General features: G+C 62.1%; 46 protein-coding genes (2 of these 46 running past the window's edge). 16 read left to right on the top strand and 30 right to left on the bottom strand.

All coding sequences use genetic code 11. The features are described from left to right. From ABTV22_RS12675 to ABTV22_RS12630, 10 genes are all read right to left on the bottom strand, one after another. On the bottom strand, nucleotides 1-266 hold the beginning of the coding sequence (locus tag ABTV22_RS12675; RefSeq protein ID WP_433740567.1) for a DUF1329 domain-containing protein. 1,117 nt of this gene lie to the left of the window's left edge; 266 of the gene's 1,383 nt are visible here — the first part of the coding sequence; its start codon is at nucleotides 264-266; its stop codon lies beyond the left edge, outside the window. A 92-nt stretch (nucleotides 267-358) separates the two neighbouring features. Then, entirely contained in the window at nucleotides 359-2,038 is a 1,680-nt protein-coding gene (locus ABTV22_RS12670) for a class I adenylate-forming enzyme family protein (RefSeq protein ID WP_433740566.1), read from the bottom strand. Between the two features lie 909 nt (nucleotides 2,039-2,947). Continuing rightward, on the bottom strand, nucleotides 2,948-4,090 hold the full coding sequence (locus tag ABTV22_RS12665) for an acyl-CoA dehydrogenase family protein (RefSeq protein ID WP_433740565.1): 1,143 nt from the start codon (nucleotides 4,088-4,090) through the stop codon (nucleotides 2,948-2,950). Continuing rightward, nucleotides 4,087-5,307 (bottom strand): acyl-CoA dehydrogenase family protein, encoded by a 1,221-nt coding sequence (locus tag ABTV22_RS12660; RefSeq protein ID WP_433740564.1) that lies wholly within the window; start codon nucleotides 5,305-5,307, stop codon nucleotides 4,087-4,089. The genes ABTV22_RS12665 and ABTV22_RS12660 overlap by 4 nt, the downstream gene beginning before the upstream one ends. 66 nt (nucleotides 5,308-5,373) lie before the next feature. After that, the gene (locus ABTV22_RS12655; RefSeq protein WP_433740563.1) at nucleotides 5,374-6,543 is read right to left on the bottom strand and encodes an acyl-CoA dehydrogenase family protein; all 1,170 of its coding nucleotides are present in this window, start codon (nucleotides 6,541-6,543) and stop codon (nucleotides 5,374-5,376) included. Nucleotides 6,544-6,553: 10 nt separating this feature from the next. After that, entirely contained in the window at nucleotides 6,554-7,732 is a 1,179-nt protein-coding gene (locus ABTV22_RS12650) for a lipid-transfer protein (RefSeq protein WP_433740562.1), read from the bottom strand. Nucleotides 7,733-7,749: 17 nt separating this feature from the next. Continuing rightward, nucleotides 7,750-8,169: a MaoC family dehydratase gene (locus ABTV22_RS12645; RefSeq protein ID WP_433740561.1), complete on the bottom strand. Its 420-nt coding sequence runs from the start codon at nucleotides 8,167-8,169 to the stop codon at nucleotides 7,750-7,752. Then, entirely contained in the window at nucleotides 8,141-9,274 is a 1,134-nt protein-coding gene (locus ABTV22_RS12640) for an acyl-CoA dehydrogenase family protein (RefSeq protein ID WP_433740560.1), read from the bottom strand. The genes ABTV22_RS12645 and ABTV22_RS12640 overlap by 29 nt, the downstream gene beginning before the upstream one ends. A 12-nt stretch (nucleotides 9,275-9,286) precedes the next feature. Then, nucleotides 9,287-10,255 (bottom strand): bifunctional MaoC family dehydratase N-terminal/OB-fold nucleic acid binding domain-containing protein, encoded by a 969-nt coding sequence (locus tag ABTV22_RS12635; protein ID WP_433740559.1) that lies wholly within the window; start codon nucleotides 10,253-10,255, stop codon nucleotides 9,287-9,289. Nucleotides 10,256-10,311: 56 nt separating this feature from the next. Next, nucleotides 10,312-11,100, bottom strand: coding sequence for an SDR family oxidoreductase (locus ABTV22_RS12630; RefSeq protein ID WP_433741380.1), 789 nt, complete (start codon nucleotides 11,098-11,100; stop codon nucleotides 10,312-10,314). Between the two features lie 141 nt (nucleotides 11,101-11,241). Between ABTV22_RS12630 and ABTV22_RS12625 the strand changes: the two genes are divergently transcribed. Continuing rightward, nucleotides 11,242-12,027: an enoyl-CoA hydratase gene (locus tag ABTV22_RS12625; protein WP_433740558.1), complete on the top strand. Its 786-nt coding sequence runs from the start codon at nucleotides 11,242-11,244 to the stop codon at nucleotides 12,025-12,027. A 404-nt stretch (nucleotides 12,028-12,431) separates the two neighbouring features. On the opposite strand, the gene ABTV22_RS12620 is transcribed toward ABTV22_RS12625, so the two are convergent. The 6 genes from ABTV22_RS12620 to ABTV22_RS12595 all read right to left on the bottom strand — a co-directional run bounded on the left by ABTV22_RS12620 (nucleotide 12,432) and on the right by ABTV22_RS12595 (nucleotide 22,499). Continuing rightward, nucleotides 12,432-13,211 carry an SDR family oxidoreductase gene (locus tag ABTV22_RS12620; protein WP_433740557.1) on the bottom strand — a complete coding sequence of 260 codons (780 nt, stop codon included), beginning with the start codon at nucleotides 13,209-13,211 and terminating at the stop codon, nucleotides 12,432-12,434. Then, on the bottom strand, nucleotides 13,211-14,908 hold the full coding sequence (locus ABTV22_RS12615) for an FAD-binding protein (protein WP_433740556.1): 1,698 nt from the start codon (nucleotides 14,906-14,908) through the stop codon (nucleotides 13,211-13,213). The genes ABTV22_RS12620 and ABTV22_RS12615 overlap by 1 nt, the downstream gene beginning before the upstream one ends. An 8-nt stretch (nucleotides 14,909-14,916) precedes the next feature. Further along, nucleotides 14,917-16,626 carry an FAD-dependent oxidoreductase gene (locus tag ABTV22_RS12610; protein ID WP_433740555.1) on the bottom strand — a complete coding sequence of 570 codons (1,710 nt, stop codon included), beginning with the start codon at nucleotides 16,624-16,626 and terminating at the stop codon, nucleotides 14,917-14,919. Nucleotides 16,627-16,940: 314 nt separating this feature from the next. Then, nucleotides 16,941-18,512: an amidase gene (locus ABTV22_RS12605; protein ID WP_433740554.1), complete on the bottom strand. Its 1,572-nt coding sequence runs from the start codon at nucleotides 18,510-18,512 to the stop codon at nucleotides 16,941-16,943. An 843-nt stretch (nucleotides 18,513-19,355) separates the two neighbouring features. Continuing rightward, nucleotides 19,356-21,014 carry a methyl-accepting chemotaxis protein gene (locus ABTV22_RS12600; protein WP_433740553.1) on the bottom strand — a complete coding sequence of 553 codons (1,659 nt, stop codon included), beginning with the start codon at nucleotides 21,012-21,014 and terminating at the stop codon, nucleotides 19,356-19,358. A gap of 48 nt (nucleotides 21,015-21,062) precedes the next feature. Beyond that, nucleotides 21,063-22,499 (bottom strand): coniferyl aldehyde dehydrogenase, encoded by a 1,437-nt coding sequence (locus tag ABTV22_RS12595; RefSeq protein WP_433740552.1) that lies wholly within the window; start codon nucleotides 22,497-22,499, stop codon nucleotides 21,063-21,065. 200 nt (nucleotides 22,500-22,699) lie between these two features. Between ABTV22_RS12595 and ABTV22_RS12590 the strand changes: the two genes are divergently transcribed. Both ABTV22_RS12590 and ABTV22_RS12585 read left to right on the top strand, forming a co-directional pair. Beyond that, nucleotides 22,700-23,683 (top strand): flavin reductase, encoded by a 984-nt coding sequence (locus ABTV22_RS12590; RefSeq protein WP_433740551.1) that lies wholly within the window; start codon nucleotides 22,700-22,702, stop codon nucleotides 23,681-23,683. Continuing rightward, nucleotides 23,680-25,020: a spinster family MFS transporter gene (locus ABTV22_RS12585; protein ID WP_433740550.1), complete on the top strand. Its 1,341-nt coding sequence runs from the start codon at nucleotides 23,680-23,682 to the stop codon at nucleotides 25,018-25,020. The genes ABTV22_RS12590 and ABTV22_RS12585 overlap by 4 nt, the downstream gene beginning before the upstream one ends. A 978-nt stretch (nucleotides 25,021-25,998) precedes the next feature. On the opposite strand, the gene ABTV22_RS12580 is transcribed toward ABTV22_RS12585, so the two are convergent. Continuing rightward, a complete protein-coding gene (locus ABTV22_RS12580; RefSeq protein WP_433740549.1) occupies nucleotides 25,999-26,697 on the bottom strand; it encodes a CerR family C-terminal domain-containing protein in 699 nt (232 codons plus the stop codon). A gap of 107 nt (nucleotides 26,698-26,804) precedes the next feature. Between ABTV22_RS12580 and ABTV22_RS12575 the strand changes: the two genes are divergently transcribed. From ABTV22_RS12575 to ABTV22_RS12555, 5 genes are all read left to right on the top strand, one after another. After that, nucleotides 26,805-27,884: an HlyD family secretion protein gene (locus tag ABTV22_RS12575; protein WP_433740548.1), complete on the top strand. Its 1,080-nt coding sequence runs from the start codon at nucleotides 26,805-26,807 to the stop codon at nucleotides 27,882-27,884. Continuing rightward, nucleotides 27,877-29,445 carry a DHA2 family efflux MFS transporter permease subunit gene (locus ABTV22_RS12570; RefSeq protein WP_433740547.1) on the top strand — a complete coding sequence of 523 codons (1,569 nt, stop codon included), beginning with the start codon at nucleotides 27,877-27,879 and terminating at the stop codon, nucleotides 29,443-29,445. Before ABTV22_RS12575 ends, ABTV22_RS12570 begins: the two co-directional genes overlap by 8 nt. Nucleotides 29,446-29,449: 4 nt before the next feature. Next, nucleotides 29,450-30,874, top strand: coding sequence for an efflux transporter outer membrane subunit (locus ABTV22_RS12565; protein ID WP_433740546.1), 1,425 nt, complete (start codon nucleotides 29,450-29,452; stop codon nucleotides 30,872-30,874). 138 nt (nucleotides 30,875-31,012) lie between these two features. Beyond that, on the top strand, nucleotides 31,013-31,255 hold the full coding sequence (locus ABTV22_RS12560) for a hypothetical protein (protein ID WP_433740545.1): 243 nt from the start codon (nucleotides 31,013-31,015) through the stop codon (nucleotides 31,253-31,255). A 222-nt stretch (nucleotides 31,256-31,477) separates the two neighbouring features. After that, nucleotides 31,478-31,807: a hypothetical protein gene (locus ABTV22_RS12555; RefSeq protein WP_433740544.1), complete on the top strand. Its 330-nt coding sequence runs from the start codon at nucleotides 31,478-31,480 to the stop codon at nucleotides 31,805-31,807. A gap of 1,095 nt (nucleotides 31,808-32,902) precedes the next feature. On the opposite strand, the gene ABTV22_RS12550 is transcribed toward ABTV22_RS12555, so the two are convergent. Then, nucleotides 32,903-33,244, bottom strand: a complete 342-nt coding sequence (locus ABTV22_RS12550; protein ID WP_433740543.1) for a BON domain-containing protein — start codon at nucleotides 33,242-33,244, stop codon at nucleotides 32,903-32,905. A gap of 172 nt (nucleotides 33,245-33,416) precedes the next feature. Beyond that, nucleotides 33,417-34,919, bottom strand: coding sequence for an aldehyde dehydrogenase family protein (locus ABTV22_RS12545; protein WP_433740542.1), 1,503 nt, complete (start codon nucleotides 34,917-34,919; stop codon nucleotides 33,417-33,419). 367 nt (nucleotides 34,920-35,286) lie between these two features. On the opposite strand from ABTV22_RS12545, the gene ABTV22_RS12540 reads away from it, so the two are divergent. Beyond that, the gene (locus tag ABTV22_RS12540) at nucleotides 35,287-35,802 is read left to right on the top strand and encodes an HvfX family Cu-binding RiPP maturation protein (protein ID WP_433740541.1); all 516 of its coding nucleotides are present in this window, start codon (nucleotides 35,287-35,289) and stop codon (nucleotides 35,800-35,802) included. 226 nt (nucleotides 35,803-36,028) lie between these two features. Then, the gene (locus ABTV22_RS12535; protein WP_433740540.1) at nucleotides 36,029-39,514 is read left to right on the top strand and encodes a hypothetical protein; all 3,486 of its coding nucleotides are present in this window, start codon (nucleotides 36,029-36,031) and stop codon (nucleotides 39,512-39,514) included. Nucleotides 39,515-39,785: 271 nt separating this feature from the next. Here ABTV22_RS12535 and ABTV22_RS12530 read toward each other — a convergent pair whose 3' ends face one another. From ABTV22_RS12530 to ABTV22_RS12510, 5 genes are all read right to left on the bottom strand, one after another. After that, nucleotides 39,786-41,309 (bottom strand): ArnT family glycosyltransferase, encoded by a 1,524-nt coding sequence (locus ABTV22_RS12530; protein ID WP_433740539.1) that lies wholly within the window; start codon nucleotides 41,307-41,309, stop codon nucleotides 39,786-39,788. Nucleotides 41,310-41,312: 3 nt separating this feature from the next. Continuing rightward, nucleotides 41,313-41,591, bottom strand: coding sequence for a lipid-A-disaccharide synthase N-terminal domain-containing protein (locus tag ABTV22_RS12525; RefSeq protein ID WP_433740538.1), 279 nt, complete (start codon nucleotides 41,589-41,591; stop codon nucleotides 41,313-41,315). Beyond that, nucleotides 41,588-42,322, bottom strand: a complete 735-nt coding sequence (locus tag ABTV22_RS12520; RefSeq protein WP_433740537.1) for a glycosyltransferase family 2 protein — start codon at nucleotides 42,320-42,322, stop codon at nucleotides 41,588-41,590. Before ABTV22_RS12520 ends, ABTV22_RS12525 begins: the two co-directional genes overlap by 4 nt. Before the next feature lie 47 nt (nucleotides 42,323-42,369). Continuing rightward, complete coding sequence (locus tag ABTV22_RS12515) at nucleotides 42,370-43,347, bottom strand: NAD-dependent epimerase/dehydratase family protein (RefSeq protein ID WP_433740536.1); 978 nt, start codon at nucleotides 43,345-43,347, stop codon at nucleotides 42,370-42,372. A gap of 176 nt (nucleotides 43,348-43,523) precedes the next feature. Next, on the bottom strand, nucleotides 43,524-44,144 hold the full coding sequence (locus ABTV22_RS12510; RefSeq protein WP_433740535.1) for a cell wall hydrolase: 621 nt from the start codon (nucleotides 44,142-44,144) through the stop codon (nucleotides 43,524-43,526). Between the two features lie 141 nt (nucleotides 44,145-44,285). Here ABTV22_RS12510 and ABTV22_RS12505 point away from each other — a divergent pair, with 141 nt between their 5' ends. From ABTV22_RS12505 to ABTV22_RS12480, 6 genes are all read left to right on the top strand, one after another. Next, nucleotides 44,286-45,137: a CAP domain-containing protein gene (locus tag ABTV22_RS12505; protein WP_433740534.1), complete on the top strand. Its 852-nt coding sequence runs from the start codon at nucleotides 44,286-44,288 to the stop codon at nucleotides 45,135-45,137. Between the two features lie 354 nt (nucleotides 45,138-45,491). Continuing rightward, a complete protein-coding gene (locus ABTV22_RS12500; RefSeq protein ID WP_433740533.1) occupies nucleotides 45,492-46,391 on the top strand; it encodes a bestrophin family protein in 900 nt (299 codons plus the stop codon). Nucleotides 46,392-46,410: 19 nt separating this feature from the next. Beyond that, entirely contained in the window at nucleotides 46,411-47,757 is a 1,347-nt protein-coding gene (chrA, locus tag ABTV22_RS12495; protein ID WP_433740532.1) for a chromate efflux transporter, read from the top strand. Between the two features lie 479 nt (nucleotides 47,758-48,236). Next, complete coding sequence (locus tag ABTV22_RS12490) at nucleotides 48,237-49,601, top strand: glutamine synthetase family protein (RefSeq protein ID WP_433740530.1); 1,365 nt, start codon at nucleotides 48,237-48,239, stop codon at nucleotides 49,599-49,601. Between the two features lie 161 nt (nucleotides 49,602-49,762). Continuing rightward, the gene (locus ABTV22_RS12485; protein ID WP_433740529.1) at nucleotides 49,763-51,058 is read left to right on the top strand and encodes an NAD(P)/FAD-dependent oxidoreductase; all 1,296 of its coding nucleotides are present in this window, start codon (nucleotides 49,763-49,765) and stop codon (nucleotides 51,056-51,058) included. Nucleotides 51,059-51,083: 25 nt separating this feature from the next. Continuing rightward, entirely contained in the window at nucleotides 51,084-52,577 is a 1,494-nt protein-coding gene (locus ABTV22_RS12480) for an aldehyde dehydrogenase (protein WP_433740527.1), read from the top strand. A 302-nt stretch (nucleotides 52,578-52,879) separates the two neighbouring features. On the opposite strand, the gene ABTV22_RS12475 is transcribed toward ABTV22_RS12480, so the two are convergent. From ABTV22_RS12475 to ABTV22_RS12450, 6 genes are all read right to left on the bottom strand, one after another. After that, a complete protein-coding gene (locus tag ABTV22_RS12475) occupies nucleotides 52,880-53,581 on the bottom strand; it encodes an amidotransferase (protein WP_433740525.1) in 702 nt (233 codons plus the stop codon). Between the two features lie 144 nt (nucleotides 53,582-53,725). Then, a complete protein-coding gene (locus ABTV22_RS12470; protein WP_433740524.1) occupies nucleotides 53,726-54,685 on the bottom strand; it encodes a PDR/VanB family oxidoreductase in 960 nt (319 codons plus the stop codon). Then, nucleotides 54,682-55,710 carry a Rieske 2Fe-2S domain-containing protein gene (locus ABTV22_RS12465; RefSeq protein ID WP_433740522.1) on the bottom strand — a complete coding sequence of 343 codons (1,029 nt, stop codon included), beginning with the start codon at nucleotides 55,708-55,710 and terminating at the stop codon, nucleotides 54,682-54,684. The genes ABTV22_RS12470 and ABTV22_RS12465 overlap by 4 nt, the downstream gene beginning before the upstream one ends. A gap of 25 nt (nucleotides 55,711-55,735) precedes the next feature. Further along, nucleotides 55,736-56,551 carry an SDR family NAD(P)-dependent oxidoreductase gene (locus ABTV22_RS12460; protein ID WP_433740520.1) on the bottom strand — a complete coding sequence of 272 codons (816 nt, stop codon included), beginning with the start codon at nucleotides 56,549-56,551 and terminating at the stop codon, nucleotides 55,736-55,738. Between the two features lie 27 nt (nucleotides 56,552-56,578). Next, complete coding sequence (locus tag ABTV22_RS12455) at nucleotides 56,579-56,992, bottom strand: VOC family protein (protein WP_433740518.1); 414 nt, start codon at nucleotides 56,990-56,992, stop codon at nucleotides 56,579-56,581. A 25-nt stretch (nucleotides 56,993-57,017) separates the two neighbouring features. Further along, nucleotides 57,018-57,671 carry the 3' portion of a C45 family autoproteolytic acyltransferase/hydolase gene (locus ABTV22_RS12450; RefSeq protein ID WP_433740516.1) on the bottom strand. The gene runs 405 nt beyond the window's last position, so the window shows 654 of its 1,059 coding nt (coding positions 406-1,059); its start codon lies beyond the right edge, outside the window; it ends in the stop codon at nucleotides 57,018-57,020.

The following is a 57,671-nucleotide window of genomic DNA, read 5'->3' as shown; positions in this document are numbered from 1 at the left end:
ATCGGCTTCTCGTTGGCATAAGGATCAATCGGTTGATCACCGGAATACTTCACGTGATTCCAGCCTGGCACTTCGCCAAGGTATTTGCCGGTGTACGGCGGAATGGTGCCCTCGGCATTGCCGGCTTGTATGGCACCGACGCACGTCAGGTCCTTGCCCAGTCTGGCGGCTTCCTGAGGTGAAACCTCGGCGAACGCATGACCCATCAGCCCGGTATTGGCTGTGAATGCGACCGCGAGCACGAGACCTGTTCTTGTTATTTTCATGTGTTGCCTCCTACGCTGATAAGGCTATGTGGGATGACCCCATTGTTCGTGTTCTGCCGGCCCCAACATCGTCCGGAAAGACTAAGCGGGCCTCATGCACCCAAACTTTCCTGCAGTTGTGCCTTGAGCACCTTGCCGGTGGCGTTGCGGGGCAAGGGATCGAGCACCCGAAAAACTTGCGTCGGCACTTTGTAGGCGGCCAGGCGCTTGGCGATGAAGGCGCAGATTTGTGCTTGCTGCGGCAGCGTCGATGCCTGGCCATGCACGGCTAGCCCGACCGTTTCACCCAACAACGGATCGGCAATGGCAAACGCCGCCGCCTCCAGCACGCCGGGCATATCGAGGACGCAGGTTTCGATTTCAGCGGCGGAAATTTTCTCGCCTCCGCGATTGATCAGTTCCTTGACCCGGCCGGTGATGTGCAGGAATCCCTCGTCGTCGAGGTAGCCGATATCGCCGGTGTCGAGCCAGCCGTCGCGCAGGGTTTGCGCCGTGATTTCGGGCAAGTTCCAGTAGGCGCTCATCAGGGTCGGAGAGCGCAGCCAGATCACCCCGGGGGCGCCCGCCGACTGCGGATGGCTGGGGCTGTCGCCGATGCGAATATCGACGATCGGCAGTGCCCAACCCGCCGTCGCCGGCTTGTAGACAAACTGATCGCCACCAATCGCCGCGCCGATGCCGTTGCTTTCGGTCAGACCGTAGCCGGCACCGCCGATGACATCGGGCTTGATCCTGAGCATATCGTCGAGCACGTTGGCCGACGATGCGCCGCCACCCAGGCCTAAACCGAACAGGCTAGCGGTGTGCTCGGTGCCGAAGCGCGGTGAGGCGAGCAATTGCTGCATCATCACCGGCGCGCCGTTGAACTGGGTGCAGCGCTCGTCGCGTATCAGGTCGATGGCGCGCTCGACGTCCCATTTGTACATCAGCATCAAGCGTCGACCACCGCGCAAGGCCGACAGGAACTGTGCATGCAGGCCACTGACATGGAACAGCGGAACCGCTGCCAGCGTGGTGGGTGCAAAACCACTGTTAATCACTGCGCCAATACGCTCGGGCGAACTCATCGCACAGAACGCGCCCTGGAAATCCAGCGCAATCAGCGCCTGGCAGATCGCCCGGTGACTGGACACCGCGCCTTTGGCGCGACTGGTGGTGCCTGAGGTGTAAAGGATCAGCGCCGGTGCATCGGGGTCGATGTCCAGCGTGGGTAGCGGCATGGCCGGTGCGCTGATCAGGTCTTCGTAACCCAGGCAGTGCTCGGGCAAAGCGCCCTGCGCACCGACGACAATGGTTGCCCGCTGTTCGCGGGTGAGGTCGTCGCGCAAGGTATCCAGGCGCGCCTGATCGCATAGCAGCAGGCGCGAGCCGCTGTCTTGCAACGCGTATTGCAGCTCATCGCGCAGGCCCCAGCTGTTGAGCGGCACACACACCGCACCACAGCGCAGGATCGCGGCGAAGGCCACCAGCCACGCCGGCTGGTTACGCATCGCAATCGCCACCCGGTCGCCCGGTTGCAGGCCGAATCGAGCGACCATTTGCCCGGCGAGGCGATCGACCTGGTCGTAATACTGTTTGAAGGTCAGGCGTTGCGACTGCCAGACCAGGAACTCACGGTCGCCGTGGACACGCCCGGCGTCGATCACTTGCAGCAGGTCGCGGGCGGCGTGGCGGAAGTAGCGTGGCGCGCCATCCTCCGGCGTCACCACTTCAAAAGGCGAACCGGGGGCGATCAATTGGCGCCACGCGGTTTGCCAGCGTTCAATGCTCATTTTTATTTTCTCCAGAACGGGCGAAAGACTTTTTGGAGCGACACCTTCAACATCCTCGTTGCCTGACACCCCGCTTTCGCGAGCAAGCCCGCTCCTACAGGGGGGCTGTGTCGTACTCATATACCGGCTCCACCCCGAATCCTTGTGGGAGCGGGCTTGCCCGCGAAGAGGCCGGCACCTTCAACATCTTCATTGCCTGACACCCCGCTTTCGCGAGCAGGCTCGCTCCTACAGGGGGGGCTGTGTCGTACTCATATACCGGCTCCACCCCGAATCCTTGTGGGAGCGGGCTTGCCCGCGAAGAGGCCGGCACCTTCAACATCTTCGTTGCCTGACACTCCGCCATCGCGAGCAGGCTCGCTCCTACAGGGGCCGTGCAATTCCTTGTGGGAGCGGGCTTGCCCGCGAAGAGGCCGGCACCTTCAACATCTTCATTGCCTGACACTCCGCCTTCGCGAGCAGGCTCGCTCCTACAGGGGCCGTGCAATTCCTTGTGGGAGCGGGCTTGCCCGCGAAGAGGTCGGCACCTTCAACATCTTCGTTGCCTGACACTCCGCCTTCGCGAGCAAGCCCGCTCCTACAGGGGCCGTGCAATTCCTTGTGGGAGCGGGCTTGCTCGCGAAGAGGCCGGCACCTTCAACATCTTCATTGCCTGACACTCCGCCTTCGCGAGCAAGCCCGCTCCTACAGGGGCCGTGCAATTCCTTGTGGGAGCGGGCTTGCCCGCGAAGAGGCCGGCACCTTCAACATCTTCGTTGCCTGACACTCCGCCTTCGCGAGCAGGCTCGCTCCTACAGGGGCCGTGCAATTCCTTGTGGGAGCGGGCTTGCTCGCGAAGAGGCCGGCACCTACAACATCTTCGTTGCCTGACACTCCGCCTTCGCGAGCAAGCCCGCTCCCACAGGAGGGTTACGCGTGGGCGCCATAGCGTTCGCAGTGGAAATCCCGGTCGCCCAGGCAGCTTTGGGCGACGCGTACGTGCTTGAGGTACAGGCCCACATCCAGTTCGTCGGTGACGCCAATGCCGCCGTGCATCTGCACCGCTTCGTTGGCGACTTTGATTGCCGTGTCGCCGGCCTTCCATTTCGCCAGGCTGACCAGTCGGGCGCGGGTGCCGGCATCGAAGCTGGCGTCATCCAGGGTCGCCAGCGCGGACATCAGTGCGCTGCGGCTCAATGCCAGGTCGATGTACATTTGCGCGGCGCGATGCTGCAGGACCTGAAAGGTGCCGATCGCCGTGTCGAACTGCACGCGGGTCTTGAGATATTCCAGGGTGGTTTCGAACAACTGCTCAGCCATCCCCAGCAGCTCCGCAGCCAGGCAGGTGCGCCCCCGATCCAGCGCGGTTTCCAGCGCCGCCCAACCCTCTCCCAACGTACCCAACAGCGCATCGCTAGCCAGTTGCACGCCATCCAGTTGCAGCCGCGCGATGTTCCGCGAATCGATCAGCGACAAGGCACTCACGGTCAGCCCCGGTGCATCGGCGGGCACCAGAAACAGGCTGATGCCCTGAGTGTCACCCGGTTGCCCCGACGTGCGCGCCGCGACCACATAGGCATCGGCGCCCAGCCCGTCGACCACCCAATACTTGTCGCCGTGCAAGCGATAGCCCTGCCCTTCGGCCTTCGCCTCAAGCGCAATACGGCTCGGCTCATGACGCGAGTGCTCATCCACCGCCAGCGCCAGGCGCTGTTCGCCGCTGATCACCGCCTGCAACCATTGCGTCTGCTGCGTTGAATTGCCCGCCAGGTGCAGCAACGATCCGGCCAGTACCACGCTGGAAAGCAACGGCGTGGCGGACAGGTTGCGCCCCATGGATTCGAAGATCGGCCCCAGGCCCTTGCAGCCGAAATCGAGGCCACCGAAGTCTTCCGGAAACGGAATCGCACTCCATCCCAGCGCCACGGCGTCCTGCCAGAGCTGCGCATCGAAGCCCTGTTCCACCGGCTCATCGCGCAGTCGACGCTGGGCGCTGACCGGGCTGCGGGCGGCGAGAAAGTCCCGCGCGCTGTCGGCCAGCAAACGTTGTTCATCGCTATAACGCAGGCTCATGACGGTGCTCCTGTTTGAACGGCAGGCTTTTTGGCTTCAGGCAAACCAAGCACGCGCTTGGCGATGACATTGAGCTGGATTTCCGAGGCACCACCGGAAATGGTCAGTGCATAGCTGTTGAGCCAGGCGCGGGTGATCGCCAGTTGCTGCTCGCTGAACGCCGAGCTCTCCCAACCAAAGGCGTGCCCGGCCATGGCATCGAGCAGGACCTCGAACTTGTCGCGCTCCTGTTCGGTGTGCACCAGCTTCATGATCGACATCAGGCCGCCGATGTCATCGCCGGCCCGCGCCTCTTCGCCCATGCGCTGCACGGTCAGGTTGTAGGCGTGCTCGTTCATCGCACAGGCCGTGGCCCGGGCCTGCAGCGCGTGTTCGCTTTGGCTTTGGGGGGCCGGCACGTATTCGCGCATCAGGGCCAGCAGGTCGAAGTGCGAGGGCAAACTGAACTCGCCGAATTTCGACATGGCCTTGCGTTCGTGTTGCAACAGGTATTTGGCCAAGTTCCAACCGCCGTTCAACGGCCCGATCAATTGGCTCTTGGGCACCTTCACGCCATCGAAGAACACTTGGCAGAACGCCGATTTGCCGCTGATCAAATCAATTGGCTGCGGCTTGACGCCGGGGCTGCGCATGTCCAGCACGATCAGGCTGATGCCCTCGTGTTTCGGCGCGCTGAAGTCGGTGCGCACCAGCGCGTACATCCAGTCGGATTTGTCGCCGTAGGACGTCCAGATCTTGCTGCCGTCCACGACGAAATGGTCGCCGGCATCCCGGGCGGCCATTTTCAGGCTGGCCAGGTCAGAACCGGCATTCGGCTCGGAGAAGCCCTGGCACCAGCGCACTTCACCTCGGGCAATCGGCGGCAGCAGGTCACGCTTCTGCTCTTCGCTGCCGAACGCCAACAACACCGGCCCGAGCATCCAGATGCCCAGGTTGATCTGCGGCGGCCGGCACTTGATGCGGCGCATCTCGCTTTCCAGCACCGCCAGTTCTTCGTCACTCAGGCCCGCGCCGCCGTATTCGACCGGCCACTCCGGGCAGAACCAGCGCTTGTCGCGCATGCGTTCAAACCACAGGCGCGCGTCTTCGCAGGGAAACTGTGGGTTCTGGCTGCCCCACACCACATCGCCTTCGGCCATGCCCGTGCGCATCGACAGCGGGCAGTTGGCCTCCAGCCAGGCACGGGTGTCGTGCCGGAATTGCTCGATAGTGCTCATGAAAGTCCCCTTCGACCCGCCCCGGTTGCGGGGCGAGTACGGTTTTTTGTTGTTGATGGACGAGCGTCAGCGTTGGGTGCGCGGCATCCCGAGGCCAAATTGGGCGATCAGTTCGCGCTGGATTTCGTTGGTGCCACCGCCGAAGGTCAACGTCGTCACGCAGCGCAATTCGAACTCCAGTTCGCCCTGCAACAGGGTTGCCGCAGAGCCGCTGCGCATCGAACCATTGGCCCCGACGATGGCCGCCAGCTTGCGCAGGATTTCGATGGCCGATTCCGAGCCAAACACCTTGGTGGTCGAACTCAGCGCCACGCTCATGCGATCGTGTTCAAGGTCCGCGGCGATGCGCATGTTGATCAGGCGCATCGCCTCCAGGCGCGCGTAGCACTCGGCCAGCGAGCTGCGCACCCAGGCTTTGTCCATCGCCCGACGGCCCTGCTCGTCGCGGGCCCGGGCCCACAGGTAGACACGGCGGAACAGCGCCACCACCTTGTCCGACCAGGTGCCCAGGCCAAGGCGCTCGTGATTGAGTTGCGAGGTGATCAGCTTCCAGCCGCCGTTCAACTCACCCACCAGCATCTCTTTGGGCACCCGCACGTTGTCGTAGTAGGTGGCCGTGGTCGGGATGCTGGTGGTCGGAATCAGCGTGTGGGAGAAGCCCGGCGTCGTGGTGTCGACGATCAACAGCGAAATGCCTTTGTGCCGCGCCTGGGTCGGATCGGTACGGGCCGCCAGCCAGATGAAGTCGGCGGACTCGGCACCCGAGGTCCATAGCTTGTTGCCGTTGACTACGAAGCCTTCATCGTCCTGACGCGCGCTGGTTTTCAGCACGGCCAGATCGCTACCGGCACCCGGTTCGGAGTAACCGATGGCGAACATGATTTCACCCGCGGCAATGCCCGGCAGGAAGCGCTCTTTCTGCAGCTCGCTGCCGTGGGCCATCAAGGCCGGGCCAACGGTGCTGATGGTCACGAACGGCAACGGCGCCCCGGCGATGTTGGCTTCTTCGAAGAAGATCAACTGCTCAGTGGCCGCGTAACCCTGGCCACCATGGGCCTTGGGCCAGCCGACCGCCAGCCAGCCGTCGCGACCCATTTGGCGGATGGTCTGGCGAAACAGCTCGCCGCCTTCCTTGCCGCGCAATTCATCGCGCATGGCCGGGGTCATCAGGGCCTGGAAATAGTCCCGCACCTTGTGGCGCAGGGCATGTTGTTCGGGAGTGAGGTCGACGAACATAGGCTGCTCCTTAGGCTGCGCCGAGAATCAGGCCGCTGGTGGGTACACCGGTGCCGGCTGTGACCAGCACGTTTTGTACATCCGCTACCTGGTTGACCGCCGTGCCACGCACCTGACGCACCGCTTCGGCGATGCCGTTCATGCCGTGGATGTAGGCTTCGCCCAGTTGCCCGCCGTGAGTGTTGATCGGCAGTTTGCCGCCACGGGCGTGGTGCCCGGCACGGATGAACTCCTTGGCTTCGCCGCGTTTGACGAAGCCGAACTCTTCCAGCTGCGGCATCACGAACGGGGTGAAGTGGTCGTAAATCACTGCGGTCTGGAACGCGTCCGGGCCCAGACCCGACTGGCGATACAGCTCGCGAGCCACCACGCCCATTTCCGGCAGGCCGGTGATGTCTTCGCGGTAGAACGAGGTCATGCTCTGCTGCCCGTGGCTGATGCCCTGGGAGCCGGCCTTGATCGTCACAGGCTTCTGCCGCAGGTCGCGGGCACGCTCGGCCGAGGTGATGACCATTGCCACCGCGCCATCGGATTCCTGGCAGCAGTCGAGCAAGTGCAAGGGTTCGCAGATCCAGCGTGAGGCCTGGTGTTCTTCCAGGGTGATGGGTTTGCCATGGAAAAACGCCTGGGGGTTGGTCGCGGCAAAATCCCGCGCCGCCACCGCGATCCGCCCGAAGTCTTCGGAGGTGGCGCCATAGGTGTGCATGTAGCGCTGGGCGAACATGCCAACCCAGGCTGCCGGCGTGTGGAAGCCGTGGGGCATGTACCAGCCGTAGTTGACGTTGTCGAAAGTCGGCGTCGAAGCGAACCCGTAGCTACCGGTGCCGAAGCGATACCAGGAACGCTCGTTCATGGCGCGATACACCACCACCGTTTTCGCCACGCCAGTGGCCACGGCCATGGCCGCGTGCATCACCGGTGCGCAAGCGGCGCCGCCACCGTGGGGCACTTGCGAGAAAAACTTCACGTCCTTGCAACCGAGCAAGCGGGCGATTTCGTACTCCGGAACCTTGTCCACGGAATAGGAACTGAAGCCATCCACCTCGCTCGGATCGATGCCAGCGTCCTTGAGTGCGCTCAAGGTGGCTTCCATGGCCAGGCGCAATTCGGTGCGACCGGAGTTCTTGGAAAATTCGGTTGCGCCCAGGCCAACGATGGCGGCGCGCCCGGAAATCGATGAATCAGTCATCTGTGTCTCTCCGGCTGTCAGGGCAGGACCACCGCGACCGTGCCGGTCACGTGGTTACCCATGGAATTTTTGCCGCCGAGGGTGATTTCCACCGTGCGGGTGTCGGCGTCGAGGCTAGTGACGCTGCCGCTGAAGGTCATGCAGTCACCGGGATAGTTCGGTGCGCCGAGCTTGATTTTCAGCGAGGTGAATTCGGCCTGTGGCCCGGTCCACCGTTCGACGAACCGCTGCACCAACCCGTTGGTGGTGAGGATGTTCATGAACACGTTGGGCGAACCCAGGGCACGGGCTGCGTCGGCATCGTGGTGACCGGGAAAATAATCACGGGTGGCAATCGCGCCGCCGTTGATCAGGGTCACCGTGATCGGCACCGCCAGTTCCGGCAGTGCTTCGCCGGGGCGCACGTCTTCAAAGCGCTTGGTGTTCTTGGAGGTCATATTTCCATCCCAGCTTGTCGTTATCGTTGAGCCAGTCGCCCAGGCGTTCCAGGTTTGCCGCCGAACCACCGAGGGCAAGGATCAGGCCACGGCTCCAATAGAGAAAACGGTGGATCGGGTACGTCAGGTCGACGCCGATCCCGCCATGCACGTGCTGTGCGGTGTGGCCAATACGGTGGCCCGCTTCACAGGCCAGCCACGCGGTGGCCAAGGCTTCGCAAGGTGCCGGCAGGTCGGCATCGATGCGGTAGGCCAGCTGCCACAACGCCGTGCGCAAGGCTTCGACCGCGATGTGGTTGTCGGCCATGGTCATCTGCACCGACTGGAAGCTGCCGATGACGCGTTCGAACTGCTGGCGCTCGCTGACGTAGGTCACGGTGCGGTGGACCTGCTCTTCGCTGACGCCCAATTGCAAGGCCGCCAGCGCCGCTATGCTGCGCAGTTCCAGCCAGTCGACGGACTCGGCCGGTAACAGCGCTGCGGTGTTTACGGTCAAGCCTTCAATGTGCAGGTCGGCCACTGCTTCGCCGTGGGTCAGCACCGCCGAGACCTTTTGGATCTCGGGCGCCGACAGGTCCAGCAGCAACAAGCGCGGTTGACCCTCGACTTGCACCACCACCAACGCGGCGTGGGCCTGTTCGCCTTGGGACAGCGCCGCCACCCGGCCATTGATCAACCAGCCGTCTGCACAGGCAGTGGCTTGCAACTCGATCCCCAAGGCGCTGCTCAAGCCGTCGAGCGACAGGCTCAACAACGCCTCGCCGGACACAGCCTTGGCGATCCATTGCTCGGTGCCGATGGCGTCAAAACGGGCCAGGGTCGCGGCCGCCAGTTGATGGCGCCACAGCGGCACTTGGGCAAGTGCCTTGCCTTGGGCCTGCAACACCAGCATCAGCTCGGTCATGCCCAGGCCGCTGCCGCCGTGCTCCTCGGGAATGGCCAGTGCTTGCAGCCCGGTGTCGATGCACAGTTGCCACAGCGGCGCCATCATCGGCTCGCCGCTGGCGTCCCACTGGCGCATGTAGTCGTCATGGCAATGGTCGACAAACAGGCTGTCGGCCATCTGCGCGATGGCGCGCTGGTCTTCACTTAATTCGAAATCCATGGTGCCTGGCTCCTACGCATCTACCGGCCGAAACATCGGCAGGGTTTGCTGGTCGTCGAAGGTCTGGAACTCGACCTGCAAGCGCTGGCCGATCTGTATGCGTTCGCGTTCAATGCCGACCAATCCGGCGATCAGGCGCACGCCCTCCTCCAGCTCGATCAACCCGATGGGGTTGGGGTAATCGAACGGCGGAACTTCGGGGTAGTGCATGACCACGAATGAATACAACTTGGCGCGGCCGCTGGCTTGTACGGTGTCCCAGTCGAAGCTGTGGCATTCAATGCACACCGGTGCCGGTGGATGACGCAGGGTCTTGCATGCCGTGCAGCGCTGGATCAGCAACTGGCCCTTCTCGCAGCCTTCCCAGAAAAAGCGGGTGTCATCGCTCACGCCCGGCAGCGGACGCTTGGGTTTGGCCGGTGCGGCATCGACTTTGGCCGGCGCCTGGGCATTGGCTGGGCGGAACTTGAAAACGCGGAACAGCAACTGGCCCACCGGCTCGTCGCCGCCGGTTTTTTCCGCGAAGTGGCTCATGATCAGCGTGACGAAAAAACCGGTGCCCAGGGCCGTGGTTTTTTCATCGCTGACCGAGTCCAGGCGCGTGGTGTAGTAGAGCTTTTCGCCCATGCGCACAGGGCGAGTGAAGGTCAGCTCCGAGTTCACCGCCACGGTGGACATGTAGCCGTGGGCCTCCATGATCTTGAGCACCTCATAAGGGTTCTCATCGGTCGAGCCCGGCGGATAGTTGTTGGCGTGCAAACCTTCCATGGTCCACACCTGCAACATGCCCGGCGGGGCAATCAGCCCTTCATGCCGGGTGCCAAGGGCAAACGCCGGGTCGGTGTAGGCCGGGTTGTCCACGCCCATGATCTCGCACCATTGGCGGACCATCGGTGCGTTGACCTCATCCCAGGCATACACGCGGCCGTATTGACGCCCCACCAGGGCGCGCGCATCGGATAGCAATTGTGGATCAGCCAAAGTCGTCTCCTTCAAATTGAAGGCGGCAGCCGGACCCGGCCGCCGCCACGGGTCGATCAGGTGGGCAGAACCTGCGCGGCTGCCCCGAGAAACGCCGGACGTTCACCGCCGCCGTGCAGCAACAGGTTGCAGCCGCTGGCGTAACTGGCCAGGGGTGAGGCGATGTACAGGCAGGCGTTGGCAATGTCTTCGGCAACCGCCATGCGCGCCGCCGGAATACCGGCAGCGACGGCGGCGATACCGGCCTCGGAGCCGTAATGCAGGTGCGCCTGCTCGGTCAGCACCAGGCCCGGGCTGACCGTGACCACCCGCACCTTGGGCCCCCACTCCACCGCCAGGGAATTGACCAAGGCCAGCACCCCGGCCTTGGCGGCGCCGTAGGCAGCGGTGCCTGGCGAGGAACGCAACGCACTGATGCTGCCGATAAAGACGATGCAACCGCCCTGGACTTGCGCTTGCATCAGCCGGTTGGCGTGCTGGGCAACGTGAAGCGGTGCGATCAGATTCAAACCGATGATGCTTTCATGGAACCTGGGCGAAGCCGTGGCCGCATCGGCGTTTGGGCTGCCGCCGGCGTTGTTGATCACCACGTCGAGACGGCCGAAGTCGCGCTCGATGGTGGCGAACAAACGTTGCAGGGAATCGTGGTCACGCACGTCGGCGGCGATGAAGGTCGCGCTCTTGCCGCCGAACGTCGGCACCTGCTCAGGCTCGCGCCGAGCACAGACGATCACCCGTGCGTTCACGGCCAGGAACCCTAGCGCGATACCGGCGCCGATGCCCTTGGTGCCGCCGGTGATCAGCACCACCTTGCCGCTGTAATCAAGACCCGAATGCAGCTCCATCATGTGCTCCTCGTTTACTGACAAGGGTCACTCTAGGGACGAACCGGGGGCCGAACTACGTCTGAACGGACGATGAAAACTTAACCGTGCGAACAGGACACTGACGGTCATTTACACGTTGATTGGTCCTTGAGGATGCCCATGTCCGACTCATCCGCTGCACCGGTTTTGCTCGAACGCCCTCTGCCGGGCGTGGCGTTATTGCGGCTCAACCGGCCACAGGCAACCAATGCCTTGAGCCTGGAATTGCAGGCGTTGTTGTCGCGGTATTTCAGTGAGCTGGGGGTTGATCCCGAGGTGCGTTGCATCGTGCTGACGGGGGGCGAAAAAGTGTTCGCTGCCGGGGGGGACATCAACAGCATGGCGGGGGTTGGCGCGATCGATATCTACAAGCGTCACACCGAGCGGGTCTGGGGGCCGATTCAGCATTGTCCCAAGCCTGTGATCGCGGCGGTTTGCGGTTATGCCTATGGCGGTGGTTGCGAACTGGCCATGCATGCCGACCTGATTGTGGCCGGGCGCAGCGCACGCTTTTGCCAACCGGAAATCCGCATCGGCATCATGCCCGGCATCGGTGGCACCCAGCGACTGGTGCGTGCGGTGGGCAAGGTCAAGGCGATGCGCATGGCGCTCACCGGCCAGCCGATCAGCGCCGAGGAGGCCTGGGTGGCAGGGTTGGTCAGCGATCTGGTGGACGATGACCAGGTACAGGCCCACGCCCTGGAATTGGCACGGGTCATTGCGGCCATGCCGGCCCTGGCGGCCGAGCAGATCAAGGAAGTGATCCTGGCGGGCATGGACGCGCCACTGGAAGCGGGCCTGGCCCTTGAGCGCAAGGCCAATGCGCTGTTGTTCGCCTCGCTCGACCAGAAGGAAGGCATGCAAGCCTTCATCGAAAAACGCCCGGCGCAGTTTACGGGGGATTGAGCAGACACAACGTGGCGCACGGTTCGCCCGTAGGAGCGAGGCTTGCCCGCGAAGAACGATTACGTGGTCTGACAGATATACCGTGGTGCCCGGTTCGCCGGCAAGCCTGGCTCCTACAAAGCGAAGAACGATGATGCGGTACAACAGGTACACCGCAGCGCCTGGTTCGCCCGTAGGAGCGAGGCTTGCCCGCGAAGAACGGTGACACGGTCTGACAGACATACTGCGGCGTCTGGTTCGCCGGCAAGCCTGGCTCCTACAAAGCGAAGAATGATGACGCGGCCTGACAGGCACACCGCGGCGTCTGGTTCGCCGGCAAGCCTGGCTCCTACAAAGCGAGGAACGGTGATGCGGTACAGCAGGCACACCGCCGTCCGTAGGAGCCAACCGATCGCTATGTCGTGCTAGATGCTCATCACCATTTGCCCGCTGTCGATGCGCAGCTCGACGCCGTTGATCGCCCGGGATTCGTCGCTGGCCAGGAACAGCACGCTGGCGGCGACGTCTTCGGGCAGGCACATGCGGTTCATCGGGTCGCTGTCGATGGTCAGGCGCGTCGGATCGAGGCCCTTGGGGAATCCGCCGCTGGTCATGTCCGTGAGGACGCCATCAGGGTGCAGGGTGTTGCAGCGAATCCGGTATTTACGCCGCCGGCAGAACACCGCCACCGAACGCGACAACGCCGCCACCGCACCCTTTGAAGCACTGTAGGCCATGTAATCATCGCGTCCGGCCAGGGCCGCGACCGATGACAGGTTGATGATCGAACCACCGGTTTCCTTCATCAGCGCAATGCCTTCGCGACAACCGATAAACACGCTGTCGGCGTTTACCCGCATGACCTTTTGCCAATCCTGCAGGGTCGCGTCCTCGATGCTGCCGGGGATCAGGATGCCGGCGTTGTTCACCAGAATATCCAGTCGGCCATGCTGCTCGCGCAGGTGGGCCATGACGTCTCGCCAATCGCTCTCGCTGCTGGCGTCATGCCGGATAAAAGTCGCTGCCGGTCCGATTTCAGCCGCCAGTGCCTCACCCGCCGTGACGTCTACGTCGCTGATCAACACATGGGCGCCCTCTGCTGCCAGAAGGCGAGCACTGGCCCGTCCGATGCCCTTGGCCCCGCCAGTGACCAGCGCCACCTTGCCGTGTACCCGGCCGTTTTTGTCGTTGTGGTTGTTCGTCATTACGTCATCTCTCGTGCAAGGGTCGGGTGTGGCTGTTGATCCAGAAACCGTGCGGCCGCCGCGCCAGCGCGCCGACCGGAAAACACGCAATCGGCCAGGGATAAACCGCTGATGTAGAGGTGCGATGGAATGCCCAGCGCGGTACGCCCGGCGGCGAACAGGCCCGGTATCGCTTGCCCCTGCCCGTCGAGCACCGCGCCGTTGCCCTCGTCCACCCGCAACCCGCCGAGGGTCAAGGCACCCAGCGGAAAGACTGGATTGGTCACGGAAATGTCGCAGGCATAAAACGGTCCCTGGTCGAGCACCTGCCGCCCGCCCGGCGACTTACCGAACGGCTCGGGGGCCTCGCCACGGGCGGCAGCGTTGGCGGCCAGTACCGACTCGCGCAGCACGGTCGAATTCATTCCGGTGGTGGTGGCCAATTCGCTCAGGTGCTGGCCCTTGCGGATTCTGAACAGCATCAACGCCAGGGCCGGGAAGCTTTGAAACCACCAATAGCCGCCAAACAAAGCCTCGCGAATGGCTTTCTTGCGCAAGGGCGCATCCAGCACCAACCAGGCTTTGCCGCCCTGCTCTTCCATCAAGGGTTGGCCCAGGGTCGCGCCGTAGACTTCTTCGTTGCAGAAACGCCGACCTTCGCGATTGACCACCAACCCCTTGTGCCAACTGTACGGCGGATTGATGAAACGCCAGGCCGACACCCGCTCCAGCCCCGCCCCCTGACCACCGACGCTGGTGCCCAGGCGCAAGCCGCTGCCGTCGCACCCCGTGGCCCCGACCTTGAAGTTGCGCTGGAATTTCGGCGCATGGCGCTTGATCAGTTCGCGATTGAAGATGAAACCACCGGTACTGAGGATGACGCCGTTGCGGGCATGAACCCGGCGTGGCCGCGCATAACCCCGTTCAAGTAGAGCGATCCGCTCACGCAACTTGTTGCAGTAACCGGGGGCGAAGTTCTGCAGTCGCTCGGCGCGAGCGGCCAGGCGCGCATGCAGCTTCGATTGCGGGCTGCCGGCCGGCATGCACCAGAGCTCGGCACCCAGCACGCGACCTTGGGCGTCGACCACCAAGCGTTTCGCCGCCGCTTGCAGCAGCGGCCGCACCCCGGCCCGCAGGCACGCAGCCTTGAGGTGGCCATACAACACTGCGCCGCACTGGCCTTTGCCGACGGTACGATGGCCACGTGGGGCCGGTGGCAGCGGCCCGCCATGCTGCGGCACCAACTCATTGCCGGAGTAGTAAAGGAAGTAACCGTCAGGCGGGTACGAGGTCTTGCCGCCCGGTGGCATCCGGTGGCCGTAGGGCGCACCGTGACTTTCCAACCAGTCGAGGTTGCTGACGCTGTCGGCACAGAAGCGCCGCAGGGTGTCGTCGCTGACCACGCTTTGGGTTTCATGCTTTAAGTAATCAAACATCGCTTCGGGGGTGTCGCTGAAACCGGCGGCCTGCTGATGGCGTGTGCCGCCACCGGCGTAGACCACCCCGCCACTCTTGGCGCTGGCACCGCCACCGGTAAAGCGATCGGCAATCAACACATCGGCACCTTGGGCGCGTGCTTCCAGCGCTGCGCAAGCCCCGGCCGCGCCCCAGCCGATAATCAACACATCGCATTGTTCGTCCCACACCAGGGCGTCGCTGTCGGCGACTTGCAAGGGTGTCTGGATGGACGTGCAGAAGCTGTCATCGAACGTCGCCATATGACCTCCTAACGCTGGCTGGCCAAGTGGTTGGCGGCGACATAGGCGAAGGTCATCGCCGGGCCCAGGGTGCCACCCGCGCCCGGATAGCTGGTGCCCATCACCGAGGCTGAACAGTTGCCGATCGCGTACAGGCCGGCGATAGGTTCACCACCCTCGCGGACCACCTGTGCGTGTTCGTTGGTCAGCAGTCCACCCTTGGTGCCGATGTCCCCGGCATCCAGGCGCATGGCGTAGTACGGGCCCTTGCGCAAGGGGGCCAGGCACGGGTTGGGCTTGATATTGGTGTCGCCGTAGTAACGGTCGAACACATTGCCACCGCGCCCGAAATCCGCATCCGTGCCGGTGCGTGCAAACTCGTTGACCTTGACCACGGTCGCTTCAAGTCCGGCGGCATCAACGCCGATCTGCTTGGCCAGCCCGGCCAGGGAGTCGTCCTTCCAGTACAGGTTGTTCAACCATTCCTTGCGCAAGCGGCTGTCGGGCATGATCTGCGCCGGCATCAACGGCCCCATCGCGTAGTTGAAGCGGAAATGCCCGTCGAAAATCACCCAGGCCGGGACCGACTTGCCAGCGGTCAGCCCGTTGTCGCGGTACATGGCGTCGACGAACTCCAGGTACGGCGCCGCTTCGTTGACGAAGCGCTGGCCCAGGCTGTTGACGACGATGGCGCCAGGAAACGCACGCTCGGCGAAGATGCCCCGGGGCTTTTCCTCGCCCGGTACGGCGATGGTCGGGGCCCACCAGGCCCAATCCAGCAAGGCGGTGGCTGCGCCTTGCGCCAACCCGGCTTCCAGTGCCGCGCCAGTGTTGTTCCCTGGAGGTGTTGCGCTCCAGGCCATGCGGGTCGGTTGCGGCAGGTATTTTTCGCGCAGTGCCTGGTTCTGTTCAAAACCACCGGACGCCAGGATCACGCCATGGCGCGCATGCAATTGCACCTCGGCACCGTCACGGCGCACGGTGACGCCGTTGACCCGCCCGCCTTCGGTGAGCAACCCGGAAAAGTCGGTGTTGAGCCACAGCGGCACATTGCGGTCCATCAGCGAGCGTCGCAGCGACGCCACCAGCGAGCTGCCCAGGGAGGCGCGGCGGTCGATCTTGCTTTTACGCCGCCACTTGAAGTCCAGTTTGTAACGCAGCATCAGCCCCATGATCAGCAGGCGCCAGCCGAAACTGCGGGCCATGACTTTGTGTGCGTCACGGGCGGTCCAGGCGATGCAACCCATGAGCAAGGTCGAAGGCGACGGTTTGCGCAGGTTGGCCAGTTCGTCACCCAGCAGGCTGGTGTCGAAGAACTCCGGGTCCAGGGTCCTGCCGCCCGGCAAGGCACCCGGCAGGTGCGGGTAATAATCGGGGTATTTGGCGGCCACGGCGTAGCGCACCCGACTGGTACGGGCCAGCGCTTCGATCATCTTCGGGGCATTGTCCAGGTAGGTGCGCAGTCGGACTTCATCGACATGCTCGCCCGCCGCGGCCTTCAGGTAACGCAACGCCGTGTCGTAATTATCGTTGCCGTTGAGGCGGGCAAAATAGTGGTTGTTGGGAATCCAGATGCCGCCGCCGGAGATCGCCGAGGTGCCACCGTACTTGTCGCTCTTTTCCACGACCAGCACGCTGAAACCCTGGTCGGCGAGGAACACCGCCGACGTCATTGCACCTGCGCCCGAGCCAACGACAATCACGTCGTAGTGGGTCTGAGACTGAACTTGAGCCGTCATTGTTGTTATGCCATTAGCTGAGGTCAGAAATAACCGCCGACGACGCTTCGGGAACGCGGGCGGAATGCAGCCCCATGATCGGGGCTGCGCGGGGTGGTACTCATCGTCAAAGCGGACTAGGAAGGTGTCGGTGTGGTGAGGGGAGGCTTGTGGCGAGGGAGCTTGCTCCCGTTGGGCTGCGAAGCGGCCCTAAAAGCTGGTGAACGCTGCGCACTCAAGCGGGAGCAAGCTCCCTCGCCACAAGGAGCTTTCCTGTTACAAGGAAGCTCTCCTGCGACAAGGGAGTTCTCACACCACAATGGGTCGGCGTTGGCTCAGAGCACCGCGCGCCGGGCCGCCCAGGGGCGATCCTGTTCCAACTGGCTGGCCAGGCGCAGCAGTCCGTCTTCACCGCCCAATCGGGCCGTGAACATCATGCCCACCGGCATACCGCTGTCGCTCTGGCCCAGCGGCAGGGAAATCGCCGGTTGTCCGCTGACGTTGGCCAATACGGTAAAGCCGGCGCTGCCCATGGCCTGATGGGCATAGCTGTCCCAGGATTGGTCCAGCGACAGCAGGCCCAGTTGCGGGGTCAGGCTGGCGGTGACTGGCGACAGGATCACGTCGAAACGCTCGAACTGCTGTTCCATGGCGGCACCGATGGTTTCGAACGACTGACGGGCGCGATACAGGTCCTCACCCGTGGTGGCCTGAGCCCGCTGCAGATTGACCAGGGTCACTTTCTCCAGGTCCTGCGCCGTGGCGACTCGCCCCAACACCTGCTCGCGGTCATGAATCGCTGTGCGCAATGCAGTGCCGAGCGCAGTACCGTGAGCACCGAACAGTTGCCGCGGATCGATGTTCAGCGTCAGTTCTTCGACTTCATGCCCCAACCCCAGCAGCTGCTTGATGGTCTGCTCCAGGGTGGCTGCAATCGCCGGTTCCAACGCCGCACCGGTCAACGACCGGCGAACCACGGCGATACGCAACTTGCCTGGCTCGCGCGAAAGCTCTTCGACATACGGGCGCACCAGTGGCGGGCTCCAATAGGCGCTCCCCGCTTCACGACCCTGGCCGGCATCGAGAAACAGCGCGGTATCGCGCACGGTGCGCGAAACGACGTTGGCGACACTGGCACCAAAGCTGCCTTCGAAATGTGCCGGCCCGCTCGGCGTGCGATAGCGGCTGGGCTTGAGACCCACCAAACCGCAATACGAGGCGGGAATGCGGATCGAGCCGCCGCCATCCGTGGCATGGGCCACGGGCACGATCCCGGCCGCCACGGCTGCTGCCGAGCCGCCTGAAGAACCACCGGCGCTCATGGCCAGGTTCCAAGGGTTGCAGGTCTGCCCCCACAGCATGGATTCAGTGGTTGTGGTCAAGCCGAACTCGGGACTGCTGGTCTTGCCAAAGGGGATGGCACCGGCACGCTCGTAGCGGCTGATCAGGGTGCTGGTCTGGTCGGCTGGCGGGGCGTCCTTGAACAGCCGGCAACCGTTGCTGGTGGACGTGCCCCGCAGATAGGTATTGAGGTCTTTGATCAACACCGGCACACCGGCCAGCGCGCCCTGGGTTTCAGTGCCAGCGGCGCGACGCTGGGCCAACAACGCACGGGCATAGTCCTCGTGCAGCATGTTCACCGCCTTGACCCGGCCATTGACCGCCTGGCAGCGCGCCAGCGCCGCCGCCAGCAGGTCCGCCGATTGCAACTCACCGCTGCGGATCGCCTGGCTCATGGCCCAGGCGTCCAGCTTTTGGTAGTCACTGTCCGACAGTCCCGCCGCGCGGGCATCGGCAAAACGCCCGAGCAGACCGACACCCGCGGCCAGGGCGCCGGCCTTGAGTACGCTGCGCCTTGGCCAGCCAGTCTGCTGAGTGTCAGAAGGTTTGTTCGTTTCGGCAGTCATAAATCGTTGCTCGTTGTTTTGCATGATGATCTCGCGCCCTATCGATTGTTGTTATTCAGCATTAGTCCCGAGGCCCAACCGTATACACCACCCTGTGGCGAGGGGATTTATCCCCGCTCGGCTGCGTAGCAGTCGTCAATCCAGACAACTCAATTTGCCTGAAGGAACATAGGGGGCCGCTGTGCGACCCAACGGGGATAAATCCCCTCGCCACAGATAATTGCCTGCCTCAAGACTTTCATTACATGTCTCTATCGGCATTCAAACCACATTGAAGCGCGACGACAGCTGATCCAGCTCCCGCGCCAATTGTTCCAGATCCGAGGCGGCCACCGCACTGCGCCCGGCGCCGGCCGACAGTGCACCCAACCGCATACACCACCCTGTGGCGAGGGGATTTATTCCCGCTCGGCTGCGTAGCAGTCGTAAATCCACACAACTCAATTTTCCTGTTGGAACATATGGGGCCGCTTCGCGACCCAACGGGGATAAATCCCCTCGCCACAGATAACTGCCTGCCTCAAGACTTTCATTGCATGTTCCTATCGGCATTCACACCACATTGAAGCGCGACGACAGCTGATCCAGCTCCCGCGCCAATTGTTCCAGATCCGAGGCGGCCACTGCACTGCGTCCCGCGCCGGCCGACAGCGCACCCAACCCCATACACCACCCTGTGGTGAGGGGATTTATCCCCGCTCGGCTGCGTAGCAGTCGTAAATCCACACAACTCAATTTTCCTGTTGGAACATATGGGGCCGCTTCGCGACCCAACGGGGATAAATCCCCTCACCACAGATAATTGCCTGCCGCAAGACTTTCATTACATGTCCCTATTGGCATTCAAACCACATTGAAGCGCGACGACAGCTGATCCAGCTCCCGCGCCAATTGTTCCAGATCCGAGGCGGCCACCGCACTGCGTCCGGCGCCGGCCGACAGCGCGCCAGTACCCGCCGAGACGCTGTCGACCCGCGCGACCATTTCCCGGGTCACCCTTACCTGTTCGGTGATCACCGTGGCAATGGTATCGACGCTACGGATCACTTCATCGGTGCCACTGCGAATCTGCGCCACCGAGTCGCCGGCCTGATGCGCCAGATTGACCCCGTCGCGTACACGACCGACCACCCGGCCCATGCCGTCGACCACCGCCTGCGTCCCTTCCTGGATACGTTGCACCGTCAGATCGATCTCGCCAATTGAGCGGGCCGTGCGCTGCGCCAACATCCGTACCTCGTCGGCGACCACCGCAAACCCTCGCCCCTGCTCGCCCGCCCGCGCCGCCTCGATGGCGGCGTTCAAGGCCAGCAGATTGGTCTGCTCGGCAATGCTGCGAATGACCTTGAGCACGTGACTGATCTCGCCGGAAAAACCTTCCAGTTCGCGAATATGCACCGAAGTGTCGCTGATCACATCGCTGATACGGTTCATCTCCTGGGCCATGTCGCGGATAAAGCCTTCGCTTTTGCCCGAACGCCCCGCCGAGTGCTGGGTGATGCTGCGCGACATGCCCACATGGTTTTCCACCTCGCCGATCGACCCGGACAGATGCTCTACCGCACTGGAGATGCCGCGCACCGCATCGGCCTGCTGTTGGGTGGCCAGCGAGGCCAATTCCGCCGATTCGGCCATGTGCCTGGCCTCGCTACTGACTCGCTTGACCAACGCGCGCATTTGCGAGATCAGCCCGTGCAGACTGTCACGCATCGCCGCGATGTCGCCCAGCATTTGTGCGAACTCATCATGGCCCTTGACCACGATGGCACGGGACAAGTCGCCACCGGCGATGGCCCGAACGCTGGCGCCCGCTTGGGCGAAGGCCCGCTTGAGCCGGGTCAGGGTGGAAAACGCCGTCAGGCTGCCCGCGAGCGCGCCCAACACGGCCAATGCCAGGTACGCCATCAAGGTCGAGCGATAGCGTTGCTGTGCCGCCTCGTATGCATGTTCGGCGGCGGACTGCTGGATCGCTTGCAACTTGTCCAGTTCGAGCACAGCCGCGTTGCCTTGCGGCTCGGCCATGCGCAGGAAGGACAGAATGCCTGGCAAGCGGAAATCCCCGGCCCGAAACGTCTCAAGCAGGATCTGCAATTCGTCCTGCCAGGCCTGATAGTGCTCGGCGAATGCATCGGCCGCCTGTTGTTCCTCACCGCTCAGGGAACGCTGACGGTACTGCGCCCAAAGCGCGTCAAGGGCCCGGTTGTTGCTCTCGATGGCGCTCAGTGTGGCTTCTACGGGACGGTCGAACGCCGCCACCAACGGGCCTTCGGGGTCTTGCTGGATGGCGAGCAAGACCTGGCGCCGGCTTTCATCCAGGCGCTGGCGAACCTCGCCAAACATCAGCAGCGTCGCCAGGTTATCCTCGTTGATGGCCCGCAGGCTGTCGCGCGCCTGTTGCAGGCCATGGGCGCCAAAACCGACCGCCAGCACAAACAACAAGGTGGCCAGCAGCGCCCAAAGCCACAGACGCTGAGCGATAGTGATTGTCTTGAACTTGAACAAGGGCTTGTCTCGTGCAGCGGCGGGGCGCGGGATGCGCCCCGCCCCAGGTCAGTCGGCCGTCACGCTGGCCACCATAGCCGTCAGGAAGTGCTCGCTGTACGGCGGCAAAAGCCCCCATTCCCGGCGCGGGTCATGGGCCGGCGCCTTGAACACGGTGCGCCGGTGGCTGAACTCAAGGAAGCCTTCGTGGCCATGGTAATGGCCCATGCCCGAGGCGCCGACGCCGCCGAACGGCGCATCGTGCATGGCCGCGTGCATCATCACGTCGTTGACGGTGACCCCGCCGGACACCGTGCGCTCCAGCACGTATCGCTGCTGTTGCGGGTCTTCGCCGAAGTAATACAGGGCCAACGGACGTGGCCGTGCATTGATGTCATCCAGGACTTGCTCGAGGTCGTCGTAGGTGAGCACCACCATGGCCGGACCGAAAATTTCTTCCTGCATGATTACGCTGTCCGGCGCCGGGTCGATCACTACCCGCAACGGACGGCGACGGTCCTGGGCGTTCACGGCCAGTGGTTCGGGCACGCTCTCGACGCGAGCGCCACGGGCCTGGGCATCCAGTACGTAGCCTTCAACGCGATCCAGATGCCGTTGGTTGACCACTGCCACCACGTCCGGGTTACCGGCCACCGAAGGATTGAGTTCGCGATAGGTGGTGCGCAGTGCATCGAGGAACGATTCGAGCAGCGCCTTGGGCACATACACCAGATCCGGGTTGATGCAGATCTGCCCGCCATTGGTGGCCTTGCCCACGGCAATACTGAATGCGGCTTTTTTCAGGTCGGCGCTGGCGGTGACGATAACGGGCGACTTGCCGCCCAACTCCAGCGTCACCGGCACCAGGTTCAGTGCAGCATTGCGCATGACCAGTCGCCCGGTCGCGGTACTGCCGGTGTACACCAGATGGTCAAATGGCTGGGCGCTGAAGGCTTCGGCCAGCTCCACGTCGCCGGTAACCACGGCGATTTCCAGCGGATCGATGTATTCGGCGAACAATTGCGCCACCAGCTCGGCGGTGCGTGGCACCACATCCGACGGCCTTAAGATCGCCCGGTTGCCCGCCGCCAGTACCGAAGCCAAAGGGCTGAACAAGGTGTACAACGGCGCGTTCCAGGTACCGAGAATGCCTACGGTGCCTTTGGGTTGATGCATCACCCAGGCCTTGGCGCCGAGCTGATCGTAAGGCGCGAACGGCGCTCGGGGCTCATCTTGCATCCAGTCTTGCAGGTGGTCTCGCGCATGCTTGAGCGAGGCCAGGGCACCCACCACGTCATTCATCAAAGAGAATCCGGCAGGCCGGCCGCCGAAATCCAGGTCAATGGCCTCGGTCAAGGCACCGTGGTGGCGCACCAGCAGGTCGATCACTTGCTGCAGGCGACGTCGACGGGTATCGGCGCTGACTGCACCGGCGCTGGCATTGGCGCTTTTTTGCCGGGATAGCAGACTGGAAAGCCCCTGGACGGATGATGTGACAGAACTCATTCGTGTCCCCTTTGCAGGTACTGGCCCCATGGCCGGGAAGCGCCCGATGCGCTTGCCTTCACCCTAGCCCCGCCATCCCCCGCGCCGCCTCGTCCGATCGGACGAGGTACGGCCAAATCTGTTAGTCCGTTGAGACGATGTTTAATGACGTGTCGCGACCAATACTGGCCCTACGAAAATCCCACTCCATGAGGCCAGTCATGGCAATGCCAAACGTCAGTTTCGATCCCCAGGCTTTTCGTGCCGCACTCGGCACCTTTACCACCGGGGTCACGATCATCACGACCCAATCCGAAGACGGCTCACCCGTTGGGATCACGGCCAACAGTTTCAACTCGGTTTCGCTCAACCCGCCGCTGGTGCTCTGGAGCCTGTCCAAGCAGGCCCGCAGCCTGCCGGTGTTCACCAGCGGCAAGCACTGGAACGTCCACGTGCTGTCCACCGAACAGGAAACCCTGTCGGGACGCTTCGCCACCCAGGGCGAGGACAAGTTCTCGGAAGTCCAGCTGGACAATGGTGTCAGCGAGGCGCCGTTGTTGCAGGATTGCACCGCGCGTTTCCAGTGCCGCACCGCGTTCCAGTACGAAGGCGGCGACCATGTGATTTTTGTCGGTGAGGTGCTCGCGTTCGATCACAGCGACCGTGCACCGCTGGCGTTCCAGAGCGGCCAATATGCTTTGGCAACCCGCAAGCCACGCAGTGAGCTGCGCCTGGCCACCACGCCACCACCGCCGGAATGCAGCTACACCGAAGACTTGCTCGGTTACCTGTTGGGGCGCGGCCACTATCAAGCGCTCAATGCCCTGCAGCAGATGCTCAGCAATCAGCAACTGGACGAGATGGCGTTTTTCATCCTGTCGATCCTGTGCATCCGCGACAACCTGACCCTTGATGAGATCAACACCTTCGTCACCTACACCGGCCGCGAGGTCACCCTGGCCAGCATGCGTTTCCTTGAGAACCAGCGCCTGGTGGCGATCGAGGGTCCGGCCGACGCCCTGCGCTTTGTCCTGACCGCACAAGGCCGGGAGGTATCGCTGCATCAGCTGGCACTGGCCAAGGCGGTCGAAGAAGACCTGTCGGCCAAGCTTGGCGCCGCCGATGCCCAAGCCTTGAAGGTCTTGCTCAAGCGCCTGATCGTGGTGAGTGACCCTGGTTTGCCGGATCTCTGGGCACCGCGATGACCGCGGCTCAGGGGAGGACGTTGCCGTCAGTCAAAGTCGGTTGGCGCAGCCATGGCTTGCTGTTGCTGCTGGCCCTGGTGTTCGCCGACAACTTTGTCGGGCGACAAATACTCGCGGTGATGATCGAGCCGATCAAATCGGAATTCGGCGTCGGCGATACCGCGATGGGTCTGATTTCCGGCCTGGCGTTCGCGGCGGTGTATGCCGTCATGGGCTTGCCCGCGGGACGTCTGGTGGATCGCATGCCGCGCACGCGTTTGCTGGCCATGGCGTGCCTGCTCTGGGCCGGGGCGACCATGGCCTGCGGGTGGGCGGGAAGTTTCCTGGCGCTGGCCATTGCGCGCATGCTGGTGGCGGTCAGTGAATCGCCAACCACCTCGGCCTCGCTGTCGGTGATTGCAGACCTGTATCCCCCGCACCGGCGTTCATTCGCCATCAGTTGCTTCACCAGCGCCCCGACGTTTTCCTCGATCATCGGCTTGAGCATCGGCGCCTGGGTGGTGGAACACTATGGATGGCGCACCGGGTTCATTGCCCTTGGTGTGCCCGCCTTGCTGTTCAGCGCCCTGCTGGCCTTCGTGGTGCGCGATCCGCAACGGGGCCGCTGGGACCTCACACCGCATGCGCACGCGCCCTCCCCGTTGCTGGGTGTGCGGGCCGAAGCACGTGAACTTTGGGCTTCACCGGCTTACCGCTGCCTGATCCTCGCTGGCGGCCTGACCACACTCAGCTCCTACGCCGTCGGCATGTGGAATACCAGTTTCCTGGTGCGCTCCCACGGCTTGTCACTGCAACATGCCGGGCTGTTGGCCGGGGTGATCTGCGGTATCTCGGCCGGCATCGGTGGCCTGTTCAGCGGTTGGCTGAGTGATCGCCTGAGCCGCCGTCACCCGCACTGGCAGGTGTCCATTCCCGTGCTGGGTCATCTGACGGCCCTCGGTGCACTGGTTCCTTACCTGCTCTGGTCAGACGCGGTGCTGATCCACGTCGGCGACGTGCCGGTCCCTACGGCGATGCTTTGGTGCGCGCTGTATGCGTTCTTTGCCGTTTGGTGGGTAGCGCCGTCGTACAACCTGGTCTCCCAACTGGTTCCGCCCGATCGACGCGGCAGCGCCATGGCCCTGCAAACCATCGTCAGTACGTTGCTTGGCGTCGGTGTCGGGCCGTTGATGGTTGGTTTGTTCAGCGACCTGCTGCTGCCGTTTTATGGGCAGGAGTCGTTGCGTTATGCGCTGATGTTGGTGAGCTTGCCAGTGCTGGGCTCGGTGCTGTTGCTGGTGCGTACGGCGGGGCATGCGGCCAGGACGGATTATCGGCATGTGGCGGTTGTGGCGTAGTGTCTGAAGTGAACGACTACCTCTACTACCTCTGTAGGAGCGAAGTTTGCTCGCGAAAAACGTCCAGACAAGAAGGGCATTCAGACACCCCGCGTCATCGTTGACGACCATCGCGAGCAAGCATCGCTCCTACGATTGGATCGGGGTGTGCCTGAAAGGAATTGATCGCCAGTCAGGTCGTCATCGCTGGCAAGCCAGCTCCCACAGGGGAATGTGGGCACCCGTCAAAATCAGGTCGGCTCGAAGGCCGCCTCGCTTTAGCGGGTCTGAAGTGAATGACTCCCTCTACTACCTCTGTAGGAGCGAAGCTTGCTCGCGAAAAACGTCCAGACAAGAAGGGCATTCAGACACCCCGCGTCATCGTTGACGTCCATCGCGAGCAAGCATCGCTCCTACGATTGGATCGGGGTGTGCCTGAAAGGCGTTGGTCGTCAGCCAGGCAGCCTTCGCTGGCAAGCCAGCTCCCACAGGGGAACGCTGACACATACCAAAACAGGTCGGCTCCTAGGCCGCCTCGGTTTGGATTTTGAGGTGCACGCCCCCTCGAGAGGCCGAGCGCAGGTTCTGCGCAGTGGGCAACCCGGCATGGATGCCGGGTTAGCCGCGCACGGCCATGGATGGCCGATCGCGGCGGGCCCACGGAGCAGGACCGGAGCGAGGGCATGCCGAGCATTAGCGAGGCACCGAACGAAAGGGGCAAAAGCGCTTGGTTACTTGGCGCTTTTCCAAGTAACCCGCTGTAAGAGCGGAACCCTAAGCAGCCGCTACCGAAGAAACGAATATGTACACCGTCCATTTTTCCCGCGAACAGCCCCCTGTAGGAGCGAGCCTGCTCGCGAAAAACGCCCGGACAACACGGGCACTCAGACAGCCCGCATCATCGTTGACGTCCATCGCGAGCAGGCTCGCTCCTACAGGAGAATGCGGACACCAGCCAACACCAGGCCGGTCCGTGGAAAGGCAAGGCCTGAGGCGCGATCAGTCCGGGCGCAATGCCCCAAGCTGGAGGAACGTCTGCTCGCGCACAATGCTCATCAGGCGGTCGAAGCGTTTGCGGTCGATGGACTTCCAGCCCAGCGCGTCCATGGTGCTGCTGCGGTTTTGATTGAACGGCATCACCTGGCCATGCAGGGTGATGGCGCGGATCGCGCACTCGTCATCAACCTCGGTGCGCCCCAGCAGGCGCGCGATGATCGCGCTGTTGACCGCCATAATCGGCTTGCCGATGCGTTCGCTGACCTGTTCCATGCCGGACGTCGGTCCAAGTCCCCCTTGCTCGCGGGCATACAGCTGACGCCATGGGCGGGCCTCGGTGGACATCAGCATGTATTCGGCGGTGCGCAACTGAATGGACCAGAACGCTTCGATCAATGCCGCAGCATCGGGCTCGCCATCGAGCACCGCCTGGGCGCCTTCCACGGTCTCGGCCAGGTTCGCCCAGATACAGGCCACCATGTGCTCGGTGCACGCCAGGTACACCCCTTCCTTGTTCTTGAAATAGTAATTGAGCGCCGGGGCGTTGACCCCCGCGCGCTCGGCGATGTCGCGGGTGGACGCACCTTCGAAGCCCTTTTCGCCGAACAGGGTCAGGGCGGCCTCAATGATTCGGGCGCTGGTTTCATCGCCGCACGAGTAGCCACCTTCACTGGTGGGGCGGCGCCGGGGGGTGTTGGACATGGACAACTCCTGGGCAAGACAGAACGGCAGTGTGCCTGAAAATATATCAGTTGACATAATTTTACCGACCGTAATAATTATATCAATCGATAAAAATTGAGGCGCACATGACTGCAATACTGGCTGTTGACGAAACGACGCTGGCCACCCCGCCCCAGCGCCCCCGCAAACGCCAGTTGGCAGTATGCGCCGCGATCGTCGGGGGACTCGGACTGGTGGCCTGGGGCGCGCACTGGTGGACCATCGGGCGCTTCATCGAGAGCACCAATGACGCCTACCTGCAAGCCGACAGCATGACTGCGGTGCCGCGGGTGGGCGGTTCGGTGGCCGAGGTCTATGTCACCGATAACCAGACTGTCAGCGTTGGCCAGCCCCTGGTGCGCCTCGACAGCCGCACCTTCCAGGCCGCCCAGGATCAGTCCGCCGCCAGCCTGGCCGCGCGCAAAGCAGACATTGCCCGAGGCGAGGCTGAACTGGCGCAACAGCGCGCCGACATCGTTCAGGCCCAGGCGCAATTGCAAGGCGAAATCGCCAACCAGGCTTATGCCACCGCGCAAATCAAACGCTATGAACCGCTGGCCCGCACCGGCGCCGAGACCGAGGAGCGCATGGAGCAGTTGCGCAATGCCTGGCAGCAGGCGACCACCAGCCGCAATGCCCGCGCCGCCCAGGTCCAAGTGGCCGAGCGGCGCTTGGCGACGTTGCAAGCGACGATCGAGCAGGCCCGCGCGCAGTTTGAAGGCGCTGACGCCAAACAGCGTCAGTCACAACTGGACCTGCAGGACACCATCGTGCGCAGCAGCCTGGCCGGGCGTGTAGCCGATCGCACCGTGCGCGTGGGTCAATACGTGCAGCCCGGCACGCGGCTGATGACCGTGGTGCCGCTTGACCAGCTGTACATCACCGCCAATTTCAAGGAAACGCAGATCGGTGCCATGCATCCTGGCCAAGCGGTGTCGGTGACGGTGGACGCCCTGCCCGGTGTGGTGCTGCATGGCAGCGTCGACAGCCTGGCACCGGGCACGGGCTCGCAGTTCGCCCTGCTGCCGGCGCAGAACGCCACCGGCAACTTCACCAAAATCGTCCAGCGCGTACCGGTGCGCATCCAGCTGCAAGCCGAGCCGCAGTGGCGTGACAACCTGCTGCCGGGGTTGTCGGTGACTGTCGAAGTCGATACCCGTGGCTGAGACATCGGCGGCACCCGCCGCCAAAGCCAGCAGCGGTGACTGGATTGCCGTGGCCGCCGGCGCCCTTGGCGCCCTGATGGCGACGCTGGATATTTCCATCACCAACGCCGCCTTGCCGCAAATCCAGGGACAGATTGGCGCCACCGGTACCGAGGGCACCTGGATCTCGACGGCCTACCTGATGTCCGAGATCGTCATGATCCCCCTCGCCGCCTGGTTGACCCGGGTGTTCGGGCTGCGCAACTTCCTGGTCGGCAATGCCGTGCTATTCACCCTGTTCTCGGTCATGTGCGGGCTCTCGCAGAGCCTGCCGCAGATGATCATCGGCCGTTTGGGCCAAGGCTTCACGGGCGGCGCGATGATCCCCACCGCGCAAGTGCTGGTGGCCACGCGCCTGCCGCCCCGGCAGATGCCCATCGGCATGACGCTGTTCGGTTTGATCGTGCTGCTCGGTCCGTTGCTCGGCCCGGTGCTGGGCGGTTGGCTGACCGAAAACCTCGACTGGCGTTGGTGTTTTTTCGTCAACCTGGGACCGTGCGCGATATTGTTGATGCTGCTCAATTTGGGCTTGCCCAAGGTCCGGGTTCATTGGCCGGCGTTTTTCAAGGCTGACTGGCTGGGCATCGCCGGCCTGACCCTGGGGCTCAGTGCACTGACCGTGGTGCTGGAAGAAGGTCATCGTGAACGCTGGTTCGAGTCGATGCTGATTATCGAGTTAAGCCTGTTGGCGGTGGCGGGGGCGATCATGCTGCTGATCGGACAGAGGTTGGCCAAACAGCCGATCGTGAGTCTGCGGCTGATGCTCAATCCGGCGTTTGCCAGTGTGATCGTGATCGTCTTTGTCATCGGTGGCGGGCTGTACGGCGTGGCCTATCTGTTGCCGCAGTTCCTGGCCCTGGTACCTGGCTACAACGCCCAGCAATCCGGTGCGGTGATGCTGATGTCCGGCTTGCCGGCGTTCCTGATGATCCCCATCCTGCCGCGCCTGTTGGGCCGGGTCGATGCACGCCTGCTGGTGGTCACCGGCCTGGGTTGCCTGGCCATCAGTTGTGTGTTCGCCAGCAGCCTGACCGCCGCCAGCGTCGGCCACGACTTCACCCGCTCGCAACTGCTGCTGGGCCTTGGGCAGATCATGGCGATGATGCCGCTCAACCGGGCGTCCATGGGCTCGGTCGAGCGCGAACAGGTGGCCGATGCCGCCGGCCTGTACAACATGGCCCGCAACCTCGGCGGCTCGGTGGGCCTGGCCTTGATGGGTACCTTTATCGAGCAACGCAACGCGCTGCACGATGACCGCTTGCGCGAAGCCGTGACGGCCAATTCTCAGCTGGGTCAGTCTTACCTGGCGGATATGACCCAGGGATTTTTCGCCCAGCATGGCGACGCGGCGCACGCCGGCGTGCAAGCCCTGGCGCAGTTCGCCAACCAGATCGCCCAACAGGCGCTGGTGATGACCTACTCGGAAACCTTCCACGTGCTCAGTGTGTTGCTGTTGCTGTGCATTCCCTTGGCGCTTCTTCTGAAAATGCCGACCTCGGGCACCCCGACGGCAGGGCACTGACACCATGAAATCGATCAACGCCGTCACCTCTCTCACCCTCGGCTGCCTGCTCCTGGCGGGCTGCACCCTGGGCCCCGATTATCATGGCCCCGACAGCGTCGCCCCGGCAGCGCTCAAGCAAGGTTTCGCCCGCGCCCCGGCAGACCTGTCGAACGTCACGCCACAGGCCAGTACCTGGTGGCGCGCCTTGAACGACCCACAGCTCGATGCATTGATCGACACCGCCCTGCGCGACAGTCCGACCTTGCAGGAGGCCCTCGCCAAACTTCACCAGGCCCGTGCCGGTGCTGCTCTGCAACACAGTCAGGGCCTGCCCAAGGTCGGTGCGAGTGCGGCATATCTGCATGCCGGTACCGCCGGCGACAGCGCCGACACCAATCTCAGCCTGGGTGCCTTCGATGCCAGCTGGGAACTCGATCTGTTCGGCGCCAACCGCCGCGCTGTCGAAGCCGCCGAGGCCCAGGCGCAAGCGGCGCAGCACGACCTGGCCGATGCCCAGGTACAACTGAGCGCCGAAGTGGCACTCAACTACCTCGGCCTGCGCGACCAGCAACAGCGCGCCGCCCTCGCCCGCCAGTCCCAGGCACTGGAAGCACAGACCCTGGCACTCACCGAGCAGCGGCTCGCAGGCGGCACCGCTTCGCAACTGGATCTGGAGCGCATCCGGACCCAGGTGCAGACCACAGGCGCGGCGATCATTGCGCTGGACGGCGCAGTGCTCGAATCCCTCGATCAACTGGCGCTGCTGTGCGGTCAGGCACCGGCCACCCTGGACGCTCAATTGAGCACACCGCAACCCTTGCCCGAGCTGCCGACGAACCTGGCCATCGGTGACCCGGCGCAACTGTTGCGTCAGCGTCCCGATATTCGCGCCGCCGAACGTGAACTGGCGGGCTACACGGCGAACATCGGCCAGCAGCGCGCCGGGGCGTTCCCCAAGGTCAGCCTGTTCGGCAGCCTGAGCGTGGCCGCCGCCGACGGTGGTTCGTTGCTGCGTAAAGACAACCTCGCCTGGCTGGGCGTGCCCTATCTGCAATGGGACGTACTGGACTTTGGCCGTAACGCCGCCCGCGTCGATCAGGCCCAGGCACGCCGCGATCAAGCCCAGGCCCATTACGCTGCCGTGGTACTGGCCGCCCTGCGCGACGCCAACGTGGCACTCTCGCGGTTTGGCACCGATCGGCAAAATATCGTCGCCCAGACCCAGGTCGAAGCGTCGGCCAGTCGCGCCGCAGCCCTGACCCGACAACGCTACCGCGCCGGCACCAGCACAGCACTCGGCTGGCTGGACGCCGAACGGACTCACTACAGCGCCCAACAGGACCTGATCCAGCGCCAGGCGCAGTTGCTCAAGGACTACGTAGCGTTGCACAAGAGCCTTGGATTAGGGTGGCAGGCCTCCCCTGCGCTGTTGACCCAAGCCCCCTGACCCTGACCCGCGCCGGCAGGACGACCTGTTACAGCGCCTTTGCACGAGGGCGCCGGTGTTACTGACACCGGCTCCCATCCTGTACAGCACTTCCCTCCCCCGCTTTTAATTCCAGCCAGCTTTGTCCGACAATATGTAGTGACTGAAAATATTCACTACAAAACCGTTGACGCCTTCGATTTGCTTTTGCATGATGCAGACGTCTCCCCGATCGGGAGTACAGGCAACACGTTTGAGCAAGCTCGTCTGACCGCCGAGCTGTTTTTTCCGGATGCACGCTGCCCACAAGGCAGATTGAAGAAGCTGACCTGGCCTGAACGTCCAGTACAAGGACGAGAAGCGCTGGCGATCCATCCTCATGAAGCTTGTGGCCGACCCTGAAAGCGTCGGCAGGGCCAGAAGGTTATCGCTGCTTCTCTTCGTTGTGACGCTATTGCGTAGCAGTTATTCAACACGACTACATGCAACAGACGCAGGACCTCGCCATTTCGGCGGACGACTGCTGACGTCCTGGTTTCGGTGCCAGGGATCAACTAACCGATGGGCTACTTGTATTAGCGAATCAACTTTGAAAGATCACCAATTGGTCAAGGGGGCTTTACCATGAATCTGAACAATCAACCGACTATCGAAGAACTGGCTCGTCTGTTCGCGGCGAAAAAAGACACGCTCGATAACCATATTCTGTGGATCAGCAAATCGGGCAGCGTTCATATCGACTGCCTGTCGCCCCACAGCCATGAAGCGGAGTTCGACCAGAACAACCAGAACCTGCTGGCCCGCCTGAAGATGTACCGTCGCGGCCAAGGCTACGTCGGCAAGAAAGCCGCGGCCGACAAGGACTTCATTGGTCATGTTCTGCAAACACTGAAACAGGCCTGGGCCTCGATGCAGAACCAGAACGAAGTTCGGGTTATTGATCGGTTGTACTAATTGAAATAAGTCACTGCTGACTTATTAAATAAAAGGGCCTGCTCTCAACAATAAGAGCAGGCCCTTTTTTTGTACCTGATAAACATAAAAACCTGTAGGAGCCGAGCTTGCTCGCGATAGCGGTTTATCAGCTGACATCAATGTTGAATGTCACGCCGCCATCGCGAGCAAGCTCAGCTCCTACAAGGTTGCGCGGTGCGTGCCGACAGGACTATTGATCGTCCATCCATAAGAGCAGGCCCTTTTTGATACCTGATAAACATACAAACCTGTAGGAGCCGAGCTTGCTCGCGATGACGGTTTATCAGCTGACATCAATGTTGAATGTCACGCCGCCATCGCGAGCAAGCTCAGCTCCTACAGGGTTGCGCGGTGCGCACTGACAGGACTATTGATCGTCCATCCATAAGAGCAGGCCCTTTTTGGTACCTGATAAACATACAAACCTGTAGGAGCCAAGCTTGCTCGCGATAGCGGTTGATCAGCTGACATCAATGTTGAATGTCACGCCGCCATCGCGAGCAAGCTCAGCTCCTACAAGGTTACGCGGTGCGTGCCGACAGGACTATTGATCGTCCATCCATAAGAGCAGGCCCTTTTTGGTACCTGATAAACATAAAAACCTGTAGGAGCCGAGCTTGCTCGCGATTGCGGTTTATCAGCTGACATCAATGTTGAATGTCACGCCGCCATCGCGAGCAAGCTCAGCTCCTACAAGGTTGCGCGGTGCGCACCGACAGGACTATTGATCGTCCCTCCATAAGAGCAGGCCCTTTTTTTACCTGATAAACATACAAACCTGTAGGAGCCGAGCTTGCTCGCGATAGCGGTTTATCAGCTGACATCAATGTTGAATGTCACGCCGCCATCGCGAGCAAGCTCAGCTCCTACAAGGTTGCGCGGTGCGCACTGACAGGACTATTGATCGTCCATCCATAAGAGCAGGCCCTTTTTGATACCTGATAAACATACAAACCTGTAGGAGCCGAGCTTGCTCGCGATAGCGGTTTATCAGCTGACATCAATGTTGAATGTCACGCCGCCATCGCGAGCAAGCTCAGCGCCTACAGGGTTGCGCGGTGCGTGCCGACAGGATTATTGATCGTCCATTCTTGTGGACCGGTTCTCAGGGGCCTCTTCAGCCTTGGGGGGTTCTGGAATACTGCCTGGCGTAAACACGTGAGTCAGCAAGTCCCGGGCATCGACGTCAATGACACCCTGAACCGAGCGAGCCAGACCAACAGCCTGCTCGCACTGTTTATGGGTGTTGACGCGTCCGCTCAACGACACCGTGCCCCCATGGGTTTTGACATGGATTTGCAGGCCGAAGCTTGGTTCGGCCATTGCCAGTGCGGACTTCACCCGGGTGGTAATCCAGGTGTCGTGAACGCCCCTTTCCAGATCCTGAGAGTAATGTTGAAACGAATGAAGTTTCATGATGCAACCCTCTTCACGTCATCAGATGCGCTGTCCGTCCCATTTGCGGTATAGCCCTCTACCTCTCAGGCGAGCGCCACGGGACATCTGATTCGTTTTGGAGTGCTCGCCACGTCAATACAGACACACATAAAGTATAGTGCGACCCTCGCCCGGGGTCGCAAATACCGACTTAACGTTTGACCGACAGATCCGTCTGGGTCATGCGGCTGCGAATGGTGAACACGCCGTCGCCCGACAGAATTGCGCTACGGGCAAACAGGCGGCCACTCTCCCAGTTCGACAACCCCAGTTCCGGCTTGTTGAGCGCGTACTGGCCGTCGACCCAACGGGTAATGCCGTTGCCAACAAAGGGGGCGTTGACCGCGTTGTAGAAACGCTCCTGGGTCGCCGCGTCTTCACTGATCAACGACACAGTGAACTGCGGGCTGTAGCGATTGAACAAGGCAATGGCGCTGTCCACGTCATCGACGATTTTCAGGCTGACTTCCGGGGTTTCTTCCCACTCCCACTCGCGCCCCAATTGATCTTCCGGCAGGGCTTCGGCCAGGGCTTCGGTGCGGTAGCCTTCAGCGCGATAGACCTCGACGGTTGCGCCTTGCCACTCGGCAGGCAGGAACGCTTCGCTGCCTTCGACGATGTGCAATTTGCAGCCTTGGCCACGGGCCTTGCCCGCCTGTTGCAGGGCGTCGAGAAACAGCGGCACCAGTTCGGCGACGCGGTCGCGATGGATCAGGCAGACGTTCAGGGTGTTGCAGACCTTGCGGTCCAGAGAGTTGCGCACCACGTCGGCGAAGCGTGTGGCATCGGCATCCTTATCGGCGATCAACCAGGCCCCACCAGTGCCATGCAGGCTGACGGCAGTGCCGGCCTGTTGCGCAATGCTGCCCAATTGACTCACCGCACGCCCCGAACCACGGGCCACCGCCAGCGACAGACGCCGGTCGGCGAACATCGCCCAACCGGCGGCGTGATTGACGCTTTCCACCAACGATACCGCGCCGCTCGGCAAGCCGGCGTCGGCCAGTGCAGGGTTCAATGCATGGGTGACGATGGCCTGAGCCGTGCCCAACGCGTCGCTGCCAATGCGCAGAACCGCGGTATTGCCGGTGCGCAGCACGCCAGCGGCATCGGCGAAGACATTCGGTCGGCCTTCGAAGACAAACGCGACGATTCCCAGCGGCGACACCACTTGCTCGACTTTCCAGCCGTCGTGCTCGACACAACTGATCACCTTGCCCCTTGAGGCCGACGCATCGCGCCAGGCACGCAGGCCGGCGATCATGTCGCGGCGCATGCGCTCGTCGGCCAGCAGGCGCGTGGTCGAACGACCTCGGCCCTTGGCCCGCTCGATGTCAGCCAGGTTGGCCGCCTCGATCAAGGCCCAGCACTCAGGGGTTTCCAGGCGTTGCGCAAACAGATCAAAGAAGGTGCTGATCGCCTGATCCGAGACAGCCGACATCGCGCTAAACGCCGCTTGGGCACGCTCGATCGCCACCGCAGCCGCCTGCTGATCAGCCACCGGAATCAGCAACAATTCGCCGCTGACCTGCTCCACCAACAGATGGTCTCCGGGCTGGAAGCGTGCCGCCAGTTCGGGGCTGACCACAGTGACACGATTACCGGCGAAAGGGATCGGCGTGCCAGCGACTAGACGTTCGAGCGCAAGAGACATGAAGCGGTTACACCATGCAATGGGCGGGCGGAAAATGTATAGCAAAAGACCCAGAGCGTCATCCATACCGACGATTCCCTGTGGGAGCGGGCTTGCTCGCGAAAGCGGCGTGTCAGCCAACGAAAATATCGAAAGATAAATCGCATTCGCGAGCAAGCCCGCTCCCACAGGATTCAGTGCTGTCTTGGTTACGTATCACAGTGTGTACAACCCCGCCCCTGACACAACAAACCTTCAAACCTCGACGCCAGGGACACATCGCAGATACACCCGCCTGATGAAATTCACTTGTCGATTGGCCAAGCCGATCCTTGCGCTAAACGGGCACAACTCTGCCCGACACCCCTGACTTGAAGGAGCCTCGCCCATGAGCACTCTGATTTCATCGGCCGTCCAAGGCCTGCACCAGAACCTTGACCGCGCCGGCAACTGGATCGCGCCGCTGACCCTGCGGACCTTCCTCGCCTGGGAGTTTTTCGAGTCGGGGCTGGAAAAATTCAATGGCGAAAACTGGTTTGCCGACATCCAGGATCGCTTCCTGTTTCCGTTCAATCACCTGCCGGCCACGCTGAACTGGGAACTGTCGATGTGGGTGGAGTTGATCTGCGCCCTCGCCCTGCTGGTGGGACTGGCCACACGGTTTTCGGCCATCAGCCTGATCGTGGTCACCCTCGTCGCCACCGCCGCCGTGCACTGGCCCGCCGACTGGTCGACCCTGAGCGAACTGGCCCAGGGTTACTCCATCACCAACAAAGGCTTCGGCAACTTCAAACTGCCGCTGATCTACCTGGCGGCGCTGGTGCCTCTGGTGCTTTCGGGGCCCGGCAAGTTCAGCCTCGATGCGCTGCTGGCGCGCTTGTTCTGGCGTCGCAGCCACCTCTGAATAAACACCGAATCTGTAGGAGCGAGGCTCGCCCGCGAAAAACGATGACGCGGTCCGACAGATAGACCACGGCACCAAGTTCGCCGGCAAGCCTGGCTCCTACAGGTATCCAAGAGTGCCGACAGATGGCAAATCGGGCAGAACAGCGCCCGTTTATGCCATCCCCGTCTCAAATCAGGTCTATAAATAACGGTACACAGTTGGCCGACATCAAGAGGCGCAGGCCATGGACAGCAAGGGTTCAGGCACGAATCTGGCCTTCTGGTTGCCAGGCAGTGCGGTCATCTTGAGTCTGGTGGTATCGATGTTCGCCCTCACCCGCGAACCGTTCCTCGACCCGCGTCCCATCGGCGCGCAATTGCAGGCGCAATTACCCATCGAATCGCGGCTGTGGCAGGACCCTTTTGACGCGGTGGAGCGTTATCGCAAGAAGCTCGTCGATAGCAAGAACCCGGACGCCGAGAACGTTTGCAGCCCTGACCTTTCCCCATTGTCCGGCGAAAAGCCGACGCCCGACATCATGGTGGCGCTGATCGAAGGCGGTCCCTACGCCGACGAAGTCGAACGCCGGCGGCGCATTCGCTACGCCTTGCTGGCGGGGTTCAAGAACGCCCATCGAGTGCCGGATCAGGAGCAATACATCCACTGCCTGAGGCTCGCCGCCAATCTTTCGCTTGATACTCCCGGCAAAACCGCTTTCGTCGATGCGCCTTATGAAGTATTCGTGTCCAACCCGTTCGATCCACCAACCGCACTTGAAGGTTCGCCACCGCCGCCGGATCGCACCATCGTGTTCTGGTTGAAGCAGGACGCGCTGGGCACCACCCCCCTGCAAACCCTGGAAACGCTGCGCCAGACCCTGAATCACAAAGTCGCCTCTGCCTGCACACCAGCTGCCTGTTCCGAACAGCCGCCGCACACCGTCATGAAAGTCATCGGACCTGCGACCTCCACTGTCCTGCGCGACATGTTCAAGGACCAGGACATCGGCAAGGCCACGCCGGACATTGAAATCTACTCGCCGCTGGCCACGGCCGATAACGAGACGCTGGATCGCGGTTACCACAAGCTTTCGCCGCCGCTGGACAACCGCGTCCCCATGAAACTGCTGCGCACCGTCAGCGACGACGGCACCATGACCCAACTGATCCTCCAGGAACTAAAATTGCGCCGCGTGGACCCGGCGACAGGCGTACGTTGCAGCGACGACAAACTGCGTCGCATCGGTACGCCCTGCACCGGCAATGTTCGTCGCAATGGCAACCGCATCGCGTTGATTGCCGAGTGGGACAGTTTCTACAGCCGCGCCTTGATCGAAAGCTTCAAGTTGCAAGTGGCCAGGGACGCCCGTCTCGGCGACGGTGAAAACCAGAGGGCGGCAGTCGACCAGTGGGTTTTACGCTTCAGTTACTTGCGCGGCCTGGACGGACGCCTGCCAGAGGAGTCCGCCAGCACCGACAAAACGGCCAGCAGCGATGCCGGCAAAACCTCCGGCACGGCCGGGATCGATCTCAGCCCGTTGGAAAAAGCCGACGGCAACGCCCAACTCGATTATCTGCGCCGCCTTGCCGACCACATTGCCAGCGAAGACGAGGCCTATCGACGCAATGGCGAAAGCGGCATCGGGGCCATCGGCATACTGGGTGTCGATGCCTACGACAAACTCCTGGTATTGCAGGCCCTCAAGAGCCGACTGCCCTACAAACTGTACTTTGCCATGGACCTGGACGCTCGAATGCTGCAGCGAGGCCAGGCGCAAACCACCCGCAACCTGATCCTCGCCGCGCCCTATGGCCTGACGCTGACTCGCGCCCTGCAACAGGACGTGCCACCCTTTCGCGACAGCCTGCAAAGTTCAGTGTTCATCTCGGTGCTCGCCGCACTGGCCCCCCAATCGTTTGACGCCAAGCGCGCGAAGTTCGACTACTCAAAATCCGAGCTGCTTTCACCGGGCATTTATGAAGTCGGCATCAGTGGTTTCATCCCCCTGACCACGCAACTGAGTGCCTCGCGACCGGCCAGTTGCGAAGCGCCACTGCAATCGCGCTCGGATCGCGGCATTGCCCCCCGCGACCTGATGGCGTTGCGCTGCCTGCAAGACCCGTCCCCTCCACCCTACCCTGTTCCCTCTCAAGCCATCCGCGAACGTTTCAAGCAAAGCCAATCCTTTTACCTGGCAGGTCCCCTGACGCTCACCCTGCTGATCGTCGCCGCGTTTATCGTCTGGTGGCGTATCGAAGGCCCAAGGGATGATCACGACACACGTCTGGCATGGGTGCGCGGGGTGCCGATCACGCTGTTCATGGTCGCGGCCATCTGTGCCTTTATCGCCACCCGGTTCTGGCACGCAGAGTTCCTGTGGTTTGCCTTCGTGCTGATCCTGCTGGGCATCGTTTCCTCGAACCTCACCCGTCGTTCAGTACAGCAATTGGCGCTGGCGCGTGATTCCACGACCGCCCTGGAGACAGGCTCCTACGACTCCCGCGCCTGGTACATCGTGGTTCCCCTGGTGATGTTTATCCTCGCGCTGATGCTGGCCTATCAGATGCGCAGCACCCTGACCGACAACGGCCTCGGTGAACCGATGTTCCTGTTCGAAGGCATCAGTGCCTGGCCGACCGTGGCACTGCGCTTGTTGGCGGTGCTGATATCGCTTTCGGCGTTGACCTGGGGCTGGCGCAAGTTACGCATCAACCGCGCGGAAATCGAAACCGCCTTCCATTTGCGCCTGCACATGCGCAAATACGAAACGACCCTGTGGGGCCAGGTGCGACGCTTGATCCGCCGTGGCAAAGGCTGGACATTGCGTCGCTGGTGCAGCGAGTTGGGCCATTGGCTGCTACTGATTTTTTTCCCATTGATGAGCGTCAGCGACGACTGGTCAAAATCCTGCGAGACCGCCCAGGCCACTTGCGGCGACGGACGCCGGACGATTTCGATCGCCCGCTTCTGGGGTGAGCACTGCATCTGTGGCTCGTTCGGCGCCCGCATGCTGCGCGCCGTGCTGGCGACCTGGGTTTATGTCGTGGTCACCAGCGTGCTGTTTGTCGTCTGGCCCATGGAAGGCATGCCCGTTCGCGGCCAGTCAAACTGGTGGATGCTCAGTTGGCTGATGCCCACCCTGATCTTCCAGGTGCTGGTGTTCTGGGTCATGGACGCCAACCTGCTACTGACGCGCTTCATCCGCCACCTCAGCGAGCATCACGCAATCTGGCCCGGCAGCTTGCAAGCCGAACACAAGAAAATCTTCGGCATGCTCAAGCATCCCTGCATTGATGAATGGGTGGATTTGCAGCTGATCGCCCGGCGAACCTCGGCGGTCAATCGACTGATCTATGCGCCAACGGTGGTCATGCTGATCCTGCTGGCATCACGCAGCAGCCTGTTCGATAACTGGCCGACACCCCCAGGCCTGATCATTTCCTACCTGCTGACCGCGTTACTGCTGCTGACCTCCGCGCTGACCCTGCGCCGCGCAGCGGAAAAAGCCCGCACGCTGGCCCTGCAACGACTCGACGCCTACCTGCTGGAAACCGCAGAAAGCACGCCTTGCTACGGCAAGTTCAAAATGATCCGTGAACGAGTTTCCATGCTCAATGCAGGTTCGTTCTCGCGTTATTCCGATGATCCGTTGATTAGGGCATTGCTGCTGTCGCTGACCGGTATCGGTGGCTCAGCGATCGTCGATGCGTTGAATTTTGCAAAGTTTTAAACGCAAGCCACGGGTGAACGCCAAAAATACCTGTAGGAGCGAGCCTGCTCGCGATGGACGTCAACGATCACGCGCTCTGTCTGAATGACCGCGTTGCCCCGACGTTTTTCGCGAGCGTGCTCGCTCCTACAAGGGATTTCGTTGCCAGTGCGACACCTGTAGGAGCGAGCCTGCTCGCGATGGAGGTCAACGATCACGCGCCCTGTCTGAATGACCGCGTTGCCCCGACGTTTTTCGCGAGCATGCTCGCTCCTACAAGGGTTTCGTTCGCTCAATCCGAGGACGGGTTGCTCCAGTCAAATCGGTACACACTGGTGGGTGTCGAGGGATGGCACTGTCCGTTATCGGCATCAGCCCCGACAATCGACCACTCTGCACGCCTGTTCTCCCCCAACTCCCGCGCAGCCTCGGGTTTGAAACAACGGCTCAACAGCTCATCCGGCAACAAGGCATAGTCCTTGGGATGTTCGCGCAGCCATTGCGCGGCGTTCTCTACCGTGGAATCAAGCATGCCGAAGTGCACGATCGGCTGACGGGCAAACAACCAGTGCCCTTCGCTCCAGTTGACCAAGACCAGGTCGGCGCCATGGGTCATGACGTTTGCCTGCGCCATGATCGCTTTGTTCGGGTTGGTGCCCTCCTTGAGCGGTTCGATAAAGCCGCGGGCGAACCACAGCACGAACCAGGTCGCGACCAGCACCGGGAACATCCGTTTGAACCTTGGGCGCTGACGGAACCAACGCTGCAACAGCCACGGCACCAGCGGCGCTGCCGCCAGCACCAGCGCAGGCAGCGCCGGGTAGATGTACAACTTGCGCTTGCCGGCACTGATGCTGAAAAACAGCACCACCAACGCCACCCACCCCAGCAGTACTAACACCCGGCCATCACGCTTTTGCAGCTGGCGGCGCCAGGCCGGCACCAGCCATGGCAAGACCAGCACCAGCGGCAACCAGTACTGCGGAATCACGTTGGTGAGGAAGTACCAGAACGGTTCGCGGTGGTGCCACGAAGCGGCGTAGCGCCCGGCGGTCTGGCGCAGGAGAATTTCCCGGGCATAGGCGATTTCGTCGGCGCCACCGTTGAACACGATGGACAAGGTCAGCGGCAGCAGCCAGATGGCGATAGCAGCCAGCATCACCAGCAAACCGAGCCACCACTTGCGTGCCTGGCCGGGCATGGCCACCACGCCCGGCCAGCCCTTGCGCACCGCATAGGCGTACGGGATCAGCATCAGCGCCGGCAGAAAGCCCACGCCCTTGGTGATCACGCCGATGCCCATCGCCGCGCAGCCGACGTAGAACCAGCGCCAGGCCGGGCCGATCAGCAAGTGACGCGCCAGCCCATAAAGGCCCAGGGTGGTGAACAGAATCAGGAAGCTGTCGATCTGCCCGGTGCGCAGGATGCTGTAGGTCTGATAAGTCGCCAGGTACAACAGCGCCGCGATGCGACCGATGCGCTGGGTCCACACCCGCCGGCCCAGGTCGTAGACCATCGCCGTGACCGTCACCGCCGAGAACAGGCCCGGAATGTACAAAGCCAGGTTGGGCTTGCCGGTGAGCCAGGCAAAAAACGCCACCGTCCACATGAAGATCGGCGGCTTGTCGCCGTAGATTTCCCCAGCGCGGTGCGGGATCAGCCATGAACCGTGGTTCAGCATTTCCAGGGCCACGCCGAGGAAACGCTCCTCATCGACGTTCTGCGCCTGGCGCAACCCCAAACCCGCGCCAATTAACAGCAAGGCGAGCAACATCAGGCCCAGGCATTCGACCCTGGGTGAAAGCGTTCGGCGCATGACTTATTCCTTGAGTTTTCTGCTTTTGGCAATCAATTGCAGGTTGCGAAAATACACGATCGAGCCAAAGGCCTGGCCGACAATGAACACCGGGTCCTGGCGGTAAATGGCATAGGCCAGCAGCAAGGTGCTGCCGATGATGCTCAAGTACCAAAAACTCACAGGGATCACACTGCGTTTTTTGTATTCGCTGTACAGCCACTGCAGGACGAAGCGGCCGGTAAACGCGACTTGCCCGGCAAAACCGATCACCAGCCACAGGGTTTCACGGGTCATGATCATGCCTCGATTTCTTGGGCGATGGTGTTCAGCCGAGTGCGCTTGATCAGCCACCAGACGCCGGCCAAGTCGAGAATCCCGACCAGGGCGCGGTCGAGGTTGCCGTACTTGGACACCCCAGCAGTGCGGGGGCGGTGGTTGACCGGATGGACGATCATCCGGCCGTTGTGACGCTGGATCAGCGCCGGAATGAACCGATGCATATGGTCGAAATACGGCAGGCGCAAAAACGCTGCCCGTTCGATCAGCTTCAATCCGCAACCGGTGTCCGGGGTGGCGTCATTGAGCAACCGGCGGCGCAATTTGTTGGCAAAGCGCGAGGCCCAACGCTTGCTCGCCGTGTCGCGACGGTTGACCCGGTGCCCGGCCACCAGTTGCACATCGCCTTCCTGCCCGCGCACCAGCGCCAGCATGCCGGGGATGTCCGCCGGGTCGTTCTGGCCGTCACCATCGAGGGTGGCCAGCCACTGACCACGGGCTTCCTGCGCCGCGTGATAGAGCGACGTGCTCTGCCCCAGCGAACTTTCATGGCGCAGGATGCGCAAGGTGTCCAGGCCGTCTTGGCGCATCTGCCGCAATTCGTGCAAGGTGGCGTCGGTGCTGCCATCGTCGACCACAATGATTTCATAGGCTTCATCGGCCAAGGCCAGGCGAACTTCCTCGAGCAACGGCTTGAGGTTGTTCGCTTCGTTTTTTGCTGGAATCAGCACTGATACAAAAATGTCCTGGCTCATGGAATCTCCCTCGCCTGTTGGTTATGGCGCTATCAGAGGCGAACGCTTTATCGCTGATAAAACTGTCGATACCACTTCACGAACGCCTCGACACCGGTGGCAACGCTCACCTGGGGTCGGAAATCGATCCACGCGGTCAGCGCCGAAACATCGGCCCAGGTCTTGACCACATCGCCGGCTTGCAGCGGCATGAAGTTGCGAATGGCCTGTACATTAAGCGCTGATTCCAGACAGTCGACGAAATCCAGCAATGCCACAGGCTCCCCGCGACCGATGTTAAACAGCCGATTGTAGCCTCCATCAGGTGTTTGCGGCACTGGTGGACGGGTGCGCAGGCGGATAATGCTCTCGACGATATCGTCGATGTAGGTGAAATCCCGGGCCATCTCGCCCTGGTTGTAGATATCGATAGGCTGGCCGTTGAGGATGGCCTCGGTGAATTTGAACAGTGCCATGTCCGGCCGCCCCCAAGGCCCGTACACCGTGAAGAACCGCAGGCCGCTGGCCTTGAGGCCGTACAGGTGGCAATAGCTGTGGGCCATCAGTTCATTGGCGCGCTTGCTGGCGGCGTACAGCGAAATCGGCTGCTCGACCGGGTCCTCGACGCAAAACGGCAGTTTGCTGTTGCTGCCGTACACCGAGCTGCTCGAGGCGTAGATCAGATGCTCGGGACGATGCTGTCGACAGGCTTCCAGCACATTGAGGAAACCCACCAGATTGGATTGAGCATAGACATCGGGGTTGTCCAGCGAATAACGCACACCGGCCTGGGCAGCCAGATGCACCACTTCGCTAAACCGGTATTGCTCGAACAAGGCCAGCAACGCCGGTTTATCGACGATATCCATTTTCCGGAAACTGAAGCCCGGCAAGGACTCCAGTTCCTTGAGCCGCGCCTGCTTGAGCGCTACGTCGTAGTAGTCGTTGAGGTTGTCGATGCCGACCACCTCATGGCCGTCCAGGCACAGACGCCTGGCCGTATGAAAGCCGATGAATCCGGCAACGCCGGTGACGAGAACCGTCACGCGCCGTGACGCCACAAGGGTGCATGCTTACCGCTCAAAAACCAGACCTGTTTCATGTTGCTGTTTCCCGTTCATGACGTTTCCAACGCGTTACGTTGCCATGAAGCTTATAAAACAGAAATATTTCATTTTCGGTGGTGCGGGTGAATGACACCGGATTTCTCACGGTATTCCCGTTATTTCGCATCGTCGCCACGGGGTTTGTAAAACCGGAACAGGCCGATATCCACCGTATTGATGTACTCCTTGGCCCATTCCGGCTTTACCGTGCGGTCATGAAAATACAGCGCACCTTTGGTGCGATCCGGCAGTTGCTTGTTCAACGCCTTGCGCGCGATTTCCTTGGCCATCGCATAAGGCACTTCTTCTTGCACCGAATCGGATTTGCCGTCACACCACCAGGAGAACTGGCAACTCTTGGTTTCCGAACCCTGCTTGACCACGCCGCACACAGTATCGGGAAACCCCTCGTGCCCGAGACGGTTCATGACCACGCTGGCCACCGCTTCCATGTCAGCAGCGTCCTTGCCTTTGGCCTCCCAATAAATGGAGCGGGCCAGGCAGGTGATGGCGTCGTCCATTGGCGCCTTGCCGGCGGGGTCGACGGCCTGGACTTCGGACTGGGTAATGGCTTCGGATTTTGGGGCCGGTTCGGTTGCGGGGTTTTCTGCGGCCTTTTGCTCCAGCACCTGCGCCTTGTCTTCGGCCACTTTTTGTTTTTGTTGTTGATCGTCGGCGAACGTCGCAGCGGCAAGCATCACCAATGCGAAACAGGCCACTATCCAGTGGAGGCGCATGGTCGAAATGACTCAATTGGAATGATCGCTTCAGTGTAGTAGTGAAATGATTGCACACACGACCTAACATTCTGGAAAATCCGTTGCCTTAACGGGAGCCACTTCACCCATCATGGGCGCTGTCAGCCAAAGGGGATTTCCATGGGTTTCACATTGTCCGCCGTGCGTTTTGTCGGGTTGTCACTGGGTTTGCTGTTCGCTGCCAGCGCGGTGGCGAGCGATGAATCGCAACTGGTCGAGTCGATCAACGCCTACCGCAGCCAGCTGCAACGCTGCGGCAGCCAGGTCTCATCGGAACTGCCGCCGCTGGCTGCCGATCCGCGCCTGGTGCTTGGCGCCGCCAGCATCGGCAATCTGCAGCAAGCCATGGCCACCGCGGGTTACCCGATGAAAAACGTGCAGGCGATCAGCCTGACCGGGCCCCGTGACGTACCGTCGGCGATGAAGGCGATTCAGGAAAGCTTCTGCCAGATCGTGCTGGACCCGCAATTCGTCGACATCGGCGTCAGCCGCCAGGACCGCGACTGGCGCATCGTTGTTGCCCGTCCCCTGTTGAGCGCACGCCTGGGCGACTGGCAGACCGAAGGCCAGAAGCTGCTGATCGAACTCAACGTCGCCCGCAGCCGCCCCCGCCAATGCGGTGCGCAATCCTTCGCTGCCACCACACCGCTGACCTGGAACGCCGTGCTCGCCACCGCCGCCGAATCCCAGTCACGCAGCATGGCCAACAACAACTACTTCGATCACAAGGACCGCGAAGGTCGCACCCCAGGCGACCGCGCGGAACTGGCGGGTTACGACTTCCAACAGATCGGCGAAATCATCGCCGCCGGGCAGGACAGCGTGCGCAAGGTAGTCGATGGCTGGCTGACCAGCCCCGGCCATTGCGCCAACCTGATGAATCCGCAGTTCCGCGACATGGGCGCGGCGTATGCGGTGGACCCGAAGAGCGATGCGGGGATTTATTGGACCGTGATGTTCGGAGCGCAGTAATGGGTTCCCCCTGTAGGAGCTGCCGAAGGCTGCGATCTTTTGATCTTTTGATCTTTTGATCTTTTGATCTTGAAAAGATCGCAGCCTCGTTGCACTCGACAGCTCCTACACAGCTCCTACAACAGCGCCTACACAGCTCCACGCTCCACACAGCGCCTGCAGGAGTGTGTGGTCAATTGCTTGGGGTACAGAAGATCATTTCGGGTTCTAGAATCCTTCATAGAGTCCATCGATCAGTCGGTCATTCAGAGTGATTGGACGGGCTCACCCGTTGTCTCTAGCCTGCGCTGCTTCATGAATACGCCCGGCCTTTGGCCGCCAGATTCGTCCCTGCTCTCCCTCAGGCCCGCAACCATGATCGTAAGACCCAAACCCAACCTGATCAGCATCCTGACGTCGCTCAAAGGCTCGATCGCCAAGCGGATTGCCTGGCGTGCCCTGTTGGTCACGCTGCTCGCTTCGGTCATTGTGCTGGTTGAAATATCGCACCCCAGCTATTTCTCCAAAGTCAGCGCAACGCCTTTCACCTTGCTGGGTTTGTCGCTGTCGATCTTCATGAGCTTTCGCAACAACGCCTGTTACGACCGTTGGTATGAAGCACGCAAGGCCTGGGGCGATTTGCTGGTGGAAATTCGCTCGATGGCGCGCGAGACCCAAGTGCTGAAGGATGAAGCACAGCGCCACCGGATCCTCGGCAACCTTTGCGGTTTCGCCCATGCACTCAATGCCAGGTTGCGCAAGGACAACGAGCTCGCCGCCTGCCGGACCTGGCTCGACCCCATGCCCAAGGACAATGCCGGCGACATCTGTGGGCGAATTTTGATGCAGGCCGGTGAGCAGTGCTCGACACTCGCCGAGTCCGGGGCGATCAGTGAATGGCGCTATACGCTGATGGCCAACCACTTGACCCGCCTGACCCAAGTACAGGCCATCTGTGAACGGATCAAAAACACGCCCCTGCCCTTTCCCTATACCTTGTTGCTGCACCGGACCATCTATCTGTTCTGCATTTTGCTGCCGTTTGCCATGGCCGAGCCCCTGGGCTGGATGACCCCGGTGTTCACCGCCATTGTCAGCTATACGTTCTTCGGCCTGGATGCGATTGCCGATGCACTGGAAGACCCGTTCGGCGGCGATGAAAACCAGTTGCCCACCGATGCACTTGTGCGCACCATCGAGCGCGACGTCCTGGCCGCACGGGGCGTGACGCCACTGCCACCCTTGCTGGAGCCAGTGGACTTTGTGCTGAACTGATCTTAAAAGGATTGCCCGTTTGAGCCTGACCACGGAACAGAACCTGCCGAAACCTGCCCCCGTCAGCCTGCGCCAAGCCTTCGGTTTCTGGCTCAAGCTTGGTTTCATCAGTTTCGGCGGGCCGGCGGGGCAGATTTCGATCATGCACCAAGAGCTGGTCGAGCGCCGACGCTGGATCTCCGAGCGGCGCTTTCTGCATGCCCTCAACTACTGCATGTTGCTGCCCGGCCCCGAAGCCCAGCAGCTGGCAACCTACATCGGCTGGCTGATGCACCGAACGCCGGGCGGCGTGCTGGCCGGTGCACTGTTTGTGCTGCCGTCGCTGTTCATATTGATTGCATTGTCATGGGTCTACATCGCCTTCGGTGAAGTGCCGGTGGTGGCCGGGCTGTTCTACGGGATCAAGCCGGCGGTCACCGCCATCGTGGTGCAGGCGGCGCATCGGATTGGCTCGCGGGCGTTGAAGAACGGCTGGTTGTGGGGCATTGCCGCCGCGTCATTCGTGGCAATCTTCGTGCTCAACGTGCCGTTTCCGTTGATCGTGCTGGGTGCGGCCATCGTCGGCTATCTGGGCGGGCGACTGGCGCCGGAGAAGTTCAAGGTCGGTGGCCACGGCGCGGCGCAAAAATCCTTCGGCCCGGCGCTCATCGACGATGACACGCCGCCCCCCGAACACGCCCGGTTCAGTGGCCGCAAGCTGCTGCGCCTGGCTCTGATCGGCGCAGTGTTGTGGACCTTGCCAATGGCCATGCTCACCGCGCTGTTCGGCTGGGACGGCACACTCACGCAGATGGCCTGGTTCTTCACCAAGGCCGCGCTGCTGACCTTCGGCGGCGCCTACGCGGTGCTGCCGTATGTGTACCAGGGCGCCGTCGGCCACTACGGCTGGTTGACACCGACGCAAATGATCGATGGCCTGGCGCTCGGTGAAACCACGCCGGGTCCGTTGATCATGGTGGTCGCCTTCGTCGGTTTTATCGGCGCCTATGTGCATCAGGTGTTCGGTCCGGATCAGGTATTCGTCGCCGGGGCTATCGCCGCCACGCTGGTGACCTGGTTCACGTTTCTGCCTTCGTTCCTGTTCATCCTCGCCGGCGGGCCGCTGGTGGAGTCGACCCACAATGAACTGAAATTCACCGCGCCGCTGACGGCGATTACCGCCGCGGTGGTGGGCGTGATCCTCAACCTGGCGTGCTTCTTTGCCTACCACGTCCTCTGGCCCAAAGGCTTCGACGGGCAGCTGGACTGGCCTTCGTTAATGATCGCGATTGTGGCGGCCACGGCGCTGCTGCGCTTCAAGCGCGGCGTGATCGAAGTGTTGATCGGTTGTGGACTGATTGGACTCGGAGTCCACTTCATGCGTTAAAAAAACCTAGAATAGTTACGCATACAGCGACAATATGAAGATTGTTTTGCGCGTTACGTAAATCATGTCGTTATTGGATATTTACATGCGTAACGTTCCCCCCTAATATCCAGCGACGCCCGGATGGCTTGTCACCTCGCCACCGACGATTTCCGCACCTGGAAACATGAGTCATGAGCAATTCGCCGTTGGAACACCACCTGCGCAATGCCTCGATTCCAGCCACCTCACCGCTGGCTGCACGGCGCATTGCCTCATGAAGCGCATCGTCAACCTGCCCATGGCCTTGCGCCGTTCGAAACTGCGTCACTCCTCACGCCCGCCGGATAGCACCCCGCTCGCCTGATCGCGTTCCCCACGCGTAGAGCCTCCCTTTTTCTTTTCGCTATCGCTGCCAACGCGCTGCGCGACTGTGTTCGTCGCTATGCCGTGACCTGAATCCGTGCGCCCGCGTGGCGCCACACTGTGAGTGACGAATCATGAAATTTGCTGCCCTTGAAGATGCCCAACGCTTTCTGGCGAACAACCCCGATATCGACATGATCGAGTTGTTCATTCTTGACGCCAACGGTGTGCCGCGCGGCAAGCTGTTGCACCGCGAAGAACTGCTGGCGGTGTATGAAAGCGGGCGTCCGCTGCCCAGCACCATCCTTGGCCTGACCCTGCAGGGTGAGGACGTCGAAAACTCCGGGCTGGTCTGGGATGTGGGCGATATCGACTGCCGCGCTTACCCCCTCGAAGGCAGCCTGGTGCGTTTGCCGTGGCGGCAGATTCCGACCGCGGCGGTGCAAGTCAGCATGCACCCGCAAGAAGGCATGCCGGCGAGCATCGCCGACCCGCGTCACCTGCTGATCAAAGTCATCGACGGTCTGAAAGCCGAGGGTTATCACCCGGTGATGGCCTGCGAGCTGGAGTTCTATCTGCTCGATGCCAAACGCGATCACAACGGTCGCCCGCAACCGGCGCTGGATGCCGACGGCGGTCGACCGAGGCACACCCAGGTCTATGGCCTGCGTGAACTGGAACAGATCGAGCCCTTCCTCGCCGACCTCTATGCGGCGTGCAAACTCCATGACATCCCCGCGCGCACGGCAATCTCCGAGTACGCCCCGGGACAGGTGGAAATCACCCTGGAACACGGCGATGCCTTGCTCGCCATGGACCAGGCGGTGCGCTACAAGCGGCTGGTCAAAGCCGTGGCCCACAAGCACGGCATGAAGGCCACGTTCATGGCCAAGCCCTTCGATGACCTGGCGGGCACCGGCATGCACATGCACGTGAGCATCGCCGATGCCGAGGGCCGCAATCTGTTCGCCTCCGAAGATCCGGCCGGCACGCCGCTGCTGCGCACAGCGGTGGGCGGCATGCTCGCCTCCTTGCTCGATTCGCTGCTGTTGTTCTGCCCCAACGCCAACTCCTACCGGCGTTTCCAGGCCAACAGCTATGCACCGCTGGCGCCGACCTGGGGTGTCGACAACCGCACTGTCAGCCTGCGCGTTCCCGGTGGCCCGGCCAATAGCCGGCACATCGAACACCGCATCTGTGGCGCCGACGCCAACCCATACTTGGCCGCGGCGGCGATTCTGGCCGGCATCCATCGCGGTATCCGCGAAAACCTCGACCCGGGCGAACCGGTCGAAGGCAACGGCTACGCGCAAGCCAAGCAACTGCTGCCCACCGACTGGCTGACGTCGCTGACGGCGCTGGAAAACTCGGCGTGGGCGCGGGATGCGCTGGGGCAGGAATTTCTTGGGGTGTATCTGGCGGTCAAACGGGCCGAGTACCGGCAGTTCATGGCCGAAGTGGGTGAGCAGGATTGGCGTTGGTATTTGACTGAGGCGTAAGCCGCACAGTCAGCCACCACAAAACTTGTAGGAGCACAGCTTGCTCGCGATGACGGTGTATCAGTCGACATCAATGCTCAATGACATACCGCCATCGCGAGCAAGCTTTGCTCCTACAGAGGCTGCGCTCGCCTCTCCACCTCCTTTGTTTGGACAATGTCATGACTCAACGCACCAATTCCTACTACACCGCCACCCTCAACCAGGACACCGACTACCCCACCCTGCAAGGCCAGCATCGGGTTGACGTGGTGATCATCGGCGGCGGTTTTACCGGCGTCGCCACCGCGGTTGAACTCGCGGAGAAAGGCCTGAAAGTCGCCATCGTCGAAAGCCAAAAAATCGGCTGGGGCGCCACCGGGCGCAACGGCGGCCAGGTCACCGGCAGCCTCTCGGGCGATGAAGCGATGCGCAAACAGATGCGCCGCACGGTCGGCGATGACGTCGATGATTTCATCTGGCACCTGCGCTGGCGCGGGCACCAGATCATCCAGCAGCGGGTGGAAAAATACGGCATCGCCTGCGACCTCAAGCACGGTCACCTGCATGCAGCCTACAAGCCCAGCCACATGGACGGCTTGCGCAAGGATTACGAAGAGGCGCTACGCCGTGGCATGGGCGATGAAATCAGCCTGCTCGACCGCAGCCAGGTGCGCGACCTGCTGCAAACCGACCTCTACCACGGTGCGATCAAGAACACCCGCAACATGCACCTGCACCCGCTGAACCTGTGTATCGGCGAAGCGCGGGCTGCTGAAAGCCTCGGGGCGTTGATCTTCGAAAACAGCGAAGTGCTGGAGATCATTCATGGCGATGCTCCTCACAAGAGCCCTGGCGTGCGCACCGCCCACGGCCGCATCGACGCCAACCAGGTGCTACTGGCCGGCGACGTCTACCACAAGCTTGAACCGGCCAAGCTCAAGGGCAAGATCTTCCCGGCCATGGGTGGCATCGTCACCACTGCACCGTTGGGGGATCTGGCCACACAGATCAACCGCGAAGACCTGGCCGTGTACGACTGTCGCTTCGTGCTCGACTACTACCGCCTGACCGCCGACGGCCGCCTGTTGTTCGGTGGTGGCGCCAACTACAGCGGCAAGGATTCGCGGGACATCGCCGCCGAACTGCGCCCGTGCATCGAGCAGACCTTCCCGGCGCTCAAGGGCGTGGCCATCGATTACCAGTGGAGCTGCGCGATGGGCATCGTCATCAACCGCATCCCCCAACTGGGCAAGCTCTCGGACAACGTCTGGTACTGCCAGGGCTACTCCGGCCACGGCATCGCCACCACCCACATCATGGGCGAAATCATGGGCCGGGCGATCACCGGGCAACTGCAGCAGTTCGACACCTTCGCCGCCTGCCAGCACATTCGCGTGCCCATGGGCGACCTGCTGGGCAACCCGATGCTCGCCGCCGGCATGTGGTACTACCAGATGCTCGAGCGCCTGCGCTGATCCCCTCTTTGAACAGGACACGAACATGACACACCTCACCTTCAATGAGTGGGAACAGCGCGCCGCTTCACTGTCGCCACTCACCCAGGCGTTCATCGATGGCCAGTATTGCGATGCCGTCAGCGGAGAAACGTTTGACTGCATCAGCCCCCTCGACGGTCGCCTGCTGGGCCGGATTGCCAGTTGCGCCCAAGCCGACGCCGACCTCGCCGTGCACAGTGCGCGTCAGGCCTTCGACTCCGGCGTCTGGTCACGCCAGCCACCGACTGAACGCAAGGCCGCCTTGATTCGCCTGGCCACGTTGATGGAGGCTCACGCCGAAGAACTGGCGCTGCTGGAAACCGTCGACATGGGCAAGCCGATCAGCGATGCCCTGAACGTCGACATTCCCGGTGCCGCGCGGGCGATCCGCTGGTACGGCGAAGCCATCGACAAGGTTTACGACGAAGTGGCCGCCACGGCCCACGACCAACTGGGACTGGTGACCCGCGAGCCGATCGGCGTGGTCGCGGCCATCGTGCCGTGGAATTTCCCGCTGCTGATGGCCTGCTGGAAACTCGGCCCGGCGTTGGCGGCGGGCAACTCGGTGATCCTCAAACCCTCGGAAAAATCACCGCTGACCGCCATTCGCCTGGCGCAACTGGCACTTCAGGCGGGCATTCCCAAAGGCGTGCTCAACGTACTACCGGGCTTCGGTCATACCGTCGGCAAGGCCCTGGCATTGCACATGGACGTCGACACCCTGGTGTTCACCGGCTCGACGCGCATCGCCAAGCAACTGATGGTGTATGCCGGCGAATCGAACATGAAACGGGTCTGGCTGGAAGCGGGCGGCAAGAGCCCGAACATCGTGTTCGCCGACGCCCCTGATCTGAAGATCGCCGCCGAAGCCGCCGCCAGTGCCATCGCCTTCAATCAGGGTGAAGTGTGCACGGCGGGTTCACGCTTGCTGATCGAGCGCTCGGTGAAAGCGCGCTTCATGCCGCTGCTGGTGCAGGCCTTGGGCCAATGGCAGCCGGGGCATCCACTGGACCCGGCGACCAAGGTGGGTGCTCTGGTGGACACTCAACAGCTGGAAACGGTGCTGGGGTATATCCAGGCGGGTGTGGATCAAGGCGCGGCACTGGTGTGCGGCGGACGTCGCGTGTTGGAGCAAAGCGGCGGCGTGTTTGTCGAGCCGACGATCTTCGATCAGGTCGATAACGGGATGCGCATTGCCCAGGAAGAAATCTTCGGCCCGGTCTTGTCGGTGATCACCTTCGACACCCCGGAACAAGCGATCCAGATCGCCAACGACAGCCCCTTCGGCCTCGCCGCCGGGATCTGGACCGCCGACCTGTCCAAAGCCCACCTCACCGCCAAAGCCCTGCGTGCCGGCAGTGTGTGGGTCAACCAGTACGACGGTGGCGACATGACCGCGCCGTTTGGCGGGTTCAAGCAATCGGGGAACGGGCGGGACAAATCGCTGCATGCGCTGGACAAATACACCGAGCTGAAAGCCACATGGATCAAGCTGTGACAGCGTGAATTGCGCCCGCCTCGCGGCCTGCGCGCTCAATGTAGGAGCTGCCGAAGGCTGCGATCCTTTGATTTTTATAAGAGAAGATCAAAAGATCGCAGCCTTCGGCAGCTCCTACACGAACAGTGTGTCACTCTCCATCAATATTGACTGACACACCGCCTTCGCGAGCAAGCCCGCTCCCACAGGTTTGAATGCGTTCCTTCTGTAGGAGCTGTCGAGTGCAACGAGGCTGCGATCTTTTGATTTTCAAGATCAAAAGATCGCAGCCTTCGGCAGCTCCTACAGGTTATAGGCTGAACTCAGGTCAGGAACTGCAGCATCCATTGAGCAATCAATGCACCGTCGTTGCCGTTCTTGAAACTCGCGCTGGCTTCTCCATAGAGCTTTTCCCCATACACGCCGCGCCGCAAATCCAACAGCCCTTGCGCATAGGGTTCGACGAACTCCGGATGCCCCTGGAAGCACAACACCTGATCGCCGATTCGATACGCCGCGATCGGGCAAAACGGGCTCGACGCCAGCAACTGCGCACCCAGCGGCAAGGCGCTGACCTGGTCCTGGTGCGACACCAGCAAATCAAAACCATCTCGCTTGGGCGTCATCCACGGCTGTTGCTCAAGCACCTGATAGTGATGCACGCCCAAACCCCAGCCCTGTTCCGAGCGGCCACATTCGCCGCCCAGTGCCAGGGCCAGCAGTTGATGGCCAAAGCAGATCCCCAGCAGCTTATCGCCCGCCCGGTAACGTTGCAGCAGGTAGTCGCGCAGCGTCTTGATCCACGGCGCATCGCCAAACGCATCGGCCTTGCTGCCGGTGATCAGGTACGCGTCGAACTGTTGATCGTCAGGCGGATATTCACCGTCCACGACGTTGCACACGGTGACGCGCACCGGGATGGGTTGGCGTTCGAACAACTGCTGGAACATGCGGCCGTAGCCGTGGAATTCGCCGGCCAGCTCAGGGCGCAGATGGTCGGTTTCGAGGATGCAGAGGGAGAGCATGGTGGTGGACGATCCTTTATTGAAGGAATGCAAAACCTGTGGGAGCGGGCTTGCTCGCGAAGGCGGTGTATCAGACATCGACAATGTCGACTGTCAGACCGCCTTCGCGAGCAAGCCCGCTCCCACAAGGGTTCGATGTGATGCTTAGAGGTCTAATGTCAGCCTAGACGACCTGGCCCGGGACACGCAGACCATCATCAGGTTGTTGCGAGCCTTTTCGCTGTCGGTGAGGAGCATGTCGCGGTGGTCGATTTCGCCGTCGAGCACCCGGGTTTCGCACATGCCGCACACGCCCTGCTCGCAGGACGACGGCACATCGACGCCTTGCTCACGCAATGCGGCCATGATCGAGCAATGGGACGGGACGGCGATTTCCCGACCGCTGCGGGCCAGGATGACGGTGAAGTCACCCTCACCCGCCGCCGCGACCATCGGCGCCGCCGCGAAGCGTTCCAGGTGCAGGCGCCCTTCCAGTTCCTGTTCAGCGAAGCGCGCGGTCAAGGCATCGAGCAGCACGCCGGGACCGCAACTGTAGGTCTCGGCCCCGGCCGCACTGCGTGCAGCGATGCGCTCCAGGTCCAGCAAACCGAACTCGTCCGCCGGCAGGATCTCCACCTGCTCGCCCGCGCGGGATTCCAGAAAATCCAGAAACGCCATGGAACGCCGCGAACGCCCGCCATACACCAGGTGCCACGGCACGCCTGCGCGCTCCGCCGCCAGGATCATCGGCAGGATCGGCGTGATGCCGATGCCGCCGGCGACGAACTGATAGGCCGCCGCCGGTGCGAGGGCGAAGGCATTGCGCGGCTCGCCAATATTGATAACCTGACCGACCCGCAGGCCGTCGTGCACCTCCCGGGAGCCACCGCGCCCCTTGTCCTCGCGCAATACCGCAATGCGCAGGCTATGCCGATCCAGCGGATCACCACACAGCGAATACTGCCGAGTAAGGCCCGACGGCAGGCGCACATCGATGTGCGCCCCCGCTTGCCACGGCGGCAACGGCTGATCCGCCAACGCCCGCAGTTCCAGGGACATCACACCCTCGGCCTCCAGGCGCATGGCGCTGATCAGCACGTCCCTGTTTTCACCCGCGCGGCTCATGCCACGCCTCGTTGCCCCTGGGCCATCGAAGTGTCAGGCACAGCGCGCTCCATGAACTCACGGAAGGCGCGGCGGTAATTGAGGGTGAACAAATCAGCGGGCACCGAATGCTCGACAAACACCCCGTCCCAATCGATTTCCCGAGGGAATATCCCGGCGGCAATCGGCATGTCCTCCAGGTAGACCATTTCTTCGATGCGCAGGTTTTCCTGAAGGTCGGCACCCTTGAAGTCGCTGGCATTGGCCACGCCCCAGAAAATCTTCACTTCGTCATAGGCCACCGGCGACGGGAAGCCGGCGACGATGCGCTTGCCCAGGCGTTCGTAGTCGTAGGTGATGCTGGCCAGCCCCGGCGCGGCGCAGTGATAGAACATCATGCAATCGCCATCGTTGGCCCACTCGCCCTCACCGGCATCCAACGGCCGTTCCATGATCACATCCAGGCCTTCGCGACGAACCTTCAACGGCTCGACGATGTGCGGGCTCGGGCCCATGGACACGAAATGCACGAACGGAAAATGCGCCACGTCTCGGAAGTTTTCGATGGCCACCGCCACGCCGGTCGGCGAATGCAGTGGTTCGGCGGCCAGCCACTGGAAGTCGATGCCTTTCCATTGTTCAGGGTCGTAGAGGTCCTCGACCGGGTCCTCCAAAGCGGTCCAGACATGGGCAAAACGCTCGATCACCGGGTAAGTCTTGATCGACGCCTGGGGCGGGATCTTGCATTGATCGGCCAGCGATGGCACGTGATTGCACTGGCCATTGTCGGCGGCAAAACGCCAACCGTGATACGGACAGGCAATGCTCTCGCCATGCACTTTGCCGAGGGCAAAATCGGCGCCGCGATGGGGGCAACGGGCCTCTTGCACAACGGCCTGGCCGGACTCAGTGCGGTACACCACCAGGCGTTCGCCGAGCAGGGTCGCCGACTGCGGGGTGTCCAGATCGACGCTGCGTGCCACCGGGAACCACTGACGGCGCATGGCGGCTTCGGCGCGTTGGCGTTGGGTCATTTTTTCGCTCATGTTCTTATCCTCGATCAGGCTCAACTCAGATACCGACAACCAGCGCACCACCGTTCACCGCCAGGACCTGCCCGGTGATGAAGGCCGACTCGTCACTGGCCAAAAACGCCACGGCAGCGGCGATTTCCTCGGGGTGCACCAGGCGCCCCAACGGAATGTTGGCCTTCTCGCCTTCGATGTACTCCTCGGGCACCATGCGGGTCAGGATCGCACCGGGGGTGATGGCGTTGACCAGAATCCCCTGCCCCACGAACTCCTTGGCCATGGTTTTCATCAGGCCCAGTTGCGCGGTCTTCGAGACCATGTAGGCGTAGGAATGGCCGTCCGGTACCTGGCCCCATTGCGAGTTGATGAAGATCACCCGTGGCGCCTTGCTCTGGCGCAAGGCCGGCAGCGCGGCGCGGGTCAGGAACAACGGCGCGTGCACATTGATCGCCAGCAACTGGTTGAAGTTGGCGTCGTCGGTGTCTTCAAGGCCGGTCAGCGAGTACATCATCCCGGCGTTGTGCACCAGGATGTCGAGTTGGCCGAAATGCTCGACGGCCTTGGCGATCAGGCTTTCGGCGTTGGCCTTGAGGGTGATGTCGCAGGCGATGGCGATGGCTTTGCCACCCGCTTCGACGATGTCGGCAGCGGTGGCCTTGGCCACGTCGACATCGATGTCGTTGACGACTACTGCCGCACCGCGTGCCGCCAGCAAGCGGGCATGGGCACGACCGGCACCACGGCCAGCGCCGGTGATCAGGGCCACGCGGCCGGCGAATTTCTGCGCCTCGGGCGCCAGGTCCAACACACTTTGCGGCGCGACCTTGGCATGTTGGGTAGAGATAGAAACGGTCATTTTATTGTTCTCCTGGGCGAGCCGTTTTCACACTTTGTGCGGTTCGGTGATGTAGAGCATGTTGCCGTCGGGGTCGAACATCGGGCGGTAGCGGTAGTGCGTGCCGTTGGGGTGCTGCCATTCAATGGGCTTGGCGGTGACCCACTCGACCTTGCCCTCCAGGTACGCCATGGCCTCGTCGAGGTTTTCCACTTCGAAGGCGAAGGAATCGAAGCCCGGCAAGTCTTCGAGGTTGACCGCCGTGCGGCGCTCGACCTGGGCACGGTTTTCGGTGTGGAACAGGTACAGGGTCAGGTTGCCGGTTTCGATGGCCGCCCAACGCTCTTCGGCCACGTAGGGCAGGAAGAACCCCAGGCCCAGGGTGCCGTGGTAGAAGTCCACCAGGCGCTGCACGTCGTTGGTGAGGATGTCCATGTTGTCGATGCGTTTGAGTGTGAGCATGGGAGTGGTCTCCTGGTTTTTTTGATTAGCGATGGGCATGGGCGCAAGGCCCGCCCGGCAAGGCTTTAAGGGTGCCGGCTACTACATCGATGGCCACCGTGACCAGGGTCTGGTACTGGTCGGCGTTGCTGTCGGGATCGGGGTGGCAGCACACGGCCCCGGTGCCGCCGAGGTGGCTGTTCATCGCGGCGATGATCTGGCTCGCGCTGAGGTCGCGGCGATTGGCCAGACGCCGGGTCAAGGTGTCGTGACGCAACAGGGTGTCGGGATACACGGCCCATTCGGTGTCGCCGGCTGCGGCGCGCGGGTCGAGAAAATGGTTGGTGTGCACCAGCAGGCCGTCGGCGCCGGGGAACACGAATGCCGGGCCTTCGGGGTAGAGCTCCACGCTCACGGCGGTGCTCTCCCCGGCCTTCGATGCCACCACCGTCAACACGCTGGACGCGGAGAAATCCGTGGCGGCCAGCAGTTGCAATGCATCGTTGATGTCGCCCTGGCTGTCGAGCAGCCAGCGCGACGCCACGTGCACCGGCACGCCGATGCGTTGCCCGTCGCTGCGGTGGTGCAGGATATTGAAGTGCACGCCCAGACCATGCTTGTTCACGCCGATCTTGCCGACGATGCCGTACTCGGTGACCGTGGTGGTCAGGCGTCCGTCGTCGTGGGGAATCTCCCAGAC

Origin of the sequence: Pseudomonas putida, assembly GCF_050990305.1 — a bacterium.
Taxonomy (GTDB): Bacteria; Pseudomonadota; Gammaproteobacteria; order Pseudomonadales; family Pseudomonadaceae; genus Aquipseudomonas; species Aquipseudomonas putida_AH.
Note: the sequence above shows the minus strand (reverse complement) of the source record. Positions and strands in the feature narration are given on the sequence as shown.

Bases quoted from the DNA above. Each gene is read 5' to 3' on its own strand.
- ABTV22_RS12670 (WP_433740566.1), bottom strand. From the start codon at position 2,038: ATGAGCATTGAACGCTGGCAAACCGCGTGGCGCCAATTGATCGCCCCC.
- ABTV22_RS12665 (WP_433740565.1), bottom strand. From the start codon at position 4,090: ATGAGCCTGCGTTATAGCGATGAACAACGTTTGCTGGCCGACAGCGCG.
- ABTV22_RS12660 (WP_433740564.1), bottom strand. From the start codon at position 5,307: ATGAGCACTATCGAGCAATTCCGGCACGACACCCGTGCCTGGCTGGAG.
- ABTV22_RS12655 (WP_433740563.1), bottom strand. From the start codon at position 6,543: ATGTTCGTCGACCTCACTCCCGAACAACATGCCCTGCGCCACAAGGTG.
- ABTV22_RS12650 (WP_433740562.1), bottom strand. From the start codon at position 7,732: ATGACTGATTCATCGATTTCCGGGCGCGCCGCCATCGTTGGCCTGGGC.
- ABTV22_RS12645 (WP_433740561.1), bottom strand. From the start codon at position 8,169: ATGACCTCCAAGAACACCAAGCGCTTTGAAGACGTGCGCCCCGGCGAA.
- ABTV22_RS12640 (WP_433740560.1), bottom strand. From the start codon at position 9,274: ATGGATTTCGAATTAAGTGAAGACCAGCGCGCCATCGCGCAGATGGCC.
- ABTV22_RS12630 (WP_433741380.1), bottom strand. From the start codon at position 11,100: ATGGAGCTGCATTCGGGTCTTGATTACAGCGGCAAGGTGGTGCTGATC.
- ABTV22_RS12625 (WP_433740558.1), top strand. From the start codon at position 11,242: ATGTCCGACTCATCCGCTGCACCGGTTTTGCTCGAACGCCCTCTGCCG.
- ABTV22_RS12620 (WP_433740557.1), bottom strand. From the start codon at position 13,211: ATGACGAACAACCACAACGACAAAAACGGCCGGGTACACGGCAAGGTG.
- ABTV22_RS12615 (WP_433740556.1), bottom strand. From the start codon at position 14,908: ATGGCGACGTTCGATGACAGCTTCTGCACGTCCATCCAGACACCCTTG.
- ABTV22_RS12610 (WP_433740555.1), bottom strand. From the start codon at position 16,626: ATGACGGCTCAAGTTCAGTCTCAGACCCACTACGACGTGATTGTCGTT.
- ABTV22_RS12605 (WP_433740554.1), bottom strand. From the start codon at position 18,512: ATGACTGCCGAAACGAACAAACCTTCTGACACTCAGCAGACTGGCTGG.
- ABTV22_RS12595 (WP_433740552.1), bottom strand. From the start codon at position 22,499: ATGAGTTCTGTCACATCATCCGTCCAGGGGCTTTCCAGTCTGCTATCC.
- ABTV22_RS12590 (WP_433740551.1), top strand. From the start codon at position 22,700: ATGGCAATGCCAAACGTCAGTTTCGATCCCCAGGCTTTTCGTGCCGCA.
- ABTV22_RS12585 (WP_433740550.1), top strand. From the start codon at position 23,680: ATGACCGCGGCTCAGGGGAGGACGTTGCCGTCAGTCAAAGTCGGTTGG.
- ABTV22_RS12580 (WP_433740549.1), bottom strand. From the start codon at position 26,697: ATGTCCAACACCCCCCGGCGCCGCCCCACCAGTGAAGGTGGCTACTCG.
- ABTV22_RS12575 (WP_433740548.1), top strand. From the start codon at position 26,805: ATGACTGCAATACTGGCTGTTGACGAAACGACGCTGGCCACCCCGCCC.
- ABTV22_RS12565 (WP_433740546.1), top strand. From the start codon at position 29,450: ATGAAATCGATCAACGCCGTCACCTCTCTCACCCTCGGCTGCCTGCTC.
- ABTV22_RS12555 (WP_433740544.1), top strand. From the start codon at position 31,478: ATGAATCTGAACAATCAACCGACTATCGAAGAACTGGCTCGTCTGTTC.
- ABTV22_RS12550 (WP_433740543.1), bottom strand. From the start codon at position 33,244: ATGAAACTTCATTCGTTTCAACATTACTCTCAGGATCTGGAAAGGGGC.
- ABTV22_RS12545 (WP_433740542.1), bottom strand. From the start codon at position 34,919: ATGTCTCTTGCGCTCGAACGTCTAGTCGCTGGCACGCCGATCCCTTTC.
- ABTV22_RS12540 (WP_433740541.1), top strand. From the start codon at position 35,287: ATGAGCACTCTGATTTCATCGGCCGTCCAAGGCCTGCACCAGAACCTT.
- ABTV22_RS12535 (WP_433740540.1), top strand. From the start codon at position 36,029: ATGGACAGCAAGGGTTCAGGCACGAATCTGGCCTTCTGGTTGCCAGGC.
- ABTV22_RS12530 (WP_433740539.1), bottom strand. From the start codon at position 41,309: ATGCGCCGAACGCTTTCACCCAGGGTCGAATGCCTGGGCCTGATGTTG.
- ABTV22_RS12525 (WP_433740538.1), bottom strand. From the start codon at position 41,591: ATGATCATGACCCGTGAAACCCTGTGGCTGGTGATCGGTTTTGCCGGG.
- ABTV22_RS12520 (WP_433740537.1), bottom strand. From the start codon at position 42,322: ATGAGCCAGGACATTTTTGTATCAGTGCTGATTCCAGCAAAAAACGAA.
- ABTV22_RS12510 (WP_433740535.1), bottom strand. From the start codon at position 44,144: ATGCGCCTCCACTGGATAGTGGCCTGTTTCGCATTGGTGATGCTTGCC.
- ABTV22_RS12505 (WP_433740534.1), top strand. From the start codon at position 44,286: ATGGGTTTCACATTGTCCGCCGTGCGTTTTGTCGGGTTGTCACTGGGT.
- ABTV22_RS12500 (WP_433740533.1), top strand. From the start codon at position 45,492: ATGATCGTAAGACCCAAACCCAACCTGATCAGCATCCTGACGTCGCTC.
- ABTV22_RS12490 (WP_433740530.1), top strand. From the start codon at position 48,237: ATGAAATTTGCTGCCCTTGAAGATGCCCAACGCTTTCTGGCGAACAAC.
- ABTV22_RS12485 (WP_433740529.1), top strand. From the start codon at position 49,763: ATGACTCAACGCACCAATTCCTACTACACCGCCACCCTCAACCAGGAC.
- ABTV22_RS12480 (WP_433740527.1), top strand. From the start codon at position 51,084: ATGACACACCTCACCTTCAATGAGTGGGAACAGCGCGCCGCTTCACTG.
- ABTV22_RS12475 (WP_433740525.1), bottom strand. From the start codon at position 53,581: ATGCTCTCCCTCTGCATCCTCGAAACCGACCATCTGCGCCCTGAGCTG.
- ABTV22_RS12470 (WP_433740524.1), bottom strand. From the start codon at position 54,685: ATGAGCCGCGCGGGTGAAAACAGGGACGTGCTGATCAGCGCCATGCGC.
- ABTV22_RS12465 (WP_433740522.1), bottom strand. From the start codon at position 55,710: ATGAGCGAAAAAATGACCCAACGCCAACGCGCCGAAGCCGCCATGCGC.
- ABTV22_RS12460 (WP_433740520.1), bottom strand. From the start codon at position 56,551: ATGACCGTTTCTATCTCTACCCAACATGCCAAGGTCGCGCCGCAAAGT.
- ABTV22_RS12455 (WP_433740518.1), bottom strand. From the start codon at position 56,992: ATGCTCACACTCAAACGCATCGACAACATGGACATCCTCACCAACGAC.